Annotated in this window: 50 protein-coding genes (2 of these 50 cut by a window edge); 24 read left to right on the top strand and 26 right to left on the bottom strand. The window is 58.9% G+C overall.

Features of this window, described 5'->3' with window-relative positions:
- A protein-coding gene (locus tag ROI90_RS13425; RefSeq protein WP_315998862.1) for a TonB family protein crosses the window boundary here: on the bottom strand, window positions 1–228 show its 5' end (the start). The gene continues 591 nt to the left of window position 1, outside the view; only the first 228 of its 819 coding nucleotides appear in the window; the start codon lies at window positions 226–228; its stop codon lies beyond the left edge, outside the window.
- A gap of 72 nt (window positions 229–300) precedes the next feature.
- Between ROI90_RS13425 and ROI90_RS13420 the strand changes: the two genes are divergently transcribed.
- On the top strand, window positions 301–1,110 hold the full coding sequence (locus ROI90_RS13420) for a carboxypeptidase-like regulatory domain-containing protein (RefSeq protein WP_315998861.1): 810 nt from the start codon (window positions 301–303) through the stop codon (window positions 1,108–1,110).
- Between the two features lie 75 nt (window positions 1,111–1,185).
- Window positions 1,186–1,734 carry a hypothetical protein gene (locus ROI90_RS13415; protein WP_315998860.1) on the top strand — a complete coding sequence of 183 codons (549 nt, stop codon included), beginning with the start codon at window positions 1,186–1,188 and terminating at the stop codon, window positions 1,732–1,734.
- Between the two features lie 160 nt (window positions 1,735–1,894).
- Here ROI90_RS13415 and ROI90_RS13410 read toward each other — a convergent pair whose 3' ends face one another.
- The gene (locus ROI90_RS13410; protein WP_315998859.1) at window positions 1,895–2,350 is read right to left on the bottom strand and encodes an energy transducer TonB; all 456 of its coding nucleotides are present in this window, start codon (window positions 2,348–2,350) and stop codon (window positions 1,895–1,897) included.
- A 188-nt stretch (window positions 2,351–2,538) separates the two neighbouring features.
- Here ROI90_RS13410 and ROI90_RS13405 point away from each other — a divergent pair, with 188 nt between their 5' ends.
- The 8 genes from ROI90_RS13405 (at window position 2,539) to ROI90_RS13370 (ending at window position 10,546) form a co-directional block, all read left to right on the top strand.
- Complete coding sequence (locus ROI90_RS13405) at window positions 2,539–2,871, top strand: hypothetical protein (RefSeq protein ID WP_315998858.1); 333 nt, start codon at window positions 2,539–2,541, stop codon at window positions 2,869–2,871.
- Window positions 2,872–3,116: 245 nt separating this feature from the next.
- The gene (locus ROI90_RS13400) at window positions 3,117–4,067 is read left to right on the top strand and encodes an alpha/beta fold hydrolase (protein ID WP_315998857.1); all 951 of its coding nucleotides are present in this window, start codon (window positions 3,117–3,119) and stop codon (window positions 4,065–4,067) included.
- Between the two features lie 65 nt (window positions 4,068–4,132).
- Complete coding sequence (locus ROI90_RS13395) at window positions 4,133–4,717, top strand: DUF7010 family protein (protein ID WP_315998856.1); 585 nt, start codon at window positions 4,133–4,135, stop codon at window positions 4,715–4,717.
- Window positions 4,695–5,858: a sensor histidine kinase gene (locus ROI90_RS13390; RefSeq protein WP_315998855.1), complete on the top strand. Its 1,164-nt coding sequence runs from the start codon at window positions 4,695–4,697 to the stop codon at window positions 5,856–5,858. Before ROI90_RS13395 ends, ROI90_RS13390 begins: the two co-directional genes overlap by 23 nt.
- A 70-nt stretch (window positions 5,859–5,928) precedes the next feature.
- Window positions 5,929–6,687 carry a LytR/AlgR family response regulator transcription factor gene (locus ROI90_RS13385; protein WP_315998854.1) on the top strand — a complete coding sequence of 253 codons (759 nt, stop codon included), beginning with the start codon at window positions 5,929–5,931 and terminating at the stop codon, window positions 6,685–6,687.
- Window positions 6,688–6,814: 127 nt separating this feature from the next.
- Window positions 6,815–7,078 (top strand): hypothetical protein, encoded by a 264-nt coding sequence (locus ROI90_RS13380; RefSeq protein ID WP_315998853.1) that lies wholly within the window; start codon window positions 6,815–6,817, stop codon window positions 7,076–7,078.
- A gap of 180 nt (window positions 7,079–7,258) precedes the next feature.
- The gene (locus tag ROI90_RS13375; protein ID WP_315998852.1) at window positions 7,259–10,063 is read left to right on the top strand and encodes a S8 family peptidase; all 2,805 of its coding nucleotides are present in this window, start codon (window positions 7,259–7,261) and stop codon (window positions 10,061–10,063) included.
- A 234-nt stretch (window positions 10,064–10,297) separates the two neighbouring features.
- The gene (locus tag ROI90_RS13370; RefSeq protein WP_315998851.1) at window positions 10,298–10,546 is read left to right on the top strand and encodes a hypothetical protein; all 249 of its coding nucleotides are present in this window, start codon (window positions 10,298–10,300) and stop codon (window positions 10,544–10,546) included.
- A 98-nt stretch (window positions 10,547–10,644) separates the two neighbouring features.
- On the opposite strand, the gene ROI90_RS13365 is transcribed toward ROI90_RS13370, so the two are convergent.
- Complete coding sequence (locus ROI90_RS13365) at window positions 10,645–11,352, bottom strand: carbonic anhydrase (RefSeq protein ID WP_315998850.1); 708 nt, start codon at window positions 11,350–11,352, stop codon at window positions 10,645–10,647.
- 64 nt (window positions 11,353–11,416) lie between these two features.
- Window positions 11,417–12,109: a TIGR02117 family protein gene (locus tag ROI90_RS13360; RefSeq protein WP_315998849.1), complete on the bottom strand. Its 693-nt coding sequence runs from the start codon at window positions 12,107–12,109 to the stop codon at window positions 11,417–11,419.
- A 129-nt stretch (window positions 12,110–12,238) separates the two neighbouring features.
- On the opposite strand from ROI90_RS13360, the gene ROI90_RS13355 reads away from it, so the two are divergent.
- Entirely contained in the window at window positions 12,239–12,646 is a 408-nt protein-coding gene (locus tag ROI90_RS13355) for a hypothetical protein (protein WP_315998848.1), read from the top strand.
- Window positions 12,647–12,660: 14 nt separating this feature from the next.
- Here ROI90_RS13355 and ROI90_RS13350 read toward each other — a convergent pair whose 3' ends face one another.
- The 4 genes from ROI90_RS13350 to ROI90_RS13335 form a co-directional block, all read right to left on the bottom strand.
- Window positions 12,661–14,532: a hypothetical protein gene (locus ROI90_RS13350; protein WP_315998847.1), complete on the bottom strand. Its 1,872-nt coding sequence runs from the start codon at window positions 14,530–14,532 to the stop codon at window positions 12,661–12,663.
- Between the two features lie 147 nt (window positions 14,533–14,679).
- Window positions 14,680–15,672, bottom strand: coding sequence for an AAA family ATPase (locus ROI90_RS13345; RefSeq protein ID WP_315998846.1), 993 nt, complete (start codon window positions 15,670–15,672; stop codon window positions 14,680–14,682).
- Window positions 15,673–15,717: 45 nt separating this feature from the next.
- Window positions 15,718–17,712, bottom strand: a complete 1,995-nt coding sequence (locus ROI90_RS13340; protein WP_315998845.1) for a TonB-dependent receptor — start codon at window positions 17,710–17,712, stop codon at window positions 15,718–15,720.
- A 170-nt stretch (window positions 17,713–17,882) separates the two neighbouring features.
- Window positions 17,883–20,177, bottom strand: a complete 2,295-nt coding sequence (locus tag ROI90_RS13335; RefSeq protein ID WP_315998844.1) for an aconitate hydratase — start codon at window positions 20,175–20,177, stop codon at window positions 17,883–17,885.
- Between the two features lie 427 nt (window positions 20,178–20,604).
- Here ROI90_RS13335 and ROI90_RS13330 point away from each other — a divergent pair, with 427 nt between their 5' ends.
- Entirely contained in the window at window positions 20,605–21,948 is a 1,344-nt protein-coding gene (locus tag ROI90_RS13330; RefSeq protein WP_315998843.1) for a TlpA disulfide reductase family protein, read from the top strand.
- Window positions 21,949–22,073: 125 nt separating this feature from the next.
- Here the strand turns inward: ROI90_RS13330 and ROI90_RS13325 are convergent, their stop codons facing one another.
- Together ROI90_RS13325 and ROI90_RS13320 are read right to left on the bottom strand one after the other, a co-directional pair.
- Entirely contained in the window at window positions 22,074–22,631 is a 558-nt protein-coding gene (locus ROI90_RS13325; RefSeq protein ID WP_315998842.1) for a GNAT family N-acetyltransferase, read from the bottom strand.
- Window positions 22,632–22,759: 128 nt separating this feature from the next.
- Complete coding sequence (locus ROI90_RS13320; protein WP_315998841.1) at window positions 22,760–24,160, bottom strand: cytochrome P450; 1,401 nt, start codon at window positions 24,158–24,160, stop codon at window positions 22,760–22,762.
- Between the two features lie 164 nt (window positions 24,161–24,324).
- On the opposite strand from ROI90_RS13320, the gene ROI90_RS13315 reads away from it, so the two are divergent.
- Window positions 24,325–24,624 (top strand): hypothetical protein, encoded by a 300-nt coding sequence (locus ROI90_RS13315; protein WP_315998840.1) that lies wholly within the window; start codon window positions 24,325–24,327, stop codon window positions 24,622–24,624.
- Between the two features lie 126 nt (window positions 24,625–24,750).
- Here ROI90_RS13315 and ROI90_RS13310 read toward each other — a convergent pair whose 3' ends face one another.
- Window positions 24,751–25,731 carry a polyprenyl synthetase family protein gene (locus tag ROI90_RS13310; RefSeq protein ID WP_315998839.1) on the bottom strand — a complete coding sequence of 327 codons (981 nt, stop codon included), beginning with the start codon at window positions 25,729–25,731 and terminating at the stop codon, window positions 24,751–24,753.
- A 166-nt stretch (window positions 25,732–25,897) separates the two neighbouring features.
- Between ROI90_RS13310 and ROI90_RS13305 the strand changes: the two genes are divergently transcribed.
- Complete coding sequence (locus ROI90_RS13305) at window positions 25,898–26,764, top strand: alpha/beta hydrolase family protein (protein ID WP_315998838.1); 867 nt, start codon at window positions 25,898–25,900, stop codon at window positions 26,762–26,764.
- A gap of 5 nt (window positions 26,765–26,769) precedes the next feature.
- Window positions 26,770–27,264 (top strand): 2-amino-4-hydroxy-6-hydroxymethyldihydropteridine diphosphokinase, encoded by a 495-nt coding sequence (folK, locus tag ROI90_RS13300; RefSeq protein ID WP_315998837.1) that lies wholly within the window; start codon window positions 26,770–26,772, stop codon window positions 27,262–27,264.
- 55 nt (window positions 27,265–27,319) lie between these two features.
- Here the strand turns inward: folK and fabD are convergent, their stop codons facing one another.
- The 3 genes from fabD to ROI90_RS13285 all read right to left on the bottom strand — a co-directional run bounded on the left by fabD (window position 27,320) and on the right by ROI90_RS13285 (window position 31,600).
- Window positions 27,320–28,207 (bottom strand): ACP S-malonyltransferase, encoded by an 888-nt coding sequence (gene fabD / locus ROI90_RS13295; protein ID WP_315998836.1) that lies wholly within the window; start codon window positions 28,205–28,207, stop codon window positions 27,320–27,322.
- A gap of 114 nt (window positions 28,208–28,321) precedes the next feature.
- A complete protein-coding gene (locus ROI90_RS13290) occupies window positions 28,322–28,666 on the bottom strand; it encodes a hypothetical protein (protein WP_315998835.1) in 345 nt (114 codons plus the stop codon).
- Between the two features lie 75 nt (window positions 28,667–28,741).
- Window positions 28,742–31,600 carry a gliding motility-associated C-terminal domain-containing protein gene (locus tag ROI90_RS13285; protein WP_315998834.1) on the bottom strand — a complete coding sequence of 953 codons (2,859 nt, stop codon included), beginning with the start codon at window positions 31,598–31,600 and terminating at the stop codon, window positions 28,742–28,744.
- 235 nt (window positions 31,601–31,835) lie between these two features.
- Between ROI90_RS13285 and ROI90_RS13280 the strand changes: the two genes are divergently transcribed.
- The 8 genes from ROI90_RS13280 (at window position 31,836) to ROI90_RS13245 (ending at window position 39,431) form a co-directional block, all read left to right on the top strand.
- A complete protein-coding gene (locus tag ROI90_RS13280) occupies window positions 31,836–32,510 on the top strand; it encodes a succinate dehydrogenase cytochrome b subunit (protein ID WP_315998833.1) in 675 nt (224 codons plus the stop codon).
- Window positions 32,511–32,529: 19 nt separating this feature from the next.
- Window positions 32,530–34,464 (top strand): fumarate reductase/succinate dehydrogenase flavoprotein subunit, encoded by a 1,935-nt coding sequence (locus ROI90_RS13275; RefSeq protein WP_315998832.1) that lies wholly within the window; start codon window positions 32,530–32,532, stop codon window positions 34,462–34,464.
- A gap of 125 nt (window positions 34,465–34,589) precedes the next feature.
- Window positions 34,590–35,345, top strand: a complete 756-nt coding sequence (locus ROI90_RS13270) for a succinate dehydrogenase/fumarate reductase iron-sulfur subunit (RefSeq protein WP_315998917.1) — start codon at window positions 34,590–34,592, stop codon at window positions 35,343–35,345.
- A 143-nt stretch (window positions 35,346–35,488) separates the two neighbouring features.
- The gene (locus tag ROI90_RS13265) at window positions 35,489–36,016 is read left to right on the top strand and encodes an NADPH-dependent FMN reductase (RefSeq protein WP_315998831.1); all 528 of its coding nucleotides are present in this window, start codon (window positions 35,489–35,491) and stop codon (window positions 36,014–36,016) included.
- 50 nt (window positions 36,017–36,066) lie between these two features.
- The gene (locus ROI90_RS13260) at window positions 36,067–36,468 is read left to right on the top strand and encodes a hypothetical protein (RefSeq protein ID WP_315998830.1); all 402 of its coding nucleotides are present in this window, start codon (window positions 36,067–36,069) and stop codon (window positions 36,466–36,468) included.
- Window positions 36,469–36,575: 107 nt separating this feature from the next.
- Entirely contained in the window at window positions 36,576–37,343 is a 768-nt protein-coding gene (locus ROI90_RS13255) for an MbnP family protein (RefSeq protein WP_315998829.1), read from the top strand.
- 5 nt (window positions 37,344–37,348) lie between these two features.
- On the top strand, window positions 37,349–38,401 hold the full coding sequence (locus tag ROI90_RS13250; RefSeq protein WP_315998828.1) for a cytochrome-c peroxidase: 1,053 nt from the start codon (window positions 37,349–37,351) through the stop codon (window positions 38,399–38,401).
- A 25-nt stretch (window positions 38,402–38,426) separates the two neighbouring features.
- The gene (locus ROI90_RS13245) at window positions 38,427–39,431 is read left to right on the top strand and encodes a hypothetical protein (RefSeq protein WP_315998827.1); all 1,005 of its coding nucleotides are present in this window, start codon (window positions 38,427–38,429) and stop codon (window positions 39,429–39,431) included.
- A gap of 64 nt (window positions 39,432–39,495) precedes the next feature.
- Here ROI90_RS13245 and ROI90_RS13240 read toward each other — a convergent pair whose 3' ends face one another.
- Entirely contained in the window at window positions 39,496–40,770 is a 1,275-nt protein-coding gene (locus tag ROI90_RS13240; RefSeq protein WP_315998826.1) for a chloride channel protein, read from the bottom strand.
- A 266-nt stretch (window positions 40,771–41,036) separates the two neighbouring features.
- On the opposite strand from ROI90_RS13240, the gene ROI90_RS13235 reads away from it, so the two are divergent.
- On the top strand, window positions 41,037–42,032 hold the full coding sequence (locus ROI90_RS13235) for a cytochrome-c peroxidase (RefSeq protein WP_315998825.1): 996 nt from the start codon (window positions 41,037–41,039) through the stop codon (window positions 42,030–42,032).
- A gap of 471 nt (window positions 42,033–42,503) precedes the next feature.
- On the opposite strand, the gene ftsZ is transcribed toward ROI90_RS13235, so the two are convergent.
- From ftsZ to ROI90_RS13180, 11 genes are all read right to left on the bottom strand, one after another.
- Window positions 42,504–44,000 carry a cell division protein FtsZ gene (ftsZ, locus tag ROI90_RS13230; protein WP_315998824.1) on the bottom strand — a complete coding sequence of 499 codons (1,497 nt, stop codon included), beginning with the start codon at window positions 43,998–44,000 and terminating at the stop codon, window positions 42,504–42,506.
- A 117-nt stretch (window positions 44,001–44,117) separates the two neighbouring features.
- The gene (ftsA, locus tag ROI90_RS13225) at window positions 44,118–45,512 is read right to left on the bottom strand and encodes a cell division protein FtsA (RefSeq protein WP_315998823.1); all 1,395 of its coding nucleotides are present in this window, start codon (window positions 45,510–45,512) and stop codon (window positions 44,118–44,120) included.
- 73 nt (window positions 45,513–45,585) lie between these two features.
- The gene (locus ROI90_RS13220) at window positions 45,586–46,350 is read right to left on the bottom strand and encodes a cell division protein FtsQ/DivIB (RefSeq protein ID WP_315998822.1); all 765 of its coding nucleotides are present in this window, start codon (window positions 46,348–46,350) and stop codon (window positions 45,586–45,588) included.
- A complete protein-coding gene (locus ROI90_RS13215; RefSeq protein ID WP_407660769.1) occupies window positions 46,334–47,809 on the bottom strand; it encodes a UDP-N-acetylmuramate--L-alanine ligase in 1,476 nt (491 codons plus the stop codon). Before ROI90_RS13215 ends, ROI90_RS13220 begins: the two co-directional genes overlap by 17 nt.
- Window positions 47,810–47,869: 60 nt before the next feature.
- Window positions 47,870–48,970: an undecaprenyldiphospho-muramoylpentapeptide beta-N-acetylglucosaminyltransferase gene (gene murG / locus ROI90_RS13210; protein WP_315998820.1), complete on the bottom strand. Its 1,101-nt coding sequence runs from the start codon at window positions 48,968–48,970 to the stop codon at window positions 47,870–47,872.
- A 98-nt stretch (window positions 48,971–49,068) separates the two neighbouring features.
- Complete coding sequence (locus tag ROI90_RS13205) at window positions 49,069–50,247, bottom strand: FtsW/RodA/SpoVE family cell cycle protein (RefSeq protein WP_315998819.1); 1,179 nt, start codon at window positions 50,245–50,247, stop codon at window positions 49,069–49,071.
- Between the two features lie 144 nt (window positions 50,248–50,391).
- Complete coding sequence (gene murD / locus ROI90_RS13200) at window positions 50,392–51,777, bottom strand: UDP-N-acetylmuramoyl-L-alanine--D-glutamate ligase (RefSeq protein ID WP_315998818.1); 1,386 nt, start codon at window positions 51,775–51,777, stop codon at window positions 50,392–50,394.
- Window positions 51,778–51,901: 124 nt separating this feature from the next.
- The gene (gene mraY / locus ROI90_RS13195; RefSeq protein WP_315998817.1) at window positions 51,902–53,122 is read right to left on the bottom strand and encodes a phospho-N-acetylmuramoyl-pentapeptide-transferase; all 1,221 of its coding nucleotides are present in this window, start codon (window positions 53,120–53,122) and stop codon (window positions 51,902–51,904) included.
- Between the two features lie 245 nt (window positions 53,123–53,367).
- Window positions 53,368–54,837, bottom strand: coding sequence for a UDP-N-acetylmuramoyl-L-alanyl-D-glutamate--2,6-diaminopimelate ligase (locus tag ROI90_RS13190; protein ID WP_315998916.1), 1,470 nt, complete (start codon window positions 54,835–54,837; stop codon window positions 53,368–53,370).
- A gap of 73 nt (window positions 54,838–54,910) precedes the next feature.
- Window positions 54,911–57,220, bottom strand: a complete 2,310-nt coding sequence (locus ROI90_RS13185) for a penicillin-binding protein (RefSeq protein ID WP_315998816.1) — start codon at window positions 57,218–57,220, stop codon at window positions 54,911–54,913.
- Window positions 57,204–57,671, bottom strand: partial view of an FtsL-like putative cell division protein gene (locus ROI90_RS13180; protein ID WP_315998815.1) — the 3' portion only. 261 nt of this gene lie beyond the right edge of the window; 468 of the gene's 729 nt are visible here — the last part of the coding sequence; its start codon lies beyond the right edge, outside the window; the stop codon is at window positions 57,204–57,206. The genes ROI90_RS13185 and ROI90_RS13180 overlap by 17 nt, the downstream gene beginning before the upstream one ends.

The following is a 57,671-nucleotide window of genomic DNA, read 5'->3' as shown; positions in this document are numbered from 1 at the left end:
GCTGTACTGCTCCTGGTGCAGGCGCTGGCCGCCCGGTTTGTAGGTGGTTATGCTCCCGCCCGCCCCTTGCCTTTGCACCACCGTGTAGTACGCGGCAGAATCCGGGTTGGCAGTAGTGCGGCCGGTGGCGGTGTAGTAGGTGCGGGTCAAGAGCTGGGCCCCGGCTGGCTGACCGAGCAGCAAGATGAGGACGATTACCCAAAGGGCTGAAAAAAGTGGGCGCATCATGTGGAATTGGAATAGAAGAAGCATCAAGTGAGAAATAGATGCTTAATCAGTCCATATTGCACACCGCGCCCTATGCGTACTTCACCTGTTTACCTCGCCATTCCGCAGCCCTGCCACGAAAACTGGGACCTGATGACGCCCACTGAGCGGGGCCGCTTCTGCCAGGCCTGCCGCAAGGAGGTAAGGGACTTCAGCGAAATGCCGGCCGCCGATATTTTACGAGTACTTCAGCTGGCCCCGGAAGGCAGCGTGTGCGGCCGCATACCCGTGGATGCGTTGCAGGAAAGCCGCCGCCTGGCCGAGGCCGCTGCCCGGAGGCCGCACTGGCCGTGGGTTAGCCACCTCCGCCAAGTAGTGGCCGCCGTTGGGCTGCCGTTGCTGGCGTACTCGCCGGGACCGGCCCGGGCTACTGCCGCCGCAGAGGTAGCCCAAGCACACCCACCCCGAGTGCGCACCCGGCCGCTTACCGTCCAGCTGCGCATTTATGACCCTGCCACCGGCCAAGGTTTGGGGTTTGCCGCCGTGCAGCTGTGGCAAGCTGACTCCTTACTGCGCACCACTCAGGCCGAGGCCGATGGCACGCTGCAGCTTACCTTACCGGCTGCTGATACGCTTCGGGTGCGGGTACAGGTGCCCGGCTACCGCACGACGGAGGAAACGCTCCGGCCGGCCGGGGTTTCGGGGCCGGTGGCAATACCCATGCAGGCTGGACCGGAACAGTTGGCGGTGGTGGATAAGGCCGTGGAAGCACCGCAAACACAACGCCAGGTCTTGGGTGGCGCTATCAGCTCCATTGAGGTGTACCACCCCACTCCGGTGCAACGGATAGTGCAGGCTCCTAAACGGCTGTTCTGGTGGCTGCGGCAGCGGAGCCGGCGGTAAAAGCAAAGGACGGGGAGCCAAAAGCGCGTTGTTTGCGTTTACACTACGCCCTTAGCGCCTGCCTGTCTTCTGCCTATGCCCGCCCTCTCCCCCGACCTTCGCAAAGCCCTATTCAACCTGCCCGCTAAGGAAAAAGACCAGCTGCTGGCCCGCCTCGTCGCCCAGGATGCCACGCTGGTAGAGCAGCTTACCTACCGGCTGCTGGAAGGCGAAGACGCGCTGGAGGACCGCCGCCACCGCCTGCGCCAGCAGGTAGACGACCCCGTGCGCGGCTTCCATCAAACCCCCAACGACCTGCTGCACATCACCCGCCAGCTCCAGCAGCGCCTTACGTACCACGCTAAAATTACCGGCGACACGCTGGGCGAAATTGAGCTGACGCTGCGCCTGCTTACCAACGTGCTACGCCACCAGCCTGAGGCTACCGGCCGCCTGCACGGCCCCACTCAGCCGCTGCTGCAGCATCTGGCCAAGCGCACGCATGATGTACTCAACACTATTGGCAAGCTCCACGAAGACTACCGCGTGGAGTTCAGCCCGGCCGCCAACGCCTTGCTGCCGTTGCTCTACGCCTCGGCGGCGGCTCCATTAGCCCGGGAGCTGGGAGTACCGATGAGTTGGTAGAAACAGGCAACAGGTAGGTACGTCATTCCGAGCGAAGCCGAGGAATCTCGCCCGCTGACGTTGCCAAAGTGACCTTGACAGCACCACGCGAGATGCTTCGGCTGCGCCTCTGCATGACGTTTTTTACCCGTTACCTGCCGACACTCACCTCAGCCCCAACTCAGTCCAGGGCGCGGAAAATGATGGGCATAGTGTACGACATCCAGACGGGTTGCCCGCTCACCCGGCCGGGCATCCACCAGGGCATGATACGCACTAGGCGCAGGGCTTCTTCATCGAGGCCGCTGCCCAGGCCTTTTACCACTTCCGCGTCGCGGATGCGGCCTTCCGCCGTAATGATAAACCGCACGAATACCCGGCCCGAAATTCCGCTACGCAAGGCGGCATCGGGGTAGTGCAGTTCTTTGCGCAGAAACTTTTGAAACGCCTCCGCTCCGCCAGGAAAGCTGGGCATTTCATCGGCCGTGTGGTATACCTGTGGGGCGGCGGGAATTGGGTTGCTGGTACCGGCCAGGCTGGCGGGCGTACTATCCTCCAAGGAAACAGTGTGTACCTGTGCCCGGGTAAAGGCCAGGGGCAGAAGTGCGACAAGTAGCGCGAGTAACAGTTGGCGCATAGCGGAGGGGGCTGGTTATCTGGCAGATGCGCCAAAGCTAGCGGATAGCTAAGCCCGATAGGTAAGCGTAATGTTATGCTTACATTGTTGAATTGTTGGTAACATAGGCTGCATCCTTTTTCCGCTCCGGGCGGTACACAGAGCCAGGGCATTTGTCTTCCACGGGTTGTTTTTACTCTTCTGTTTGTATGGCTACCACTCCCACCCCCGACCACATGCGGGTTCCGGCTAACCTCAGCGCCGAAAATCTGCACCAGGCTCTCACGGAACTGGATACCAAAATTAAAACGCTGCACAACCGCGCCAACGCCACCACCGCTGGCTCCCAGGCCACTTACCACCAGCACGCTGAGGCGCTGGAAGTCAAGCGGGCCCGCCTGGCGGAGGCACTGTACCACACCTCCTCAGCCAACCCGCCCACCGCTACCCCCCCGGCTACTACCCAAGAGGCGGGAGGTACACTGGATGAAATATGGCGCGGCATTGAAACCCTCCGCCAGGATTTGCGCAACCTCATTTAGCACTGGCGCAGGTAGGTTATTGAATGTATTTATGAACGTAAAGCGAAGAGAGCTGCCTGGTAGGCAGCTCTCTTCGCTTACTGACTGCCTTGAGCTAGTGTGCCACTCGGCCGGCGCACTTGCCATTCGGGGCCGCAGGTGAGCCATTCAGCCGGTGGTTTTACCGTTCCCGGAAATGTAGTTTCACAAGCCTGTGGAGGCAAGTAAGTTTGATTCATCAATCAACCCCTACTCACCTCCCTGCTATGGCTTACGCTACTTCCCTCCGCTCTATCTGCGCCGCTTTCTTCTTGTCGGCTGCGGTGCTGCTGCCCGGCCCAACGGCCGCCACTACTACCACGCAGGCTCTGGCCCCCACCCCAGCCGAGCGCCCCGCTGCCCACCCCAACTTCACGGTGCAGGTAGTGGGCAAGGGCCGGCCAGTCCTCCTGATTCCGGGCTTAACCTGCCCCGGCACCGTGTGGAATGAAACCGTGGCCCACTATCAAAAGCAGTACCAATGCCACGTCATTAGCCTGGCCGGCTTCGGGGGCACGGCCGCCCCAGTCAGCACCGATAAGCTGCTGCAAAGCGTGCGGGACCAACTCCTGGCCTACATCAAAACCCAGAAACTTAATAAGCCCATCGTTATCGGTCACAGCCTGGGGGGCTTTATGGCCCTGTGGATGAGCAGCACCCAGCCCGAAGCCGTGGGGCCCTTGGTCATCGTCGATTCACTGCCCTTTATAGGGGCCATTCAGAACCCGGCCGCCACGGTGGAGCAGGTGCGGCCCATGGCCGAAGGCATGCGCCAGCAGATGAGCAAAGGCAGCGCCAACGCCACCCAGCAACGCCAGATGACGGCATCAATGGTCACGGATACCGCCCGCATTACCCAGGTAACGCGCTGGGCTCTTCAGTCGGACCCCGCTACCGTAGCCCAGGCCATGTATGATATGTACACCACCGACCTACGCCAGGACATAGCCCGGATTCAGCAGCCGGTGCTGGTGCTGGGGGCCTGGGCTGCCTACAAGGCCTATGGCTCAACCAAGGAAAGCACCCGGGCCATCTTCACGCAGCAATATGCCAAGCTACCTCAGCACCGCGTGGAAATGTCGGAGGCCGGCAAGCACTTCCTGATGTATGATGACACGCAGTGGTTTTTCCAGCTTTCGGATGCTTTTCTGAAACAGAATACGGTAGCTGCTAAATAGCCTTTATTTTGCTTCGGCTCCCGGCAGTGGCCGGGAGCCTATTGTGCCTACCTACACAACCCTACATGAGCACCAGTATTACCCAACAGTTTGATCTGCTTCGTCTGGAGCTGGCCACCAAAGCAAAGAGCGGCCTTGACTTTATTCTGGCGGCCAGTGTGGTGTGGGCAGCCATTACCCTGATCTGGTTTACCGCCCTGCCAGCGCCCACCAAGGGCTTCATTACCTTTTTCCTGGGGGCCCTTACGCTGCCGCTGGCCTGGGTGCTGTCCAAGCTGCTGCGCACCACCTGGGCACTGCCGCACAACCCGCTGCAGCCGCTGGGCCTGGTACTTAATTTCGCCCAGCTGTTTTACTTTCCGTTTCTCATATTCATGTATATGCGCTATCCTCAGCATTTTATCATGACGTATGGCATTATTACGGGGGCACATTTTTTCCCGTATGCCTGGCTGTACCGGGCTACGCCTTATGCCCTGGCGGCAGGCTTTATCAGCGTGGGTAGCCTGGTGCTGGGTATGCGCCTGGCCCCTGAGCACCTTTACCTTATCCCGGCATTCCTTACTGCCGCCTTGCTGCTGCTGGCGGGCCTGCTGCTGGTAGCGCACCGTCGTCATCACCTTGCCTATGCCACTGCTACCGCCCGCTAACCAGGAACTGCTTCGCCCTCAGGCGCAGGCAGAAATTGTGGAGGGGGTGCCGGCCCCCAGCCGCTTGTACTGGTATTGCCAACTAGCCGGCTGGCTGCTGTACGGAGTTTTCAACCTGGTAGTGTTTGCGGCCTTCGGGACGGTTTCCGCTGATTCGTTTAAGATAACGGCTGCCATTGTAGTTACCCTTTTCCTGATTTCTCATGGGCTACGGTATTTTTTGCGGGCCCGAAGCTGGCAGCACCTCTCTCCCATAGCCTTGCTGCTGCGGCTGCTGCCTACTAATCTGGCATTGGCCGTGTTCAGCCAAATCATTATCTGGCTGGTAATTCACTGGCTGATCCGGCCGGCTGCCACGGGGCAGCCGTACGGCTGGCAGCAGTTTCTGGGCTACAGCTTCAACGTCAATTTTGTGCTCTGGCTGTGGGCGGGCTTCTACTTTGGCTGGCACTACCTGCGCCGCTCTCAGCAGGCGGAGGTAAATACCTGGAAGCTGGCCGCTGCCGTGCGCGAAGCCGAAATGCGCACCCTCAAAGCCCAGATCAACCCGCACTTCATGTTCAATGGGCTCAACAACATCCGGGCCCTGGTGATGGAGGACCCCGCCCGCACCCGCGACATGATTACCCACCTCTCCGACCTGCTGCGCTACTCCATTCAGCTGAACTCGGCCGAGCAGGTGCCCTTGCGCCGGGAGCTGGAAATTGTGGAGCACTACTTGCAGCTTGAGGCCTTGCAGCTGGAAGAGCGCCTCCGTTATACCCTGGATGTAGACCCGGCCGCCCTGGAAGTTTCTATTCCGCCCATGACGCTGCAGCTCTTGGTAGAAAACGCCATTAAGCACGGCCTTGCACCCCGGCCGGCGGGAGGCTTCATTCACCTCACGGCCCAGCTCAATGACTCCAGCACCCTGCACATTACGGTGCGCAACACCGGCCGCTATGCGCCTGGCCCCAACCACCAGGGTGTGGGCGTACGCAACGCCCGGGAGCGGCTGCAGCTGCTGTTCGGGGCAGCGGCTCATCTGCACCTCGCCAACGACGCCCACGCCCCCGATACTGTGGTAGCGCACTTGCAGCTACCCGCCCGCCAACTCCTCCCGGTTACCACAGCTGCCTTAGCCGGTCACGCCACTTCCTGATGCTGCGCAACTCCCCTACCACCCGCGTGCGGCACCTACTTTCCATTTCATTAGCTTATAGCTGCGCTGTATGAATGCTCTGCTCGTTGACGATTCCCGCCTGGCCCGCACGGAGCTGCGCCACCTGCTGCGCGCTTTCCCGGAGGTAACGGTGGTGGGTGAGGCCCGCCATGCCGGGGAAGCACGCACCCAGCTCCAGGACCTGCAACCCGATATTTTGTTCTTGGATATTCATATGCCCGGCGAAACGGGTTTTGAGTTGCTGGCCTCTCTGGATGTAGCCCCGCACGTCATCTTCACCACCGCCTACGACGAGTATGCGCTGCAGGCTTTCGAGGTGAATGCGCTGGATTACCTGCTTAAGCCCATTCAGGAAAACCGGCTGGCGGCAGCCCTGGCCAAAGCCCGCACCAAGCTTATGACCCCGGCTCCGGTTTCTGCACTGGCCCCCGCCGCCGGTCCGGAGCCGGAAGAGCCGGCCCCTGCCCTGCTTACCGAGCAGGACCAGGTGTTTGTGAAAGACGGGGAGCAGTGCTGGTTTGTGCGCCTGGCCGATATCCGGCTGTTTGAAATCAATGGCAGCTACACCCAAATTTACTTCGAGCAGCACCGCCCCCTTATTCCGCGCACGTTGCAGCACCTGGAGCAGCGCCTGGATGCCCGCGTTTTTTTCCGGGCCAACCGCCAGCAAATTATTAACCTGAAATGGGTGGAAAGCATTGAGCCCTGGTTTAGCAATACGCTTAAAATCAAGCTGCGCGGTGGTGGCCCCGAGGTGGAAGTGTCGCGGCAGCAGTCGGCGCGGTTTCGGGAAATGCTGAGTTTGTAGCAGTGGTTCCCGGCGGGGCATGGCTCCAAGAAAGGATGTATCCTTTTAGGTTTCATTGGAGTACAAAGCTTTGTGTAGCCGCCGCTTGTCCTGGCAGCTCCTTCCTCCACTAGCCACCGTCTCTGGTATGAAAATTCTCCTACTCTGCTCCGCCTGCGCTCTGCTGCTGGCGGGCACTTCCTGCTCCAGCGAAGATAAAATGCTGGAGCGCCCCAGCCGCTACGGCTCCGTTTCCATGGACCGTACCAAGCGCGACAACAACAAAGCCCGTTTCAAAAAGGAGCGCAACACCGTTGGCCTGGGCCTGAACATCGACCCCAACGCGAAGAACCCCTACAAATACCGCACTGTAAACGCGCCAAAAAAGTACAAATACGCCAAGCCGCGCTAGTTGCTTTTTAACCTCCTTTTCAGTAGCCACCGGCTCATTCGGATTGTCCGGATAGGCCGGTGGCTTTTTAGTAGAAAACGCCCCCCAAAGCGCTGGTCTGTTGAGTATCTTTAGCGGAGGAAGCTGCCGAATATTTTTAACTGCTTCCCCTGGATTCCTGACCTAATTTAGCCCGATTGTATGCGTCTATCCGGTACTCTGTTTTGGCGGCAAGCTGGTTTTGCGCTGTGTTTGCTGGTGTTGGGCCTTCCACTGGCCAGTTGGGGGCAGGCTCCGCAGAAAACGGTGCAGGCGGGCCGGGTGGTAATCAAGCTTGCGCCCGCGTACGTGGCTACTGCCCCCAGTGCATTGCCCGCATTGCAGGCCGCTTTGCGCCACCTCGCGGCAGAGCCGCTGCAGCGCAAATTTCCGCACAGCACCCCGCCACCCACCGATTTACCCGGAGCAGTTGACCTAGCGTTGGTATACGAAGTCAGGATTCCGGTGAATATCCCGGTAGAGGAAGCCTGCCGCCAGCTGCAGAAAACCGGGGTGGTGGAATACGCTGAGCCCCTCTACTACTATCCCCCACTGCTTCAGACCTCCGACCCCTTGGCCGACTCCACCCGTGCCGGGGGCCAGTATCATCTCAAAAATATTCGGGCCTACCGGGCCTGGGACGTTACCCAGGGCGATACGGCCATTACCATTGCCATTGTGGACGGTGGCACCCGCCTCACCCACGAAGACTTGGCCTCCCAGGTGCAACGCAACCGCCGCGACCTGCCCGATGGCCTCGACAACGACCAGGATGGCTACGTGGACAATTACACCGGCTGGGATTTTGCCGATAACGACAACGACCCCGTACGGGAAGCCAACAGCGTACACGGTATACTGGTAGCGGGTTGCGCAGCGGCCGCCACCAACAATGCCAAAGGTATTGCGGGTGTGGGCTACCGCTGCCGGTTTCTCCCCCTGAAAATCTATTCCAGCACCCGTACCGGCTCCTTTGGCGGCTACGAGGCCATTGTATATGCCGCCGACCACGGCTGCCAAATTATCAACCTCTCCTGGGGAGCCCCTGGCGGCTTTTCCCGCTTCGAGCAGGATGTTATCAAGTACGCGGCCATCAACCACGACGCGGTGATTATAGCCGCCGCCGGCAACACCGGTGCCGACCTGGATTTTTACCCGGCCAGTTACGAGCATGTGGTATCTGTGGCTACCCTTACCCCCTCGGATGAGCGAAGTACCAATGCCACCTTCAGCCGCCGCGTCGATTTATCGGCCCCCGGCACTCAAATTTTGACCACCTTCGGCAACACCGATACCGACTACATAGCCGTGGGCGGTTCCTCGTTTGCAGCCCCACTGGTAGCGGGAGCAGCGGGGCTGGTGCGTACCCGGTTTCCCCGGTACAACGCGGCCCAGGTAGCGGCCCAACTGCGCCGTACCACTGATAATATAGATGCGCTACCGGGCAACGCCGCGTATGCTGGCCGCATTGGCTCAGGCCGCCTTAATGCTTTGCGCGCCGTAACAGAGGCCAATCAGCATTCCGCCCGCATTATAGGCCGCACCTACAGCCCCGCTCGTCGCAGTTACGCCCCCGGCGACACGCTCCGCCTCACGGTACAGGTGCAAAACCTGTTACAGCCCCTGAGCAACCTCGCGGTTACCGTCACTTCCTTGTCGCCTTACGTGCTGGTACGGCAGGGCAGCTTTGCAGTAGGGCCATTGGTCACCTTGGAGCAGCGCGCTAATTCTACTGCTCCTTTTCGCCTGACCGTAGCCGCTGGCACACCACTCAACACGAAAGCTGTGCTGCGCTACCGCCTGCAGGATGCGGCCACTGGCTACCAGGAAGACCAGTACGAAACCGTGCTACTGAACCCCGATTATGTGGTTTTGAATGCTGGAAACCTAGCCCTTACGCTTACCAGCCGGGGCAATATTGGTTACGATGGGTTGGGTTCTGATGCCGGGGAGGGCGTCAGCTACCGGCAGGGGCCGCCGCTTCTGGCTGAGGGCGGCTTGCTGATTGCCACATCCGCTACCCGCGTGTCCGATAATGTGCGTAATGAGCGGCGCGGCGCCGATACCGATTTCTGGACGCTGACCCGCGCCCAGCTTCGCGCCCAACCGTTGCGGGCCGACCAAGAAGCTAACAGCCTGTTCCAAGATTCGCTGCCCAGCCTCACTCGTGGCCGTACGGTGGGCGTGCGGGTACGCCAGCACGCCTATGCCTGGGCCGCCGCGCCGCATCACAACTACGTAATTCTGGAATACCGGCTCACCAACCTCACAGCCGATACGCTCAAGCCACTGCACGTGGGCTTGTTCATGGACTGGGACTTACCTGGCGAAGCCAGCCGCAACGTAGTGGCCTGGGACGGTGCTCGTCGGCTGCAGTACCTCTTCGATCCGGCGGCCCCCCGGCTGTACACCGGAGTTCAGCATCTGGCCGGCGGTCAGCCCAGTGCTTATGCCATCAATAATCAAGCACCGGCAAGCAGCCCCGTGTACCTGGCCAATGGCTTTAGCTCAGCCGAGAAGTTCATGACCCTAAGCAGCGGCACTCAACAGGCCCAGCTTACAACCGAAACGGATGCCTCGCAGGTAACTGGGGCAGTTTTGCCCCCCCTGGCCCCCGCCGACTCGGCACTAGTAGCTTTTGCTGTATTGGCAGCGCCCACGCTTACGCAACTGGAAACTGCCGCTGCCGCCGCTGCTACCCGCTACCAACAAGTGCTACCCGTACGGCCGGTGCGTTCAGCAGGCCTTATGGTATACCCAAACCCGACAAACCGCTTCGCTCAGCTTATTTTGCCTCAGGTGCCGGCTACTGTAGAAGTATTTTCAGTTGTGGGGCAGCTACTAAGCTCCCAGTTGGTGACAGCCCCACAAGCCCAACTTGATTTACGTGCTTGCCCGGCGGGTCTGTATATAGTACGGGTGCAAACTCAGAATCAGCACTACAGCGTCCGGGTCGAAAAACAATAATCAGCTAAGAATATATTCAGCACACAGGCCAAGGTATTTTTCGTCCAAAATTATTGGCATACAGTTCAATCGAAACTAGCTGAACTCACTAAAAACGCAGCCAATACAATAACTATCTGGGGTTGGCGCAACCTCTTTTAGAACGCCCCAAAACAGGATTTTCAGCATCCTAACCTTCCTATATTTTACACTAATTTTTTTAGTACAAATGCGACAATATGTGTATCTTTGGATATGTCAAAAACGAAGCTTCCCGTTCCTCTTCCGCTCCAGCAGTTTGCCCGGTGCATAGATGCCACCCGACGCCCTATTGACCACATTGGTGATTGGCCTACCAGCGGCCAGGTCTACCCTATTCAGATGCGGCGTCATGCGCGCACCGGCGAGTTACAGGTACATGTGTTGGGCTTTTATGCCGAGCAGCCGTACGGCGCGTTTGCCAAAACCCGCTTTGAGCCTGTGGCTCAGGTGTGGCTTAACTAAGACCATTATTTCATCATCCACGCATAAAAAGGGCCGGCGGTTTTTCGGGATACTACCCCAAAAAACCGCCGGCCTTTTTTATGCGCTGCTCTCAGGCGTTAGCGCTGCACCTCCTCCTTAGCGCTGTTGGCAATTTCCTCGGCCCGAGCGTTTTTGGATTTGAAAATCGGCTCGTCGCCCAGGTTGTAGATTTCCTGAATGTTGTGCAGGATTTCCTCGAAGTCCAGCTTCAGATCTTTTAGCAAACCAGTTTTCAGGTCGAACACCCAGCCGTGTACCGTGGGGTAGCCATTCTCCAGATATTTCTGCTGCACCACGGCCATCTTGATGACGTTGATGCACTGCTCCTGCACGTTCAGTTCCACCAGCCGGTCGTAGCGCTGGTCCGCGTCCTCAATGGCATCCAGCTCTGCTTGGTGCGTGCGGTATACGTCCCGAATGTTGCGTAGCCAGGGGTTCATCACACCCAGGTCTTTAGACTGCATGGCGGCTTTCACGCCCCCGCAGCCATAGTGCCCGCATACCACAATATGCTTCACGCCCAGGTGCGCCACGGCATACTCAATCACCGAGGAGGCATTGAGGTCGATGCTGATAACCAGGTTAGCCACGTTGCGGTGCACGAATACCTCGCCCGGGGCCACGCCCATCAGGTCCTCGGCGGTTACGCGGGAGTCGCTACAACCGATGTAGAGGTAGTCGGGCTTCTGGTCGGAGGCCAGCTGCCGCAGGAAATCAGCGTTGGTACCTGTTTTAGTGGCCACCCACTGGCGGTTGTTCTCGAAGATTTCGTCGTAAGTCGTCATAGGGTCGAATGTACGGTTGAACTGTTTTTTTCGGTGTTAAAACCAGCTTAAAAATGGCGAGAGGCTAGCGGTATTGCCAAAAGATGCCAAAGTCGAAGGGAGTCCACAGGGCTGCTTTCTGGCCGGCAGCCTTCAGACCGTTATTTGCCCAGGTGTTGCAGGTATAAAACAGGTTATACGTGCGCCGGGCCTCGTAAAAGGCATCGTGCTGGCCGTAGCTGTGCCCCTTGATATGCTGGGGCCGGCCTTGGGCGCCAAAGTCGAAGCTGCCTTTAATGAAGGCAACCAGCCGGGCATATTCCGCCGGACTTAGTTGCAGCCGCACACAGTCGGGCCCCTCCACCGGGCGGTGATGAAAAGTAGTATGCATAGCCGTGGTGCCCAGCCAGAACATGGCTTTTACGGCAGTGCTGGGCTTGAGTTCGGCCCAGGTAGGGGTGTCGAGGTAGAAACCTTTGTCGCCCCAGCCAAACCCCACGAATTGCATGGTACTATCGGCGGCGGGCGTATCGGTATAAGGCACCAGCTGCGTCCAGTCGGCGTGGGCAGAGCGTACTGGCACTACCAAATCGGTGTGTACCCCATTGGACAGGATGTAGGCTTCAATTGGTTGCTCGGAGACAGGCGCGTTGCTTGTGGCAGCTACTGGCACGGCCGAAAGGGCAGCAGAAGCAGCTAAGTACACCACAACTGCACCTACTAGCCCGGCGCCGGTCCAGGCTACTCCTTTAACAACTTGTTTGATCGGGATTTTCATGCGGGTCAACCTACGAAAGAGCGGATGGGACCTCATACGCAAGCCTCCTGAAAAAGCTGGCCTAGGCTACCGCTTCCGGTTGTTGCAGCGACTTTCTAAGCATATACCTTTGGCTTTTCGCCCGCGCCCATGCACCAGCCCAATGACCAGCTCTACACCATTCCGGCCCCGTATCGGCGCCTGGAGAACCTGCACATTCTGTTCTGGCTCCTGAAGGATATTGGCTGGTGTATGATCTGGAAGCCCCTGGGCATCAGCATGATTTTTCCCACGCTGACTATTGCCCTGCTCATCACCTGGCGCACCCGCGAGATTAAAGCGGAGCTGGCCCATAACCTAGCTATTGTGTTCTGGATTTCGGCTAACTCCTACTGGATGATCAGCGAGTTTCTGGGGTTTGATACCGTGGTAGTGTGGGGCAACATCACCGGCAAGCACCTAGCATTGCTTCCGTTTCTCACAGGCCTGGTCATCCTGCTGTATTACTACTTAGTACAGAAGCCACGGGAAAACCGGCCGGAGCAAGTGAATGCCTGACAACCGGCTGGTAGCTACCGGAATAGGCGGCGCGTGAATCGCCGGATTTTCCATTTCAACTTCCTGGTAGGCGAACGGCTATGAAAACTATTCTTCTGCACGAAAGAAATGGGGTCGGTATCCTTGCCCAATAGCCCCTGGCGGCGCAGGTACCAGCGCCACGCCCGGGCCCGGTGTACCACGGAAGGAGAGCCGGACAGTCGCCAGTCACCGAATGCGGGGCCGAAACCCAGATCAGTGTGAAATTCTGCTTCCAGTAGTCTTATTAGCGGTTCCAAGGTGGTGGTGCGGGGCGTATGGCCGCCCACAAACCCCAAGGGCGCATCATATTTCAGGGCAGTATCTATGCGCGCCACGCTCAGCTTTCCTGCCGGGTACACCTGCAGACCTCGGCCCAGCAGCACTTGTCGCAGGCTGTCCGCGTTGAATAATCTGGCGGGAGATGAAGCCGGCCGGACCCGGCTGAACGTGCGCCGGGAACGAGAGGACCAGTGGGGCCGCAACAGCATACGGGCCGTTTTTTGCACCTCCGCGTCCGGGGCCGTAACTGCCAGGTGGCGTACGGCCCGGCGCGGCTGCCCACGTAGCGTATTCAGCTTGTGGGCAAAGCTGTTGCTGCCTCCCACAATGCCCAGGCCTTTGTACGCGCTTATCTTTTTCAGGTATAATCCCAGCTGTTTCTCGCTGCCGGTAACCTGGGGCCAGTTTCGGGAATACCACACGTCCAGAATGCGCCCCACCGACTCCTGCGCCGCATCGTTTCGGGAATAGTCCAACATCAGCAACTCAAAGGCAGTTATCTGTTCCGGATTCAGTACGCTAATCAGGTGGTTTTCTAGCTGGTAACGCTGCCCGAAAGGCAGGGGCTGTAGTAGCTGCAAGCTTTGCTGTTGCAGCGCCGGCGGCAGCGTGAGGGGTAAGCCTTTCTGACGCAGGTAAGCGCGCATGGCTTGTTTGCTTCGTATGAATTTCTCCCAGAAAATAGGCAGGGCCCGATTCGGAAAAAAGCTTGTTAGTTCATCCATATTCCTCGAAGGAACCTGAATATTCTGCTCAATAAAGGCCGTGTAAGCCTGAAACGCCGCGCTGGAATCTGAACCGGCAATCTGGTCGAGCAGCTGCTGCACTGCGGAGCGTGGCCGGACTGGCAAGGCAGGCGCTTCGAAACGACCTTTTTGCTGGTTCCAGCTGAAATAATGATAGTGGCGGGCCCAAAAAACGGTATAGTTACGCAGCGCCACCCCGCGGAAATCGTAGGCCAGGGAATACACGGTATCGGCGGTGTAGTTATGTACCCCCACCTGCAGCCCAGTGGTATGCTCCATGAACGTCACCATATCCCGTTCCAGAAACCCTTGGTCGCGGTGCCAGTACACGTAGCGGGGCAGCTCCCGAAGCAGCAACGGGCTGCGGGCCTGCCACAAGGAATCCAGCCGCCGGCCTTCCGCTGCTCTGTAGGCCAGCGCCGAGGGTGGCTTCACCTTATCGGTTACCCTACCTGGAGGCAGTTGCCGCAGATGATGCACACTGCTGGAATCATCTTCCAGCCGGCTCAGCCCCCACTGTTTGTACACCGGAAAGTAGCGCAAATCCGACATTCGGCTTCGCACCAGTGCCAGATGGGTGCGCGAAAAATCCAGCGGCTGCCCCCCCTGCTCACTGACAGAGAATACCACTAAGTCCTGCAGGCTGGACGCGGCCAGCTTGCCCAGCCGGCTTTTCCGTTGGTGGCGGCCCATCTGGTATCGTACGTGTTGACGGCTTTTGGTAAGCCGCACTACTTTTTCCAGGGCCGGGCGGTTGCCGGCCAAAGTCCGCGCGTACAGGGTATCCAGCTGAGTGATTTGCGCGCCTGCCGGCACAGTGGCTAGCAGCCATATGAACACAACAAATCCACGGTACCATACTCTCCTATACATACTATCAAAGTAAATGAAGTAGCGGGTTGTCTCTTCCTGACTGGCCTGGTCATCCTGCTGTGTTATTACCTGGTACCGAAGCCACAGGAAAACCGGCCGGAGCAAGTAGCCACGCTATAGCCGCACCTCCAGCCGAAACTGCGTCTCAATTAGCGTAACAGCCTGAGCCCAGCGCTCCGCCCAGCCGCCGCTTATTTCGTAGTACGCAATATTGAAATCGGCCAGGGTTTGGCGGTGCAGCGCTTCCAGCCGGGTACGCTCCGGCCCGGGCAGGCGGGTACCATCCTGCACCAGTGGCACATCAGGCGCGAGGTAGAGGTACAGGTCGGCGCGGTTCTGCTGGTATATCCCCGGAGGCAGTGTGAGGTACTCCTGCCCCAGCAGCCGCGCGTATGATTGGGTGATGTGCACATCGGTATCGAGTAGCAGTAACGGACCAGCAATAGCGCGGACTTCCGCAATGCGCCGCGCGTGCTCAGCTGCCACTGCTAGCAGTTGCTCCTGTCTGAAATCAGTAGAGTCCGGAATCAGGTCACGGCCGGCTTCGGGTACCCATACGGCCTTGAAGTGCTTGGCCAATTGCTCGGCCAGCGTGGTTTTACCGGTCGATTCGGTACCCAGAATAGCCACGGTGCGCTGGTAATGGCGCTGCACGCTGGCCGGCAGCCAAGCCCAACCGGCCCGCACATCACCCCGAATAGCTGTACCCGAAACCGGCACCTGCGCCCGGAACACATCAAAATCCAGGTATTCGATGCCCATACGCGCGGCTACCAGGGCACCGTAGGGCTCGGAGGTCACAACCAACGTTACTTCCGGCAGCACTTCCCGAAACCGGTCGGCCCAGGCCTGAGCCACGGCCAGGGAGGTTTCGGAGGTGTTGGCTAACTCCTGCTCTCGGTATTCCAGCACTTGTACCTCTACCTCGGGCTGGGCAGCATACGTTTCCCGTATCCAGGCGGCCCGTACCTCGCCCGGCACAGTTTCCTGGTCGCTGGCGCACACTAGCACCGTCAGGCGGGTGCTGTGGCGGCGGGCAAACTCAATGAGGGCGGCGTGCCCGATATGAAACGGCAGAAACTTCCCAAATACCAACGCGTGCTTCATACAAGTGAGGAAAACGGCTACAACAAACTGCGCACTTCAGTAAGATTAAAAATGCAGCCGCACATCCAAGTATACATTGGTGGGAGCCTGCACAAAATATTTGCGGGTGCCATCGGGCTCCACATAACCGTTGTTAAAATAGCGGCTGTTGGTAAGATTATTACCGAACAGCGTAGCCTCCCAGCGCGTCCGGGCGTAGCGTACACGCGCATTTAGCAGCCCGTAGCCGGCAATAGTGGCGGAGTTGGCAAAGTCCAGGTAAGAGCGGCTTTGGTAGCGCGCCGATACGCCCAACAGCCAGGGCCCGGTTGAGTAGTTTACTTCCTGGTTGAGCAGCACGGCGGGCGTCAGGATGGGACGAAAATCCTGGGTTTGCTCCCGGATGCGGCTGTAGTTGAAGGCCGCGTTGTATACCAACTGCAGTTTCGGCGTGGCTTGCCAGTGCGCAGTGCCCTCCAGCCCGGTGCGGTAGCTTTGCTCCACGTTGCTCGTGAGGGCCAACCCGTTGGGGCCTAGCTTTCCGTTCAGCACAATTTCATCCCGGAAATTCAGGTAATAGGCGTTCAGGCTTAGCTCCAGGCGCGGGACCACGTAGCGCACTCCGGCTTCGTGGTCGGTTACGTACTCGGGGCGGGAGTTGAACATCAGGGCCCGGCCTGTGCTGTCAGCGGCCAGATCATCGTTGCCCCCGAACAGGTCGTTGCGGGTTGGCTCACGGCCGGTGCGGCCCAAGCTGTAGTAGAGCGTGGTGTGCTCGGTGAGCTGGTAGCTGAGGCCAGCTTTGGGGTTGATGAACTGCCAGCGCTGCGGCTCCAGCGGCACACTGCCCCGGTAGCGGAAGGTGGCGGTGCGGCCCTGCACATCGGCAAACAGCGTGAGCGGGCCCAGCCGGTACTCCAGCTTGCTGAACACGCTGCCCTCCCGCTTGTAGCCGGTGTTGCGGTACAGCTCCCCGGCCTGCTGCTCACTGCCCAGGTGCCGCCGCCGGTAAGTGCTCAGGTGCAAGCCGCTGGTCCAGGTGAAGCGCTGCCCCCGCAGGGTGTAGGCGCTGAACGCGCCCAGCCAGCCCGAGCGAAAATCGTAGCGGTACAGCTCCGAGGTGGAGGGCAGCCCCAGAAAAGCGTTCAGGTCGAAGTCGTAGCCTCCCTGCAAACCCGAGCCATAGATGCTGCTGCTGATTTCGGAGCGGCCCGACAGCCGCCATTGGTTTTGCAGCTGCACTAGGGCCTGCCGGAACCGGTCGTTTTCTGGGCCGTTGGCATTGGCCCGGCGGTTCACCCGAATCACCGAATCGGGCACACCCAGCCAAGCCAGCTGGTTGCGCTGCTGCCCGGCCAGCACACTTAGTTTCCAGGTAGTTTTATCATAGAACAGCCCGCCGCTCAGGTACACCGAGCTGGAGGTATTGGCCGAGCGAATCTTGTACCCATCGGAATGCAGATGCGAAACTCGGGCGTAGAAAGCTCCGTGCCCGCGCCGCCCGCTGGCGTGCTCCCCATACAGCCGGTAACTGTTGTAAGAGCCGTAGCCGCCGCCCAGCGTCGTGTGGGCCGAGTCCAGCAGGCTCACCGAAGTCAGCTGCAAACTGCCCCCGAAGCTGGCCACCCCGTTCTGGCTGGTGCCCACGCCCCGCTGCAGCTGCACGCTGCTCAGGGAGTTAAACAAGTCGGGGTAGTTGGAGAAGTAGGCACCCTGGTCCTCGGGCTCATTCAGCGGCACGCCGTCCAGGGTACTGTTAATGCGGGTTTGGTCGATGCCGCGCAACCGAAAGTAGGCGTAGCCCTGGGTGCTACCGGCATCAGAATAAGCCGTTACGGCGGGCGTCTGGGTCAGCAGAAACGAGGGTTCCTGGCCCACACTGCGGGCTTTCAGCTCCTGCCCGCTGAGGTTGAGAAACGTGACTGGGGTGCGGCTGCCGGCGCGGTAGGTTACCGTTACCTCCGGCAGTGCCTGCGTCGTATCAGGGACAGCCGGAGCAGTTTGCGCGGCGGCTGGAAGAGCAGATACCAGAACTAGAACGGGGAGTACAGGTTGCTTCATGTACGATGACCTCAAGCGGAAAAGGCGGCCAAAGGTACATTCCTTCCGGTAGGAAACATTGCCCTGGCAATACCTGCTGCTTGCTTTCACCGCGCAGCATTCGGCCACCAAACAGCAACGGCCGCCTCCCCTATCCGGGAAGGCGGCCGTTGTACTTCAGCTGCTCAGAACTACTTCTGCGACAGTTGGGCTTCACCCGACTCTTTCAAGCGAATCAGGTTCAGGGCCGAACCGGCTTTGAACCACTCAATCTGGCCTTCGTTGTAGGTGTGGTTCACCGTGATGAGGTCCGTGTCGCCATCGGCGTGGTGCAGACGAACTTCCAGCGGCTTGCCGGGGGCAAACGTGGTCAGACCGAGGATGTCGATGGTGTCGTCCTCTTCAATCAGGTCGTAGTCGGCCTTGTTGGCGAAGGTCAGGGCCAGCATACCCTGCTTCTTCAGGTTGGTTTCGTGGATACGAGCGAAGGATTTCACCAGCACGGCGCGCACGCCCAGGTGGCGGGGCTCCATGGCGGCGTGCTCCCGCGAGGAGCCTTCACCGTAGTTTTCGTCACCTACTACCACCGAGCCAATGCCCTGGGCTTTGTAGTTACGGGCAACCTGCGGTACGGGGCCATAGGGAGTACCCGAAGTCAGCTCATCCTTCACCGAGTTAGCCTCGCCGTTGAAGGCGTTGGTAGCCCCAATGAGCATGTTGTTGCTGATGTTGTCCAGGTGGCCGCGGTATTTCAACCACGGGCCGGCCATCGAAATGTGGTCAGTGGTGCACTTGCCCTGGGCTTTGATGAGCAGGCGCAACCCTTTCAGGTCGCTGCCTTCCCAAGCCTTGAAGGGCTCCAGCAGCTGCAGACGGTCCGAAGCCTGATCCACGAGTACCTGTACGCCCGAGCCATCTTCGGCAGGCGCCTGGAAACCGGCATCTTCCACAGCAAAGCCGCGCGGAGGTAGCTCAATACCCTGGGGCTCATCAAATTTCACCTGCTCACCGTTTTTGGTGGTCAGCGTGTCGGTGAGGGGGTTGAAGGTCAGGTCGCCGGCAATGGCGAAGGCCGTCACGATTTCAGGCGAAGCCACGAAAGCGTGGGTGTTCGGGTTGCCGTCGTTGCGCTTGGCGAAGTTGCGGTTGAACGAGGTGATGATGGAGTTGGGACGCTTCATGTCGTCCATGTGGCGGGCCCACTGCCCGATGCACGGACCGCAGGCATTGGCCAGTACCACGCCGCCCATCTGAGCGAAGGTGTCCAGCAACCCATCACGCTCCACGGTGTAGCGCACCAGCTCCGAGCCGGGCGTTACGGTGTACTCGGCTTGTACGGTCAGGCCTTTGTCGGCAGCTTGCTTAGCAATGCTGGCAGCGCGGGTGATGTCCTCGTACGAGGAGTTGGTGCAGGAGCCGATCAGGCCAACCTCCAGCTTAGCGGGCCAGTTGTGCTCTTTCACGGCAGCGGCAAACTCCGAAATCGGCCAGGCTGCGTCCGGGGTGAACGGGCCGTTCACATAGGGCTCCAGCTCGGAGAGGTTGATTTCGATGAGCTGGTCGTAGAAATTGGCCGGGTTGGCGTACACTTCGTCGTCGGCACGCAGGTTGTAGGCTACGGCTGCGGCAGCGTCGGCAATTTCGGCGCGGCCAGTGCCACGCAGATAGTCGCCCATTTTCTCATCGTAGCTGAACACTGAGGTAGTAGCCCCGATTTCAGCGCCCATGTTGCAGATGGTGCCTTTGCCGGTAGCCGACAGGTTTTCCGCGCCTTCACCGAAGTACTCCACAATAGCACCGGTACCGCCTTTTACGGTCAGGATACCCGCTACTTTCAGGATTACGTCTTTGGCCGAAGCCCAGCCCGACAGCTTGCCGGTCAGTTTCACGCCAATTACTTTGGGGAACTTCAGCTCCCAAGCCATGCCCGACATTACGTCTACGGCATCGGCGCCGCCTACACCAATGGCAATCATGCCGAGGCCGCCGGCGTTGGGCGTGTGCGAGTCGGTACCGATCATCATACCGCCAGGGAAGGCGTAGTTCTCGAGTACTACTTGGTGAATGATACCAGCACCGGGCTTCCAGAAGCCGATGCCGTATTTATTGGAAACCGAGGCCAGAAAGTCGTATACCTCTTTGTTCTCGGAGTTAGCTACGGCCAAATCCTGGTCGGCACCACGCTCGGCCTGAATCAGGTGGTCACAGTGTACGGTGCTGGGCACGGCCACTTTGGCTTTGCCGGCCTGCATGAACTGCAACAGCGCCATCTGGGCCGTGGCGTCCTGCATGGCTACGCGGTCCGGAGCGAAATCGACGTAGGAAACGCCCCGCTCATACGCCTGCGAAACAGAGCCGCCGTACAGGTGAGCGTACAGGATTTTTTCAGTCAGGGTAAGCGGGCGGCCAACGGCGGTACGGGCGGCTTCAATGCGGGAGCCCATGCCATCGTACACGGCCTTGATCATTTCTAAGTCAAACGCCATAATGCGAAATGGAAAAAGTGGAGAGAACGAACCTGCATAACACAGGTACGCAAATATAGGTACCGGCCGTTGCGCGACCCAACATTTAGGCCCTTTGCCCCCGCCCTCCGGCCTCATTTAGAATGATTCTAACGGATAGTGGCGGAATTGTTGCAGCTTGGGCGCACAGAACGTCATTCCGAGCGAAGGCGGAGCCGTAGTCGAGGAATCTCGCGTGCTGATGTTGCAATGGCAATTTCAACAAAGCGGTAGAGATGCTTCGACTTCGCTCAGCATGACCAATAGTTTGGCAACATCAGCACGTGAGATTCCTCGGCAGGCTCGGAATGACGTTCTGTGTAATAATCTGCGGGCAGCAACGGCCATAGGTTGTAAACAACCGGAGGCCGGCCGTAGTTTAGCCCCGTACTCACTTAACATTTTCACCATGCCCGTAGCCATTGCATTCCGCAAGGCCGTAACCGGGGCCGGACTCGCGCTGGCCGCGGTGGCCTGTCAGTCCAATTCCACCACTTCCGAAAACCAGGCGGCTACTGATGCCGCGGGTAGCAACGCGGCCACGGCCCTCTCAGCCGGTACCTGGCGGGGCATACTCTCGGCCCAGGGCCAGGAAATTCCGTTTCTGTTTGATGTAGCCCAGGACGGCGGCAAGCCCACCGTAACGCTGCGCAACGGCGAGGAGCGCCTGAAGCTCGACGAAATCAGCACCGCCGGCGACTCCACCACCATCCGCCTGGGCGTGTTCGATGCCGCCCTAGTAGTACGCCCTGATGGTGCCGACAAACTAAAGGGCACCTGGGTGAAGTACGACGGCAAAGAACCCTACCGCGTGCCGTTTGCGGCTACGAAAGCCACTTCTGAAACTGTTTTGTTTACGGGTAACAGCCAGAAAGCACCCGTTTTCGGCGACCTGAAAAAGGGCGCTACGTTTCGGACAGTATTCAAGGGCGCAGAGGGTGATACTACTCCTGCAGTGGGCATCATCACCCAGGATTCCGTGAATCCTTCTCGCCTTACGGGTACCTTTCTGACCACCACCGGCGACTACCGGTACCTAGCTGGTAACCTAGTAACCAAGGCCGATGGACAACACATCATGCTTTCTACCTTCGACGGCAGCCACGGCTTTCTGTTTGACGGAAAGCTGGATAAGCCCGAAAACATCAACAACATCAGCGGCCACTTCTACAGCGGCAAAAAAGGCCACGAAACATGGACCGCCGTGCTCGACCCTAATGCCAAACTGCCCGATGCCAATGCCCTCACCGGCATGAAGCCCGGCCAGAAAAAGCTCGACTTCAAATTCCCGAGCATCTACGAAGGCGGCAGCATCTCCCCTTCCGACCCCAAATACAAGGGCAAAGTGGTAGTGGTGCAGATTCTGGGTTCCTGGTGCCCCAACTGCATGGATGAAACCAACTTCCTGGCCCCCTGGTATGAGAAGAACAAGCAGCGCGGTGTGGAAATTATCGGGTTGGGCTATGAGCGCACCACCGACCAAAAAGTGGCCGCGCAGAAACTGCTGAAAATGAAGGAGCGCATGAACATCGGCTACGATATTGCCATTGCGGGCGAAGCCTCTTCGGACGCGGCCAGCAAGTCATTGCCGCAGGTGCAGAAAGTGCTGGCCTTCCCCACTACCATCTTCCTAGACAAGAAAGGCGAAGTGCGCAAGATTCACACCGGCTATTCGGGCCCCGGCACCGGCAAATATTACGAGCAGGAAGTGGCCGAATTCAACAAAACCATTGACCAACTGCTGGCCGAATAATCGGCTTTAGGTAAGCTAAAACTGTCATTCCGAGCAAAGCGAGGAAGCTGGATTATCGTTTCGAGCGATTCACCCAGCTTCCTCGCTTTGCTCGGAATGACAGTTTTTATGCCTTAGCGTTTCTGCTATCGGGGCCGTTCCAGCAGCACAATCGGCTCGTTGTGGTAGGTGGCGCGGGCGAATTCGTGGAAGCCGAATTTGCGGGCCACGTTCAGGGAGGCTACGTTGTCGGGGTCAATGATGCAGGTGAGGCGGGCCTGGGGGAAGCGGGGCTCAATCCAGGCCAGGGCGGCCTGGATGGCTTGGCTGGCGTAACCACGGCCGTGTAGGCGGGGGGCAATGGTCCAGCCTGCTTCCAACGTGCCCTTTAGGGAAGGCGTCAGGTCGCGCTGATTGTCAAAGAAGCCCACGGAACCACAGTACCGGCCGCTGGCTTTTTCCTCAATGGCCCAGGCCCCGTAGCCCAGCAAAGCCCAGTGCCCCAGCTGGCCCAGCATCCGCCGCCACACGTCCTCCTCGCTTTGTGGCTTGTTGCCCAGAAAGCGGTAGAACGCCGGGTCGTTGGCCAAGGCCGTAAACTCCGGCAAGTCGGACACACGGGGGCCACGCAGTAGCAAATCGGGGGTTTCTAGCTCGGGTACTTTTACGGCCGGGGTATCCAGCAGGGTCAGAGGAGGCATCATACAGGCAAGTATAGCAAAATAGAATACGTGTCATTCCGAGCGGGACGAGGAATCTGGGCCAATCTTTCAGAAGATAAAGCCAGATTTCCCACCCCATTCAGCATGAGAGTTGGGCGGACAACCAGCCATCAAGCCGTGGTTATATCCAGCCACAGGGGGCCTTTGGGGCGCAACGTAATAAGTGGGTCGGTACCCGGCAAGGCGGCAGAGGTTGGCGTCAGGTTGAACCAGCGCAAACCTTCCAGCAGTACCAGCTGAATTTCGGTGAGGGCGAAGTGGCTGCCCACGCATAAGCGAGGCCCTCCCCCAAATGGCAGGTAGGCATAGGCCGGAATGGGCGGCCGGGCGGCCGGGGCAAACCGCTCGGGCCGGAAGGCATCGGGCTCTGGCCACAGCCCCGGGTGGCGGTGCAAACCGTAGAGGTAGATAGAAAACAACGTGCCCTTCGGAATACGCAGGCCCCGAAACTCGTCGTCTTCCAGCGCCACCCGGTCCAGAATCCAAGCGGGCGGATACAGGCGCATGGTTTCCTGCACTACCTGCTGGCTGTACGGCAGCTGCGGCAGCTCGCTAAACTCCGGGGCCCGGCCCGCCAGCCCGGCCGCCGCCCGCTCCTGCCGCACCCGGGCCGCCGCTTCGGGGTGGCGGGCCAGCAGGTAAAACAGCCAGCTGAGGGCGTTGGCACTGGTTTCGTGCCCCGCCAGCAGCAGAATATTCACCTCATCGAGCAATTGGTTTTCACTCATGGGCTCCTGGCTGTCCTCGTAACGGGCATCCAGCAGCATTTGCAGCAGGTCATCGGGCGGGGCGGCAGTGGGCGAAACTGCCTGGCGCTGCCGGATATAGCCCCGAATCAACTCCCGCAGCTCCCGGCTAAACGCATCGTGCCGGCCAAAGGTACCGGTGGCGGCAAACCAGGGCCGCAGGTAGGGTTGGCGCACCGTACGCACGTAAAAAGCCTGAATGCGCGTGAGAATATCCGACAACCGGTTGCGCTCCGGCTCCCGCATACTGGTGCCAAACACCGCCCGAGCAATAATATCGAAGGCTACGCGGGTCATTTCTTCGTGAATATCCACGCGCAGGCGGCCACCGGGCGCGGCCTGCACCCGGCGGCCCAGCTCCGTGCTCCACTGCTCCACTACGTCCTGCATCAGGCGGGTGAGGGCCGTGAGACGCTGGCGGTGAAAGCCGGGCTGAATCAGGCGGCGCTGCCGAAGCCAGTCGGCGCCCTCGTTGGTGAGCAGGCCCCGGCCCAGGTACCGGATCAGGCCGTGCGTGAGGTCGGATTTGAGGTAGCGGCGGTGGTTTTTCTGCAGAATGTGCTGGGCCAGAGCCGGGTTGCGGGTAATAACGGCGGGGCGCAAACCACCCAGGTACAGCCGCACCGTGTCGCCGTGTTGGGTGAGTACCCGGTCGAGGTTTTGGACGGGTTGCCGGGCCATAGCCAAGGAGCCCAGCAAGGTGCGCCAGCGTGGCACCTGCGGCAACGTGACCATCTGCGCATCAACTACATCAGAGACGGACATAGGTACAATATTTCTGGACTAGCGAAAGATGCTGGAATGTACAACATCGGTCAATATCCCCTTATCGGAAATAACCTATTGGCCGCCTTTCCGCGTACAGCCTTCCAGAGGCCTGCGTGGCCTGCCGTACTCTTCTCCTTCTACAACCAAACTTCCGCTTTCCTATGTGGATTCAACAGAAAAGCACCCCCGCCCCCGTTGATGAACTGCAAGGCCGCACTGTAGGCCTCAAATTCGAATGCAACAAGTGTAACACCGAAGTATTCACCGACTTGATTGGGGTACCCGCTGCCGACCACCTGGCCAACTCCACCGAAGACGACGGCCAGTACGAAACCGAGGAAATAAAGTGCCCCGGCTGCGACATGACTCACGAAATAACCGTCAAGAGCAACTTCGACGGCGTACATTTTGAGGTATCCGAAGTGAAGCCGGAAAGCATTGCCTACCAAGTGAAGGCTTAACTGGCTTAAAAAACACCAATAGCCACCTGCTCGCAATGCTGGCTTCATCTTCTTACAGCACCAAAAAGCCCCTGACGCACGTGTGCGTCAGGGGCTTTTTGGTCCTACTGAGGCTCTTCCGCTAGGTTATTTCTCCCGCTCAATAGTGTAGTTGATGAGCTGCTCCAGGGAAGTGCGGGAGGAAGATGCAGGGAAGGTGTACAGAATTTCCAGGGCTTCGTCGCGGTAGCGCTGCATCACCTGAATGGCATATTCCAGCCCGCCCGACTGCTTCACAAAGTCAATAACGGCCTGCACCCGGTCTTTGCGGCCGTCGTTGTTTTTCACGTTGAAGATGACGCGGCGCTTGGTCAGCCAATCGGCACGGCTGAGCGCGTGAATGAGGGGCAGCGTCATTTTCTTTTCCTTAATATCAATGCCCACGGGCTTGCCAATTTCGTCGGTGCCGAAGTCGAACAGGTCGTCTTTGATCTGAAAGGCCATGCCCACTTTCTCCCCGAACAGGCGGGCCCGCTCAATGGTAGCCGCATCGGCCCCGGTGGAAGCGGCCCCCACGGCGCAGCAGGATGCAATAAGGGAAGCCGTTTTCTGCCGGATAATGTCAAAGTACACGTCCTCGGTGATGTCGAGGCGGCGGGCCTTCTCAATCTGCAGCAGTTCGCCCTCACTCAGCTCCTTCACGGCGTTGCTCACGATTTTGAGCAGCTCGTAGTCGTTGTTTTCCAGGCTCAGTAGCAGGCCTTTGCTAAGCAGATAGTCGCCCACCAGCACGGCAATCTTGTTTTTCCAGAGGGCATTCACGCTGAAGAAGCCCCGCCGGTAGTTGCTCTCGTCCACCACATCATCGTGTACTAGGGTGGCCGTGTGCAGCAGCTCAATGAGGGCCGCGCCGCGGTAGGTGGCTTCCGGCAGCGGGTCGCCGCCGCTGATTTTGGCCGTAAAGAACACGAACATGGGCCGAATCTGCTTGCCCTTGCGCTTCACGATGTAGCCCATGATCTTATCCAGCAGCAGCTGACGGGTTTGCATGGACTGGCGGAATTTCTGTTCGAATTCCTCCATTTCGGCGGCAATGGGAGCCTGTATCTGGTCCAGCGTAACGGTCATGCGGGTAATTTGGGGCGTGCAATGATACGGGTAAACGCTGAAATAGTGCGGAGCTGAAATTGGGGGGGTAGGGGTAGTTTTCCGGCCAACATGAAAAATACCGCTGTTGGTACACGCAACTGAGTGTTTTCCTGGTTTAATTCGTCCAGCCCCTACCTTCGCTGCTATGCCTACCCAGCCTACTTCCGTCGACTTCGTACTCTCCAGCACCCGGCACAGCCGGCCGTTTGCGGCCGATGCCCGATTTGTGGCTGATGGCCGCCCGAAGCCGGTGGTGGTATTTGTGCACGGCTTCAAGGGTTTTAAAGATTGGGGGCACTTCAACGTACTGGCCGACTGGTTTGCCCACCAAGGTTTTGTGTTTGTGAAGCTCAACCTCTCGCACAACGGCCTGGTGGTAGGTGGCACCGGCGACCTGGAAGACCTGGAAGCTTTCGGCCAGAACAACTTCAGCCTGGAGCTGGACGACATTGGCGCTTTGCTGGATTACTTGCCCATCGCCAAAGATATTCCGCCCGCAGAAGTTGATTTTTCGCGGCTGGCCCTCGTTGGGCACAGCCGGGGCGGCGGACTGGTGCTGCTGAAAACGGCCGAAGACCCGCGCGTGCAGGCCGTAGTAACCTGGGCCGCCATCAGCGACGTGAACCCCGGCTGGTCGGAGCCCCTGATGCAGCAGTGGCAGCAACAGGGCGTATTCCACGTAGAAAACAGCCGTACCCACCAGCAGCTGCCGCTGTACTTTCAGATTGTGGAGGACTACCACCGCAACCGTCTGCGCCTCGATATCCGCCATAACCTGCGGCGCAAGCTGCGCGGCCGGCCCCTGCTCATCATCCACGGCGACCAGGACGAAACCGTGCCGGTGCAGCGGGCCCAGCAGCTCAAGCAATGGCAGCCCACCGCCGAATTGCTCGTTCTGCCCAGCATAACGCACAATTTCGGCGGGGCGCATCCTTGGTCGAGCACCGAGCTACCCGCCGAAGCCCGGCAAGCCGCTGAGGCAACGGTGGAGTTCCTACGGCGCGTGTTGTAACTGCTATGCCCACCGCCTACCTCCTGCTCGGCTCCAACCTCGGTGACCGGGTGGCAACGCTTCAGGCCGCCATCCGACACCTGACTGCTACGGCCGGCACCGTAACGGCTGCCTCAGGCCTGTATGCCACGGCCGCCTGGGGCCTGGAAGATCAGCCGGCCTTTCTGAACCAGGCGGTGCAGCTGGAAACTTCTCTGACGCCGTTGCAGCTGCTGGCCGCCTGCCAGGCCACGGAGCAGCAGGCCGGCCGGGAGCGGCTGGTGCGCTGGGGAGCTCGCACCCTGGACGTGGACATTTTGCTGTACGACCATTTAGCGCTAGACCTGCCGCACCTCCAGATACCCCACCCGCACCTGCCGGAGCGCCGGTTTGCGCTAGTGCCGCTGGCCGAAATTGCGGCGGCGACATTACACCCACCATCAGGCCAAACGGTAGCCAGACTACTGGAAAATTGCCCGGATCCGTTACCCGTTGATCCGTACAACCCGGCGGGTCACTAAATAAAAAAGGCCCACCAAGTAGCTGGCGGGCCTTTTTCACTTACTTAACGGCTGCTTACACCGTAGCTGAGCTAACGGCCGCTTCCGGGGCAATTTTCTTTACCAAGCCTTGCAGCACCTTGCCGGGGCCGCACTCCACAAACTCGGTGGCCCCGTCCTGCACCATGCGCTGCACGCTCTGCGTCCAGCGAACCGGGGCCGTGAGCTGGCGCACCAGGTTTTCCCGGATTTCGTCGGGGTTGGTGTGGGGGGCGGCGTCCACATTCTGGTACACGGGGCAGATACCGGCCGAGAAGATAGTGGTGGCAATGGCCTCGGCCAGTGCCGTTTCGGCCGACTTCATCAGGGGCGAGTGGAAGGCGCCGCCCACCGGCAGCGGCAGGGCACGCTTGGCGCCGGCGGCCTTCAGTTGCTCGCAGGCCAGCTCAATGCCGCGCTGGGAGCCAGACACCACCAATTGGCCAGGACAGTTATAATTCGCGGCTACTACCACATGGCCGCCATCCGTAATTTCTTGACAGATGCGGGCCGTAGTGTCGTCATCGAGGGCCAGAATGGCGGCCATGGTGCCGGGCTGCTCCAGGCAAGCGGCCTGCATAGCCTGCGCCCGTTGGGCTACCAGCCGCAAAGCGTCCTCGAAACGCAGCACTTTAGCTGCTACCAACGCCGAAAACTCGCCCAGGGAGTGACCTGCCACCATGTCGGGGCGAAAATCGGGGAGCACGGCGGCCAGTGCGACGGAATGCAGGAAGATGGCCGGCTGGGTTACATCGGTACGGCGCAGGTCTTCCTCCGAGCCCGAAAACATGATATCGGTCAGGGAAAAGCCCAGAATATCGTTGGCCTGATCCATTAGCCGCTTGGCCACTGTGTGCTGCTCGTACAAGTCGCGGCCCATGCCGCTGAACTGGCTGCCTTGGCCGGGGAAAATAATTGCTTTCATCATGGGGAAATTACGCGGCTGAAGCCCCAAAATCGGGTTAATTCCTCAACCGCCGGGGTGGTGCAAGTAAGGGTGCAAGCTGCACAAAACCGCGCGAATGCACAATGCAACCGGCTACTTCACCGCCACTGTGCTAATGACACCGGTCTGCTTGTCAATTTCGATGGCGCTACCATCGGGCTTGATATTTACCCGGTCGGAGCGCTTCACCAGCACCTGCCAGCGCGGGCCGGCATCCATCACCCGCAAAGTGGGCACCAGGTACACCGCCGAGTCAGGTTGGGAGCGGAAATAGCGCGTAGCAACCGCCGCAGCCTGTTGCTCAGTAGAAACTTCCGTGCCCGAAGTAGAAGCAGCGGGTGTTTGCTCGGCCGGGGCTTGCTCCGTGGTACTTACCGACTGGGCGGAGTTGCAAGCGGCTAACACCAGCATGCTGGCAAAGAAAGGAAGCTGTTTCATAGGAAGGTTTGAAAGTACACAGGGCCCGTTCAGTGGTGAACGGGCCCTGGCTATACGTATAAGATTCGGCGGCTGTTAGCGGTTAATCTGCACCCAACCTTTGAATGTACGCTTGGTACGGTTAGCATCTTTGAACTCCACCTCAGCCTGGTAGAAGTACATGCCATCCGATACCCGGCCGGCGGAGTTGCCCTCGGAGCCGGTGCCGCCACCCGTCCAGTTGATTAGCGGGTCTTTGTCGCTCTCATATATTTTTACGCCCCAGCGGTTGAATATTTTCACCGCTGTACGCTCAATCGGGCTGAATACCTTGGGCCGGAACGTGTCGTTTTTGCCGTCACCGTTCGGTGTGAAGATGTTGGGCAGCAGGAACAAGAGGCAGTTATCCTTACATTCCTTGTTGCTGAGGGCACTCACGGCTCCATTCGCATCCACGGCCTGCACGGCGTAGCAGCCCTGCGCCGAGGTAAGGCCCTGGTGCAGATAGGTAGTTTGCGTACCTGGCACCCGAGTAAGCTCCTGCAGCGGATCGGCATCAGTGGCGGCGTAGAGAATGATGTACGAAACAATATCCCGGCTGCAGTCGGCAGTTGGCAGGTTGCTAAGCGTCCAGCTCAGGCTGTTGGTGTACACCTGCCCACCCAATGGCGTTACCGGCAAGTCGAAGAGGCGGCTGGCCAGACTGTCGCAGTTAGTGGGTTTCAGGGTGAGTACCGGCGTGCACGGAATGGTGAGCAGGCTCACGCACTGCTCCTGACTGAGGTTAATCAGGGAATCTGGGCGCGTGGCGTCGTACGTACCGTTGGTTTTCACATAGTAGCAGTACGTGCGGCCTTTCACAAGCGGGCCACCTACCGTACCCTGGTCTACATAGGTGCCACCCGTGGCCGTTCCGGTTACTTTGGCAATGGGCCTGAACGCTCCGGTAGTATTTTCCCGGCGGTAAATGGTGGTTGGCCTCTTTGTATTGTCCCAGGGCACCTGGTACGTCCAGGCCAGCGCAATGCTGTTGGCTGTGGGGTTCGGGGTACCGGTAACCCGCACGCTGGAGGCCGGGCCAGCTACTTCAACTGCCTCGGCCGCCCCAGTTACCGCCACATTGTAGAAATCGAGGCGGTACGTATAGGTGTTGGTAGTAGTATTCAGCCCAGTGTTTACAAAGGTGGTATCGTCCAGATTAGTGGAGGTGTATACCTGCGTGAAGGCTGTAGCCGCCGGGTTCAGGCCCGTAGCCCGGAACAACCGGTATCCTCGCGAAGGACCAAAGCCAGCCGTAGAAGTTGGCTTCGTCCACCGCACCGTAATTTGCCCGTTAGCGGCGTCGGTGCGGTCAACGGTCACGTTGGTAAGGCGAGCCGAGCGGCCGCTCAGGGTTACGCAGGCCTCGTTGGAGGCAATGCTGGCCCCCAGGCCCGGCGAGGCAAACTGCACGTAAATCCGGTAGCAGTACGTTTTGCCCCGGTCAAGGCCTTTGCCGTTGTTGTCATCCAGGAAGGTGCGCGAGCCAACCCCCACAGTACCTACCTGCACGTAACCGGCTTCCGCCGGCAGGCCCGTTTGGCAAGGCCCCGGAGTATAAGAATAGGAATTCTCGCGGCGGAAAATCAGCATCTGCGCCCCGGGGTTTGGGCAGCTGTAACTGTCCCAGTCCAGCCGGGTAGTGCTACCCTGTAGGGCTGCTCGCAGGTTCTGCGGAGCTGGCCCCACTACAGTAATGTTCCACACGCGCTGGTCGATGAGGGGCACCTGTCCGGCCACGGGTACGTCGGTAGCCTTGAATAACACCTGGTGGGGTTCCTGGCGGATATCGGCGCAGGTGGGCGTCCATTGAAATACGCCCCGGGCGGTGGGCGGCCCCTGGCTGGTTTGGGTAAACGAGGCGGGCCGGGGCAGCATACCGCCAAATGCCTCTAGTAAGATGGGGTTGTTGTCGGGGTCGGTGGCGGTAACTACCCCGTTTGGGACGGGCGTGTTAGCCACCACGCAGATGTCCGCCGGCACCACAATCGTAGGTCGTTGATTGGTAGTAGCCTGCACGAAAATCTGCATATCACGCACCACCTCGCCTATCAGGCGCGCTTTGGCACCCGGAATGCGGCGGTATTCCTTCACTACAAAGGCAATATTGTACACGCCCTGCAAAGCCGGAGAATTCCAGGTGATTTGCCCCGTACGAGGATTCTGCACGAAAATAGCCGGATCGTCCGGCACTCCTACGGGAGGGCCCACGTACGCTACCTGACGTGGGTTTCCGCCCAGGGCCGGGTCGTTAGGGTAGCGAAAACCGGCTACATCTGTTGCCACCACCGTGCAGGCCGGGGGCGTGGGAGCTTGCTGACTAGGCCGCAGCTCATATACCAAAGAGTCGCCGTCGGCATCGAAAGCCGCCGGATTGTGCAAAAACACCTGCCGCACCGCTGCTCTGTCAATAGGAGCCGCCTGTAGCACCGGGGAGGTATTCTGCAGAAACGGATCAATGGTAATTCTGGTTGATATTTTAAAAGGCGTACCAATAGAGTTAAACATATTAATCACGCCACTTACCCGGAAGTTGTTCAGGTATATTACCTCATAAGTACCGGGGGAATTATAGGTATGCTCAAAATAATACACGTTTCGATAAGTATCCGGCGAAATGCGCTGCCGGTTTCCAAAGCGCGGAACAGCGTTGGCACCCGTAGCGCAGGTATTATCCCCGAAGTAGATATTAACGCTCGGCTCATCGGCCGTATTGGGCTCGGCGGAGGTGTAGAGCACCATCTTGAAAAAGATGCGGCGGGGGTTACGGGCGGCAGTAGTGTCGGTTTTGGCCTGAATATCACCAGCCCGCAGGTGAGTGGCATAGGCCGCCGGGCCCAGAAGCAGCCAACTCGCAAGCATAAATAGCCCAGCCAGCCACAGCCGCAAGGAACGATTACGTAACAGAATACTCATATACTCAGCGGCTTGACAGGCGGGAGAACAGAAGAAAAGGAAGGTCAGCAAAAAGCCAGCAGGAACCTAACAAAAAAAAGGAGCCCCGGTTATACTCTAGCGCAAAGTACTAACGGAGTTGGTGCCGGATAGATTCACCTAACGCGCAGCCCTTATCTAGATTGTTTCCTACTGGGTTCGGGGCTACCTTTGACCGTCATACCGACCTACCCAAAAACCCCTTTAGTAGCTCTCTATGAGTTGGATTTCAAAAACCCTTTCCAGCAGCATCGGCCGCAAAATCATCATGGCCATTACCGGCCTCTTTCTCTGCTCCTTCCTGGTAGTGCACCTGGTAGGTAATCTGCAGTTATTCAAGGATGATAACGGTGTTGCCTTTAATGCCTATTCCGAGTTCATGGGCCACAACCCAATCATCCGCACGTTGGAGATTGGACTGGTACTGGGCTTCGGCTTTCACATCTATGAGGGCCTGGCTTTGGCAATTAAAAACCGGGCCGCCCGCGGCGGTCAGGGCTACGTGTCCGACCATATTGAGCAGAACAGCTCCTGGCACTCTCGTAGCATGGCTATGCTGGGCTCCATCGTGCTGTTTTTCCTGATTGTGCACCTGTACAATTTCTTCGGCTCCCTGCGCTTCACCGATGTACCGCGTGACGCCAACGGCAACGAAGACGCTTACGCCCTTGTACTGGCCGCTTTCAAAAACCCGTTTTATGTGGCCCTGTACGTGGTAGCGCAAATTGCACTGCTGTACCACCTGCTCCACGGCTTCGGCAGTGCTTTCCAGACGCTGGGCCTTACACACCGGAAATACACGCCCGCTATCAAGTTTGTGGGCTATGCATTCTCCATTATCGTGTGCGCTGCTTTTGCTGCCATGCCGCTCTACTTCTTCTTCGCGAAATAAATTCTCACCTCGACAGCCTATGTTTCCGGATTCCAAAATTCCCGAAGGCCCGCTGGCCGAAAAATGGGACAGTCATAAATTCAACGTTAAGCTCGTAAACCCCGCCAACAAGCGGAAATACGACATTATTGTAGTTGGTACCGGTCTGGCTGGTGCTTCGGCGGCGGCTTCCCTGGCCGAGCTGGGCTACAACGTGAAGGCTTTCACCTACCACGACTCTCCCCGCCGGGCGCACTCCATTGCTGCGCAGGGTGGTATTAACGCTGCCAAAAACTACCAGAACGACGGTGACTCGGTGCACCGTTTGTTCTATGACACCATTAAAGGTGGTGACTACCGTGCCCGTGAAGCCAACGTGTATCGTCTGGCGCAGGTATCGGTGAGCATCATTGACCAGTGCGTGGCCCAGGGGGTACCCTTCGCCCGCGAGTATGGCGGGCTGCTGGCTAACCGCTCCTTCGGGGGTGCGCAGGTAAGCCGCACGTTCTACGCCCGGGGCCAGACCGGCCAGCAGCTGTTGCTGGGCGCTTACTCGGCCCTTTCGCGCCAGGTAGCTTACGGTAAAGTGAAGCTCTACACCCGCTCCGAAATGCTGGACGTGGTAGTAGTGGATGGTCAGGCCCGGGGTATCATCACCCGCAACCTGATCAACGGTGAAATTGAGCAGCATTCGGCCCACGCCGTGGTGCTGGCTACCGGCGGTTACGGCAACGTATTCTATCTGAGCACCAACGCCAAGTATTGCAACGTAACCGCTCCGTGGCGGGCCCACAAAAAGGGCGCGTACTTCGCCAACCCTTGCTTTACCCAGATTCACCCCACCTGTATCCCGGTTTCCGGTGATTACCAGTCGAAGCTGACGCTGATGTCGGAGTCGTTGCGCAATGACGGGCGCGTGTGGGTACCGGCCTCCAAAGAAACGGCGGAACGTCTGCGCGCTGGCCAGATCCGGGTGCAGGACATTCCTGAAGAAGAGCGTGACTACTTTCTGGAGCGTAAATACCCCGCTTTCGGTAACCTGGTGCCCCGCGACGTAGCCTCGCGTAACGCCAAGCAAATGTGCGACGAAGGTCGCGGCGTGGGTTCCTCGGGCCTGGCTGTGTACCTGGACTTTGCCGAAATTATCAAGCGTACCGGCGCCGAAGCCGTAGCCCAGAAGTACGGTAACCTGTTCGATATGTACGCCAAAATCACTGGCGAAAACCCCTACGAGCAGCCCATGCGCATTTACCCGGCCGTACACTATACCATGGGCGGCCTGTGGGTAGATTATAACCTGCAAACCACCATTCCTGGCCTGTACGCTACCGGTGAGTGTAACTTCTCCGACCACGGCGCCAACCGCCTCGGTGCTTCGGCCCTGATGCAGGGCCTGGCCGACGGCTACTTCGTAATTCCTTACACCATTGGGGATTACCTGGCCCAGACGCCGCCTAAGCCCGTTACCACTGAGCACCCCGCCTTCAAGGAAGCCGAAGCCGAGGTACGGGCCCGCATCCAGAAGCTGATGAGCATCAATGGTACGCGTACCCCCGATGATTTCCATAAGGCGCTGGGCCACATCATGTGGGAATATTGCGGTATGGCGCGCACGGCCAAAGGCCTGGAGTTTGCCAAAGCTGAGATTCAGAAGCTGCGCAAGGAGTTCTGGAGCGACCTGAAGCTGGTAGGCACTGAGGCCGAAATGAACCAAGCTCTGGAGAAAGCCGGCCGCGTAGCCGACTTCCTGGAGTTGGGTGAGCTAATGGTGGACGATGCCTACAACCGCAACGAAAGCTGCGGCGGCCACTTCCGCGAGGAATACGCCACTGAAGAGGGCGAAGCCAAGCGCGACGATGAGAACTATGCCTATGTAGCTGCCTGGCAGTACGTGGGCGAAAACCAGCCGGAAATCCTGAATAAGGAAGAGCTGAAGTTCGAAAACGTGAAGCTCACGCAGCGCAGCTATAAGTAGTAGTGAGTAGTGGGTATTGGGTAGCGAGACACCTCCTGCCCAATACCTCACCCTCTCGCTACTCAACACTCACTACTCAATACTCTTGAAATACAATGGCTGGAAGTAACCCCAATGCCAAACCGATGAACCTGACGCTGAAAGTATGGCGGCAGAAAAACCGTACTACTCAAGGCGGCATCGTTGATTACCAGGTGCGCGACATTTCCCCGGATATGTCCTTCCTGGAAATGCTGGATGTACTCAACGAAGATCTGCTGCGCAAAGGTGATGAGCCGGTTGCTTTCGACCACGACTGCCGCGAAGGCATTTGTGGCTCTTGTAACCTATTCATCAACGGCCGCGCCCACGGCCCCGAGGCTGGCACTACTACCTGCCAGCTGCACATGCGCAAGTTCTCCGACGGTGATACCATCACCATCGAGCCCTGGCGCGCAGCGGCTTTCCCAGTAAATAAGGATTTGAGCGTGGACCGCTCGGCCTTTGACCGTATCATTCAGGCCGGTGGCTACATTTCGGTGAACACCGGCGGCACGCCCGATGCCAACGAAATTCCGGTTCCCAAAGAAATTGCAGACCGGGCGTTTGAAGCGGCTACCTGCATTGGCTGCGGAGCCTGCGTGGCCTCCTGCAAAAACGCCTCGGCCATGCTGTTCGTGTCGGCGAAGGTGAGCCAGTTGGCTCTGCTACCCCAGGGCCACGTGGAGCGCAAAACCCGCGTAGAAAACATGGTAGCCCAGATGGATAAGGAAGGTTTCGGCGCCTGCACCAACATTGGCAGCTGCGCAGCCGAGTGCCCGGTAGGTATTTCCCTGGAAAACATTGCCATCCTGAACCACGAATTTTTGGCGGCTAAAGCCACTTCCAATAACCTGGCGTAGGTTTCTGGGTTATAGCTGTAGAATTCCTAAGAAGGCGAAACGGATTTCCGTTTCGCCTTCTTGCTTTTCGGTAATCTTGCTTTCGGTTTAGCTCTCGACTTCGTGCATACAGAGAACTGCCGGCCACCTTTACGCTTCATTGAATGATAACCATCATTGCGGGTACCAACCGGCTCAACTCCCGGGCCCGACGTCTATCTGATTACTACCTGAACTTGCTGGCAGAACGCGGCGTGGAAGCTCAGATTCTGGATTTAGGAGCCTTGCCAGCAGATTTCACCTCAACGGCTCTTTATCACAACACGGGCCAGAATGAAGAATTTAACCAGCTGGTACAGATGGCGGCCCAAGCTGACAAGCTGGTATTTGTGGTGCCAGAGTATAATTGTTCGTTTCCCGGGGTACTCAAATCCTTCATTGATGGCCTCCCCTACCCGGGCGGTATTCGGGGCAAGAAAGCCGCTTTGGTGGGGCTGAGTACCGGTACGCAAGGCGGGGTACTAGCCCTCAACCACCTCACCGACGTGCTGATGTATCTGGGTACGGCCGTGCTGCCCCAACGCGTGCGTTTGCCCCTTATCGATAAGTACCTGGCCGAGGATGGTACTCTGACGGAGCCACTGTATCAGCAGCTGCTGCAGGAGCAGGCCGACCAGCTGCTCCGCTTCTGATGGCCGTATTTCTGTGGTAAAAGGGCTCCGTTTAGCCTGTGGTGCCTATCTTGCGTACTCCTGTTGGTTTTGGTGGCATGACGCGCTTTTTCGCCTTTTTCCTGTGTATCCTGCTCTTGTTCCAGACGTTTAGTCGGGAACTGCTGGTACTGGATTACCAGGCCCGTAAGGCGGAAATCACGCAGCTTTTTTGCGTGAATAAGGGTAAGCCCCGCCTGCAGTGCAACGGCAAGTGCCACCTGCGCAAGCAGCTCCGCAAAGCCTCGGATGCCGAGAGCAAAGCGCCTGGTGGCCTGGCCAAGGTGAAATACGAGGTGCTGCCCCCCGCTGCGCAACTTGCTCTTCAACCGCAGGCCGGGGGCTCTGCGGCTCCCGGGCGGTTTGCCCCGGCCGTGACCGTGCGCTACGCATTTTCGCCGGAGCACAGCATTTTTCATCCCCCCGCAGCTTAACGAACATCTGGGTTACCCGGCCGCCTGCGCTGGGCTGCTGCTACCACCGGCCCCATTGAGGACTGGTTGGCAGCTGTTTCCATTTTTTCGTTTTGCTGACTTTCCTGATGACATTTCGCTCCTTTACTTTTCTGCTTTTTGCTTCACTGGCCACTACTCTTTCTGCCTGTAAGGATGATGCCGACCTAACGGTGCCGGCCGCTGGCACTCTGGATATTGAAGTAGACAACGTGGTGGGCACGGCCCCCCTGGCCCTGAATACCGGCACGTATTTCACGCCTCTGGGCCAGCAGTTCACGGTTTCCACGTTCAACTATTATATCACCAACGTTAAGCTGAAGAAGGCTGATGGCACCGAGTACGCCGAGCCCGAGAGCTACCACTTGGTAAGAGAAACGGACGCCGCTAGCAAAGCCTTCACCCTGAATAATGTACCCGCTGGCGACTACACTGCCCTGAGTTTTGTGCTGGGCGTCGATAGTGTCCGCAATGTTTCGGGTGCGCAGGTGGGGGCTCTGGACCCGGCCAATGGCATGTTCTGGACCTGGAACTCGGGCTACATCTACACCAAGATGGAAGGCAGCTCGCCCCAGGCGGGCGGCAACCGGCAACTTGTCTTCCACATTGGCGGGTTTAAGAAGCCGAACAACACTATCTGCACGGTATCACCTTCCCTCAACGGCGCGGTCATTCAGGTGCGCAAAGACCGGCACCCAACCGTACACCTGGCGTCCGATGTGCTGAAGATGTTTACGGGCCCCAACACCATCAACTTCACCACCCTCTCCAACACCATGGGCGGCAGCAGCTCCGTGCTGGTGGCCGATAACCAGGCGGCGGGCATGTTTCGCGTGGAGCATATTCACGCCAACTAGCTGGCATGTTGCGCGCTAAGTTTGCCTGGCTGGCCCTGTGGGGGCTGGCCGGGCTTGGGGCCTGTGCCACCGATGCCGATATGGCCCCTGCCTGGGAAGTGCCTGGTACGGAAGTGCCCACCAACTTCCCGGCCCCAGTATATCCGGCTGCCCTGAACCCGCCCACCCATGAAGCCTTTGCGCTGGGCCGCACCCTGTTTTATGACCCGCTGTTGTCACGCACCGGCGACGTTTCCTGCGGCAGCTGCCACCAGCAGCAGGTAGCCTTTGCTCACCAAGACCACCACTTCAGCCACGGAGTGGATAACCTGCTGGGTACCCGCAACGCGCCGGCCTTGCAAAACCTGCGGTGGCGAGCAGAATTTATGTGGGATGGTGGGGCCAAGCACATAGAAACTATGCCCTTGGCTCCTATTACCAACCCCGTGGAGATGGATGAAACGCTGGAAAACGTACTGCGCAAGCTCAATGCCGATGCTGGCTATCAGCAACGCTTCGAGCAGGTGTACGGCAGCCGGCCCATTACCTCCCAGCAACTACTAAAGGCGCTGGCGCAGTTTACGGCCTCCCTCACCAGCAGCAACTCCCGCTACGACCACTACGCACGCCAGGAAAAAGGCGGGGAGCTGACTGGGCCCGAAGTACGAGGGCTAGCCATCATGCGCCAGAAGTGCAGCACCTGCCACGCTGGGGAGTTATTTACGGATGAAACCTACCGCAACAATGGACTGGACCGGAGCTTCTGGGCCGACTCGGGGCGGGCACACATAACCGGCCGCCCCCAGGATGTGGGCCGCTTTAAGGTGCCCAGCCTGCGCAACGTGGCCCTCACTCCACCCTATATGCACGATGGCCGATTCCGGACCCTGCGGGAGGTGCTGGACCACTATGACTCGGGAATGGTAGAATCAGGGACGCTGGACGTGCAGTTACGCCGCAGTGGCGCTGGGCCGGGCATTTCGCTTACTGAGAATGAAAAAACGGATTTGCTGGCCTTCCTGCAAACCCTCACCGACACCGAATTTCTGCACGACAAGCGCCTGGCCGAAAGCCGCTGACTTGCCTGCATTTCCTTTTTTCTGTATGAGAAAGAAAGTACTACTTCTGGTGCTGCCCCTTTTGTTTGGGGCAGCACTGGGCCACGCCTGCGACATTTGCGGGTGTTTCATGGGAATTACGCCTTATGACAACCAAAGTGGATTTGCCCTGATGCACCGCTACCGGGTATTCAACGGGTACCAGAGCTACGGGCAGAAGCCGCAGTTTTTCCCGCCCGCCGCCCGTCCTTTCGTTCCTCGTCACCTTAACCACACTACGGCTGACTTTCGGCACGCCCACAACGGTGACCCAGACGACTACGAAATCTACCGGGTAGTGGAGTTGCGCGGGAAGTACTTCCTTAGCAAGCGCCTGGAGTTGAATGCGTTTCTGCCCTATGTCATGAACTCGGCTCGCGCCAACGGTGCAACGCTCAACCTGGCAGGCATTGGGGATGCCACAGTATTTGCGGGCTACCACCTCATTCGCACTATTGAAACCGCCGGGGTGCAGAGCCGCCTGATAGTAGGCGGCGGGGCCAAGCTACCCACCGGTGAGTACCGGCGGCGTACGGCCCTGGGCCGCCGGTACCCCACGCTTAACCAGCCCGGCACGGGCACCACCGATGGGTTCGTGTACGCCAACTACATCGGCAGCTTCCGGAACGTGGGCCTGAGTGTAAACAGCAGTTACCGCCGTGCCACCCGCAATGCCCTCGATGAAGGATTGGCCCCCAGCACTACCACTTTTGCCAATCTGTTCTACCGTGTAGCATTGGGCGAGGGCAACAAGTGGCAATTCTATCCTTCAGCGCAATTTTTCTACGAGAAAACGGCGGGCGAAACGTTTGAGGGTCGCCTCACCGGGGAACACGCCATGAACAATGCCATGTTAGGCCCAGGCCTGGATATATACTACCGAAATTTCTCCCTGAATACCAGCTTCCAATTGCCCGTGTACACGGCCACCACCGACCACCCCGCCAGCGCGGGCCGTATGGTCGTGTCAGTGGGCTACAGTTTCAAGCAGAGTAAATACCTGATTCAGTAATGAAAGCAGGTGAGTGGAAGCACATCACCCTGAGCCTATTGCAGGATGATGTGCTTCCACTCACTTATATATCCCGGAGGGGTTTACCCTGCTGCCGCAGCCAGCGGCGGTGCTTGGGCTCCCCTACCACTTGAGCCCCGTAGATGCCCCGGTGCCCTGAGAATAAGTAGCTGCTCACGCAAGCCAAGCCAGCGTACAGCCCGCATGAACTCCCAAACAGCTCCATAGCCATGAGGGTGCAGGCCAAAGGCGTATTGGCAGCCCCGGCGAATACTGCCACAAACCCCATACCGGTCAGCAAAGGGAGCGGAAGCGGCAGCACTAGGCCGAGGGCGTTACCTAACGTGGCCCCAATAAAAAACAGAGGTGTCACCTCGCCTCCTTTAAAGCCAGCGCCCAAGGTTAGAGCCGTCAGGAGCAGTTTGAGGGCAAATGCGTAGGGCGGCACAGGCTCCTGAAAAGCCGCCACGATAGTGGGTAGCCCCAGCCCACTGTACGCAGTAGTGCCCAGCGCCCATACCAGCAACGCTACCACCGCGCCACCTAGCACCGGGCGCAGAGGTGGCCACGAAACACGGTTTTTAAAGGCGGCCCCAATACCGTGCGTAACGCTGCCAAACAGCCTGCCTACCAGTCCAAACGCCACGCCGGCCCCCACGGCCAGCAGCAAATTCAGCACGGATAACTCCGGCACAGCCACTACGGGGTAAGCTGTATGACCCACTCCCCAGGCCCGGGCTACCCAGTCGGCCCCGGCAGCCGCCAGCAACGCCGGTACCAAAGCATTGTAGCGCAGGCGGCCCAGCAGCAGCACTTCCAGCCCAAAAACGGCCCCAGCCAGCGGGGTGCCGAATACCGACGCGAAACCGGCACTGATACCAGCAACCAGCAATACAGGCCGTTCCTGGGGCCGAATTCGCAGCCAGCGGGTTAGCTGATCAGCCAGGGAACCACCCATTTGCACGGCCGTGCCCTCCCGGCCCGCGGAACCCCCAAACAAATGCGTAAGTAGCGTACCAAGCAGCACCAGGGGAACCATGCGGAGCGGCAGCGGGGTCCGGGGCTGGTGTATCTCATCCAGAATCAGGTTGTTGCCCGCCTCTACGCTTTGGCCCAGGTAGTAATACAAGCTTCCTACCAGGAGCCCACCCAGCGGCAGCAGAGTCACCATCCAGTCGTGCGCTTCTCGCCAGTCCGTTACCCACTCCAACGCCACCAGAAAGGCTGCCGAAACCGTGCCAGCCAGTGCCGCCACCAAGGCCGATAAACCCAGCCAGCGGCCCACGTAGAGCAGCAACAACCGGTATTCCGCCAGCAGCAGGCGCACTCGAAGGTTCATAAGCGGAATAATGAAGTCGGACTGGGCAAAAGTACGGGCTGCAGTCCGGCTAAACTACCCCAGCCGGAACCCGCAACCCGCTGGGGGGCGTTCAGCTGAAACCCTTATCTTCAGGCAGCCCCTTTTCATTACGCGCTATGCCGCTTCCCTTACTTCGGTTCTGTACGGTTGTCGTTTTACCCGTTCTCGTGGCGGGTTTGCTGAGCAGTTGTGAAAAGAAGGGCATAGTTGATGAAACCCCATACGCGGCAAGTCCCTACCCTCTAGTGCTGCCAGCCGGCCTGCCCCAGAACGTAACCTTACCCACTGATAATCCACTGACGGTGGAAGGAGTGGAATTGGGGCGCAAGCTTTTCTACGAAGTCCGGTTATCTGGCAATGGCACCCAGTCGTGCGCCAGCTGCCACCAGCAAAGCAAGGCATTTACCGATGCGCAGGTACGTGCCATTGGAGCGCAGGGGCAAGCTCACCAGCGCAATACCATGTCGTTGGTTAATTTGCTTTGGGAGAAGAGCCTGAACTGGGATGGGGCCGCAACAAGCCTGGAAACCCAGGCCCGGCTGCCAATCGAAAACCCCTTGGAAATGCACCAGCCCCTGGCGGCGGGGGTACGCAAGCTGCAACAGACTGATCTGTATCCTCCTCTGTTTCAGCAGGCCTTCGGCAGCAGCATCATTACGGAAGCCAACGTACTCAAAGCGCTGGCTCAGTTTGAGCGCACCCTGATTTCGGCCAACTCCCGCTATGATAAGTATTTACGCCGGGAAGGTACCTTAACAGCCACCGAACGGGCCGGAGCGGCGCTGTTCAACAACCACCCCGGAGAGGTAAGCGGTTTGTTTATTCGGGGCGGTACCTGCCACCACTGCCACATCAGTGAAAATGGCCTGTTCACTTCCCCCGATTTTTTCAACAACGGCCTGGACGTCAGCTTCTCTGACCCCGGCCGGAGTGGTGTAACCAATGCCCCCGCCGACCGAGGCCGTTTTAAGGCTCCCAGTTTGCGTAATATTGCCCAAACAGCCCCTTACATGCACGATGGTCGGTTTCAAACCCTGGAGCAGGTCCTCGACCACTATAACGAGCACGTGCAGGTAACCAGCCCCGGCATCGACCCCAACGTATTGCTCTCCAACACGCCCAACGGCACCAAGCTTGACCTCACCGCCCAGGAGAAAACGCAGCTTATTGCCTTCCTCAAAACCCTCACCGATTCCACCTTCCTCACGGATAAACGCTTCTCTGACCCATTCCGCCAGTAACCTTGCCGAGTGGCAGGTTCGGTGATTCTCTTATTTTGTCAGCTGAACGTTTACCTCCGTTTCTTTCACCGGCTGCTCCCTACACTAGGTACCAGTATGTACCCAACCAGGGCTGCAGTCATGTATCCGATGATGCATTGTTACTCTTGTAAACGTTTTAAGCATCAAACCCAACATCAGATGCTTAGCGCTTTTCTCTCCGCCTCTCCCCTCTTGTCTTATGAAAATTCTGCTGATAGCTGCCCTCGTGAGCAGTGCGCTATTGAGTTGCACACTTGGCCCCCGCAGTAGTGGACACCGCCCCCTCAGCCCCGATAACGAGGCAGGCATGCCTGACCGAATACCTGTCGATACTGTTCTCACCGACTCGATACAATCCCCAACAACACCCTAGCAAGGGCAAAATGCAACGAAAAGCCCCCACAGGTTTCTGCGGGGGCTTTTTGATATTATAGATCAAATCGGCTGGCGCTAATCCACGTTATCGTGCAAAAAACGGTTGTCACCCAGCAATTCGTTGTCGTCTGACAGGTTGAACCGGCTGATATTCTGCTCCGAGGAAGGCACCACATTTTCCAGCTTTACCTGGCGCCGCAAATAAGCCGGGGTATCCAGCTGGTCCTTGATAGCATCGTTGGATAACCCGTTGCTCAGGGCCTGCAGACGCTGCCTACGCTCCTCCGCCCGCGCATCCAGCGAAGGCCGGGGCAAGGTGTGGTGCGTAGTTGTGGGTTGGCTGGGCTGCTGCGACAGCATAGGCTCCGGAGCGGGCATCGAAGGTGCAGCCACTACCGGCGACTCGTAACTTACTGGAGCTGGGGCCGATGTTTCCAGATCATAGCGCGTTACGGGCTGGGACTCCGCCACAGGCGCGGGGGCACTGAACGTTGGAACCGCTGGGGCAGCTTCCTGCCGGTCCTTATCAAAAATATTGATCTGGGGGTCGGGTTGCATGCTCACCGTGTCCTGCTCACGGGCTACCACGTTGGTAATATTGTGCGCGTCGCGGGCGAATCCGGTAGCAATTACCGTTACCCGAATGCTCTGGCCCAAGGTAGGATCTACTCCGTGACCAAAAATCACCTCCGCGTTCTGGCCGGCTTTGTCTTGGATGTACTCCGTAATTTCGGTGAGTTCATCCATTTCCAGCTCGGCCTGGTCGCCCGACATGATGCTCAGCAGAATACGCTGCGCGCCTTGGATGTCGGTATTGTTCAGCAGCGGCGAGGCCAGTGCTTCCTCAGCAGCACGCTGGGCCCGGTTCTCGCCTTCGGTGATGCTGCTGCCCATTACGGCCGCGCCGGAGTCTTTCATGACGGTTTTCACGTCTTCAAAGTCCACGTTCACATCGGCCGTTACTGTAATAATCTCGGCAATGGATTTAGCGGCGGTACTCAGCACGTTATCTGCCTTGGCAAAAGCCGAGCGGATAGGCAGATTGCCGAAAATCTCGCGAAGCCGGTCGTTGAGAATCACCAGTACCGTGTCGCAATTGTCGCTCAATTCCTTAATGCCCTGCTCCGCTTGCTGGCGCTTCTTCTTGCCCTCAAACATGAACGGAGCCGTCACGATACCTACCGTGAGAATACCGAGCTCCTTGGCCACCTTGGCAATAACGGGAGCCGCACCAGTACCGGTACCACCGCCCATACCCGCCGTAATGAACACCATTTTGGTGCCGTTGCTCAGCAACTCCCGGATTTGCTCCCGGCTCTCAATGGCTGCTTGCTTGCCCCGCTCAGGGTTAGCGCCCGCGCCAAGGCCCTCCGTCAGGTCGGCCCCGATTTGCAGGCGGTTTGGCACCGTGGAGGAAGCCAGGGCTTGCTTATCGGTATTACAGATGACAAACTCTACGTCCTTGATGCCTTGGCTGAACATGTGGTTCACGGCATTGGACCCCCCACCGCCCACTCCAATCACCTTGATGATGGATTTAGACTGCGCCGGTATATCGAAAGTAAAATTCATGGGTTGAGTCAATTAAAAATCAAAAACTATGAATCAAAAATTGAGCGCAATTCGCTTTCCGCACGACCAAAATCAGTGCTCATTTTTAATTTTTAATTCACAATTCTCAATTGACAGTTAGTATTGCTTGTCGTCGAAATCATCGATCAGCAAGCCTTTTGTGCGGCTGATGATTTTCTGGAAAAAGTCGCCGGCACCCGACGTTTTCTTGGGTGCTTCCTGCTCGGTTTTAGTTGCCGCCTGTTGAGGCTGCGTGGCAACGGGCTGAGGTGCAGCAGGTACCACTGGGCGGGGTTCTGGAGCTGCCCGGTAGTGGTTTGGTTCGGGCTCCTCATAGCCGCGCTGGGCAGTGCGGTCCTCAACAGAGCGGTAGCCTGCCAGTACCAGCCCCACCGTAGTGGCGTACATCGGTGACTTCACGGCCTCTATCTTGCTCTTACCCAGGTGCTCATTCGGGTAGCCGATGCGGGTATCCATGCCGGTTACGTACTCAGCTAACTGTACCAAGTTCTGCAATTGGGAGCCACCGCCCGTCAGTACAATACCGGCGGCCAGCTTGTCCTGGAAGCCCAGGCGCTGAATTTCGGCATATACTAACTCAATGATTTCCTCCATGCGGGCCTCAATGATGTAGGCCAAGTTCTTCAGGCTGATTTCCTTGGGAGCCCGGTCACGCAGGCCCGGAATGCTTACAATTTCGTATTCGGAAGCTTCCTCCGCAATGGCTTTGCCAAACTTCACCTTCAACTGCTCGGCCTGGTTCTGCATTACCAGGCAACCTTGCTTGATGTCGGAAGTGATGATATTGCCGCCAAAGGGCAGCACTGCCGCGTGGCGGATGATGCCGTCCTTGAACACGGCTAGGTCAGTGGTTCCGCCGCCAATATCAATCAGGGCCACCCCAGCTTCCTTCTCCTCATCCGACAGCACGGACATGCTGGAAGACAGCGGCTCCAGGATCAGGTTGTCAATTTCCAGCCCAGCCTTAGTTACGCATTTATAGATGTTGTTGATAGCCGTGCTTTGGGCCGTGATGATGTGGAAATTACCCTCCAAACGGACGCCCGACATGCCAACGGGGTCCAGGATGCCTTCCTCATAATCCACCTTGTAGTCCTGCGGCATTACGTGAATAATCTGGGAGCCAGGAGGCGTAACCAAGCGGTACATGTCGCTGGTCAGGCGCTCCACATCAGCCTGCGTAATCTCATTGTCGACGGACGCGCGGGTGATGCTGCCATTGTGCTGCAGGCTTTTGATATGCTGGCCCGCAATACCCACGTTCACTACGCCAATATTGATACCCGATTGTTCCTCCGCCTGCCGGATAGCCTTTTTAATGGCATCTACTGTCTTGTCGATGTTCGACACGATACCACGCACCACCCCTTCCGACACGGCTTTACCCATGCCCAAAATTTCGAGCTTCCCAAACTCATTTTTACGCCCAACCAAGGCGCAAATTTTGGTGGTGCCAATATCAAGGCCGACTACAATCTTATCGTGTTGCATGGGAGGAAGGGCGAGAGGGTTGCAGGAGAAAACCGCCTAATTCGCTATAAGGTAGCGTTTTAGTCGGATAATTTTATTCGCAGATGATCTGATCTTTAAACTCGACATTTACCCGGTGATAGGTATCCCAGCCGAGTACAGGGGGAATTTGACGGTAAAATACCATCAGTTTCGCAAATTTTTCTGAAATATTCTCAGGAAAGCCAAATTCTACTCGTTGGTCGCCGACTTGCTGGGTAAATGAAATCTTGCCGTTGGGGCCCACAAATACTTCCGCCACCTGAGCCCGCCAGAAAGGTTTCTCATCAACGTAGCGCAGAAACTCCAGGTAACGGGTACCAGCGCTATCCTGAAAGAAGCCCGCTGACAAGGGCTGCCCCCCAAGCCGGGAAACTGGCACCACCCGCGCCGTGAACAAGGGAGAAAGCGGCAAACGGTGGCCATCGGCATCCAAGTAACTATCCTGCCGCGAATCCGTGTGGACTAATCGGGCAATAGGGCGGTTCTGGCGCACGTCGGCGTGGAGGTTGCCGGCCAAGTCGCGGTACACCTGTGCATCTTTCACAAAGCTGTGGGCCTTGAGGCGCGTCTCCAAAACCTTTAGGTCTACATCGGCTGGCGAGGCTCCTTCCAGCCGGTCCTCGCCCTGGCGGGTGAGCAAGCTGGTAACCTCCCGCTCACTGATGAAGAAATTGTTGAACTCGTTGCTGATGGACACAATCACGCCAGCCACCGGCCGGTTGGCTTGCCGGAAGGCCGCAAATGCCCCCAGGCCTACCAGAGTCAGCAGGCAGCCCAGGGCAAACAGCAGGTTATTGGCTTTACGCTTCAGCTCCATTCCAGCGAATTTCCAAAATATTCTTTAAACGAGGAACAAGTTGATCAATGTCGCCGGCCCCAACGGTGGCTAATACGTCAAAATTCAGATTGGTTTCGGCATTTTGCAAAATTTCTTCTTTCGTCTGCAAAGATTTTACCGGGGCAGTTATTTGGGACAAAATCAATTCGGAGGTAACGCCGGGCATGGGTAGCTCCCGAGCCGGGTAAATATCCAGCAACACCACTTCATCGGCAATACTCAGGCTTTCAGCGAATCCCGGGGCAAAGTCGCGGGTGCGGCTGAACAAGTGGGGCTGGAAGATGACGCGGAGCCGACGGCCCGGATACAGGGCCCGCACGGAACGCAGGAAGGCCTCAATTTCGCGTGGATGGTGGGCGTAATCATCCACGTAAACTTTAGGTGCGGCCGCAGTGCCGGCCGTCAGGATGAATTCGAAGCGGCGTTTGACACCCTGATAGGCGGCTACGGCAGTGCGCAACTGCTCGGGGCTGAGGCCGTAGAACTGGGCCACGCAGGCGGCGGCCAGCATATTCTCCACGTTGTGGTAGCCCGGCACGGACAGCACGAGGCCATCGGTAGTACCCTGGGGGCCGTGCAGCGCGAAATGGAACTGGTGGCCCTGGGCGGTGATATTGGTAGCGTACAACTCCGGACCTTCCTCGGGCGAGAGGCCGTAGCGAATGACGCGCACGCCTGCCGGGGCGGCGGCGGCCACGCTGGGGTCGGCGGTGTGGTTGATGATGAGCGTGCCGCCGGGCTGAATCTGGCCTACAAACTGCCGGAACGACTCTACCAGCGCCTCCTTGTGGCCGTAGATGTCGAGGTGGTCGGCATCGGTGCTGGTGACGATGGCCACCGTGGGAAACAGCGTTAGAAAGCTCCGGTCGTACTCATCGGCCTCCACTACTACCGGAATGTTAGTGGCGAGTTGTTCGTTGTTTGTTGTTGGTTGTTCGGAGTCGGCAGCCAAGCCTTCGGTGGCTGTGAGGGAATTATTAATTTTTAATTCTTCATTCTTAATTGCTTCCGAAGGCAGCAGCAGGTTGGAGCCCAAATTCACGCTGATACCGCCTAGGAAGGCGGCGCAGGGCACGCCGGCGTGGTGCAGCAGGTGGGCCACCATGCTGCTGGTAGTGGTTTTGCCGTGGGTGCCGGCTACGGCAATGGTGGGCCGGCCCTGGGTTAATAAGCCCAGCACTTGGCTGCGCTTCTGAATATCGTAGCCCTGCTCCCGCAGCCAGGCCCATTCCTGGTGGTCTTTGGGAATGGCGGGCGTGAGGACTACCAGCGTCTGCGCCCGGTTCTGGCGCACGACCAGCGGAATATTCTCCACGGCGTCTTCGTAGTGAATGGCAATACCTTCGGCCGTCAGCTTTTCGGTGAGGGGCGTGGCCGTTTTGTCGTAGCCGCTCACCTCGTAACCGTTGGCCCGAAACCACCGCGCCAGCGCCGACATGCCAATGCCACCAATACCGAGGAAGAAGACGTATTTTTTCAAGGAGCGAGGAGTTAGAAGCTAGGAGTTCGGAGCGGCGGGCAGCAGTTGCAGCAGCTCGTCCACGATGGTAGCGGTGGCCTGGGGATAGGCCAACTGGCGGATATTGGCGGCGAGCTGCTGCTGCCGGGCCGGGTTTTGCAGTAAGGCCAGCGCCTCGTCGTAGAGCACGGCGCCGGCTTCGGCGTCGCGCACGAGCAGGGCGGCGTCTTTCTGGGTGAGGGCTAACGCGTTTTTGGTCTGGTGGTCTTCAGCCACGTTGGGCGAGGGCACCAGGATGCTGGGCTTGCCGGTGAGGCATAGCTCCGACACCGACAACGCCCCAGCCCGGGAAATAACCACATCGGCAGCGGCGTAGGCCAGGTCCATGCGGCGCACGAACTCCAGAGCCTTCAGGTTATCGGCGGTGAAGGGGGCGGCCTGCTTTTCGGCTTCGGGATAGTACACTTTGCCGGTTTGCCAGAGCAGTTGCACGCCCGCTTCGCGCAGGCGGAGCAGGGCGGTGGCCGTGGCCTGGTTGAGCGTGCGGGCCCCCAGGCTGCCTCCAATGATTAGCAGCACCGGCCGGGCGGCATCCAGCCCAAAGAAATCCAGCGCCTCAGCCCGCTGGCCGTCGGCAATTTCGGTGCGCACGGGGTTGCCGGTGAGTACCAGACGGTCGGCTGGGAAGAACTTCTCCATGCCTTCGTAGGCCACGCAGATGCGCTGCACGCGCCGGGCCATGAGCTTGTTCACGAGGCCGGCGTAGGAATTCTGCTCCTGAATCAGGGCCGGAATGCCCCGGGAGGTGGCGGCCATGAGCACCGGAGCCGAGGCGTAGCCCCCCACTCCCACTACCGCATCGGGCCGGAACTTCTCGATGATTTTGCCGGCTTTGCGCACGGCGCGCATCACCTTAATGGGGAACAGCAGGTTTTTGGGCGTGAGGCTGCGCTGCAAACCGGCAATATCCAGGCCCACAATGTCGTAGCCAGCCTCGGGCACGCGGGTCATTTCCATGCGACCGTTAGCCCCCACAAACAGGATTTCGACCTCGGGATGACGGCGGCGTACCTCGTTGGCAATAGCCACGGCCGGGAAAATATGCCCCCCGGTGCCTCCGCCGCTGATGATTAGTTTCATGGTTTAGTGCTTGGTGCGTAGTTGTTAGTGCATAGTGTTTGGAGTATGATGCTCGGCCTAACGAACTAAGCACTACCAACCAAGCACCAGGCACTACCTCAGGCGTACTGCGTCACGCGCGGGATGCGGGCGGTGTCGGCGGGCTCGCCTACCATCGGGCGGATTTCCCGCTCGCCCCGGCTCACGGCCAGGATGATGCCGATGCTGATGCCGGTGAAGATGAGGGAAGTGCCGCCCATGCTCAGCAGAGGCAGCGGCAGGCCGGTAATCGGGCCCAGGCCCACGGCCACGCCCATGTTTACCATGGCCTGCAGCACTAAGCTAAAGCTCAAACCAGCCGAAAGCAGCCCCCCAAACGCGCCGTAGCTGTTCATCACCGTTTTCAGCCCCCGGTACAGGAAGGCCAGGTAGAGAAACAGTACCACTACGCCGCCCACGAGGCCGTATTCCTCGATGATGATGGCGTAGATGAAGTCGGAGTACGGGTGGGGCATGATGTTGCGCTCCGTGCTTTTGCCTGGGCCCTTGCCGAAAATACCGCCGGTGGCCTCCGCAATGTAGGCGTGCTCCAGCTGGAAGGGTACGGGCTTGCTCTTATCGGTGAAGCTTTCGATACGGGACTTTACCGTTTGTAAGCGTTGCCCAGAAGCCAACCCTACGCCACCTACAACTACCCCAATGGCCACCATTACCGCCATCTGCTTGAACGGTACCCGGCCAATGAACATCAGCAGCAGGCAGGTGGCAAACAGCAGCAGCGCCGTGGAGGCATTCGACAGGATAATCAAACCGCAAATCACGCCTACCCACAGCATCACGGGCAGCAGGGTGGTTTTGAAGTCGTCAACGTGCTGCTGACGGCGGCTGAGCATACTGGCTAGATGCGAAATCAAGGCCAGCTTGGCCAAGTCGGAGGGCTGCACGGTTTGGTTGATGACTGGGATGGTAAGCCAACGGGAAGCGCCGTTCACATCTATGCCCATCACAAAAGTGAAGATGAGCAGTGGCACCGAAATCAGCAGGGCGTAGAGCGACAGGCGCGAGTAGTAGCGGTAGTCGATGCGGTGGGCCAGCCACATGAAGAACAAGCCCACGAAGATGAGGCCGGTGTGCTTGATGAGGAAATACTCGGTGTTGCCGCCCATCTTCTTGTAGGCCAGCGTACCCGTAGCCGAATACACCACCGCAATGGAGATGAACGAGAACAGCAGCACGATGCCCCACAGAATAGGGTCACCCTTCAAATTCTGGCGCAGCCAGTCGGTAATGCGCTCCATGGGCGGGCGGTGAAGTGGTGAAATAGTGAATGAGTGAGTATAGAACGTCATGCTGAGCTTGCCGAAGCATCTCTAACTCTGACTAATCAAGAGCCTTACAACAAAGCGGTAGAGATGCTTCGGCGAGTTCAGCATGACGTTCTGCTATTCGTTGGCTTCTTCGTTGGTCTGATTGTCGGTGAGCAGCTGCACGGCCTGGGCGAACTGCCGGCCCCGGTCTTCGTAGTTCTTAAACAAATCGAAAGAGGCGCAGGCGGGCGAGAGGAGCACCACGTCGCCGGGGGCGGCCAAAGCGGCAGCGCGCTGCACGGCGTCGGCCATGCTGCGGGTTTCCTCCAGGTGCGGCACTACCCCGCCGAAGCTGGCTTTCAGTTTCTCATTATCGAGGCCCAGACAAATCAGCGCCTTCACGCGGTTTTCGGCCAGCGGAATGAGCGAGGAGTAGTCGTTGCCCTTATCGGTGCCGCCGGCAATCCAGACGATGGGCTGGCGGATACCGTCGAGGGCAAACCAGGCGGCTTCCACGTTGGTGGCCTTGCTGTCATTGATGAAGCGGGTGCCGTTCAGCTCGCCCACGGGTTGCAGGCGGTGGTCGGCGTTGTGGAAGGAGGCCAGACTGGCTTCAATCTGCGGCTTCTCGATGCCGGCCAGACGGGCGCAGAGTACGGCGGCCAGCATATTCTGGCGGTTGTGCTGCCCGATAAGCGGCGAGGCGGCCGTATTGATTTCCTCCGTCTTGCTGTAAAAGCCCGGCTGCAGATCCACGCATACCCGCTCCTCATCAATATAATAGGCACCCAAATGGTAATCGGGGCGGTGGTGGAGGCTGAAGGGCAGCTGCTGCACCGGCCGCAGGGCCGCCTTAAAGTAGCGCTGGATGTTCTCGTCGTCGGCGTTGTAGATGAAGTGGCCGGTGCTGTCCTGGTTGCGCATGATGCGCAGCTTGGACTGGGCGTAGTCGGCCAAGGAGTAGTTGTATCGGTCGAGGTGGTCGGGGGTGATGTTGAGCAGCACCGAAATCCAGGGCCGGAACTCGTAGGTGTCATCCAGCTGGAAGGAACTCAGCTCCACCACGTAGTAGTCGTGCGCATCAGCCATAACCTGCTCGGCCAGGGAGTAGCCCACGTTGCCGGCCAGGCCCACGCTGAGGCCGGCGGCCTTCAGCAGGTGGTAGGTGAGCAGCGTGGTGGTGGTTTTGCCGTTGGTGCCCGTGATGCAAATGCACTTAGCCTGGGTATAGCGGCCGGCCAGCTCAATTTCCGAAATGATGGGCGTGCCTTTCTCGCGCAGCGCCTGAATGATGGGCGCTTTCTCGGGGATGCCGGGGCTTTTCACCACCTCATCGGCCCGCAGAATTTCAGCGTCGGTGTGCTGGTTTTCCTCGAAGGGAATACCGGCGGCTTCCAGCTTCTGCCGGTAGGCGGGCTGGATGGGGCTTTTGTCGGAAACGAAAACGGTGTGCCCCTTGGCCTGGGCCAGCAGCGCCGCCCCTACCCCACTTTCCCCGGCTCCTAGAATGACGTAGTGCATGATTATTCAGGTTGTATTTCTCGCAGTGTTTCGCGGTGGAAAACGCAGTGTTGCGCAGTGTTCTGACGCCTGAACACTGCGCAACACTGCGTTTTTCCACCGCGAAACACTGCGAGAAACTCCATTAGCGCAGTTTGAGAGTAACCAAAGTCAGTACCGCCAGCATAATGCCCACAATCCAGAACCGGGACACGATTTTGGATTCGTGGTAGCCCAGCTTCTGGTAGTGGTGGTGCAGGGGCGACATGCGCAGCAAACGGCGGCCCTCGCCGTATTTGCGGCGGGTGTATTTGAAGTAGCTCACCTGCAGCATCACCGAGAGGTTTTCAATCAGAAACACCCCGCACAGCACCGGAATCAGCAGCTCCTTGCGCACAATCAGGGCCAGCACCGCAATGATGCCCCCGATGGCCAACGAGCCGGTGTCGCCCATGAAAACCTGGGCCGGGTACGAGTTGTACCACAGAAAGCCCACGCAAGCCCCCACAAACGCGGCGCAGAAAATAACCAGCTCCCCCGAATTCGGAATGAACATGATATCCAGGTAATCAGCCAGCAGCGCGTTACCACTCACGAAGGCAAAAATGGCCAGCGTGATGCCGATGATGGCCGAGGTACCAGCCGCCAGCCCGTCGAGGCCGTCGGTGATGTTGGCTCCGTTGCTGACGGCCGTGATGATGACGATGACGATGGGAATATAGAAGAAGGCGTAGTATTCGTTGAAAAAGTCGCCGGCCGTGGCGAACAGGTCGCCGTAGTTCAGCTCGTTGTTCTTGAGGAAGGGCACCGTGGTAATCATCAGCTTCACATCCTGGTACACCGAGCTGGCATCCACGGCCGAGAACGAGCCGTTGGGCAGCGCGTACTGGCGCACGGTCACGTCGTTGCTGAAAAACAGCACCCAGCCCACGGTAAGCCCCAGACCAACCTGGCCCAGAATCTTGAAGCGCCCGGCCAGCCCTTCCTTGTCCTTCTTCACTACCTTAATATAGTCGTCCACGAACCCAATGAGGCCCAGCCACACGGTGCTCAGCAACATCAGCACGATGTAGATGTTGTCGAGCTTGGCAAACAGCAGCACCGGCACCAGAATGGCCAGCAGAATAATGAGCCCGCCCATCGTGGGCGTCCCCTTCTTCTCCATCTGCCCCTGCAAACCCAAATCCCGGATCGACTCCCCGATCTGCTGACGCTGGAGCAGCCGGATCAACGGAGCACCGAAATACTGCGCAATGATGAGGGAGGTAACTACCGACAGCGCCGCCCGGAACGAGCTGTACTGAAACACGCCCGTACCCGGCAGGTGGTACGTTTTGTAGAGGTAGTTGAAGAGGTAATACAGCATGGGCGCAAGGTCAGCAGTTGGCAGTCAGAGGGAGTCCAAGCTGCAAAGATTCGGTTTTTTGGGTTTGGTTGTTGGTTTTTGGGTGTTTGGCGGCGGCTGATTGATTGTGGTTTGTCATCCTGAGCAAAGCGAAGGACCTTACCATAAAAGAACAATTGGCGTAACAACGTCTCAGGCAGGCGTAATAAGGTCCTTCGCTTTGCTCAGGATGACAAACCACAATCGACCAGCCGCCAGCACTAAACTCACTTCCCCAGCAGGTCGAACATGGTAGCCAGCACCTGCTTGTCGTCGAAGTCGGTTTTGACGCCTTTGATTTCCTGGTAGGTTTCGTGGCCTTTACCGGCAACCAGTACAATATCGTTGGGGCCAGCCAGGGCCACGGCGGTTTTGATGGCCTCGCGCCGGTCGGCAATGGTAAGCACCTTGCCCTGGGCCGCGGCGGGCACGCCGGCCTGCATCTGGGCTAGAATGTCGTTGGGGTCCTCGAAGCGTGGGTTATCGGAGGTTAGCACGGCGCGGTCTGACAGCTGGGCCGCCAGGCGGGCCATGATAGGCCGTTTGGCCCCGTCCCGGTTGCCGCCGCAGCCCACCACGGTAATCACCTGCTGGCTGGGCTGGCGGATGTCGGCAATGGTTTGCAGCACGTTTTCCAGCGCGTCGGGCGTGTGGGCGTAATCCACGATGCCCGTAACGCGGCTTTTCGGCGACACAATCGGCTCAAACCGGCCCGGGGCCGAGGTCAGGCCCGACAGCACCGTGAGCACCTCCGTGGGTTCCTCGCCCAGCAGCACCGCTGCCCCGTAAATGGCCAGCAGATTGTAGGCATTGAACACCCCGATGAGGCGAAATTGCACCTCCCGGCCGTCTACTTCCAGGTGTAGCCCGTGCACGGCATTTTCGATGAGCTTGCCCCGGAAGTTGCCGTTGCCGCGCATAGAATACGTTTCGCGGCGGCCCGTCACGTTTTGCAGCATCACCGGCCCACGCTTGTCGTCGGCGTTGGTGAGGGCAAAGGCCGACTTCGGCAGCTGATCGAAAAAGCCCTTTTTGGCCTTCAGGTAGGCATCGAAGGTGCCGTGGTAGTCGAGGTGGTCGTGGGTGAGGTTGGTGAAGATGCCGCCCGCGAAGTGCAGGCCCGTGATGCGGTGCTGCACCACGGCGTGGCTGCTGACTTCCATGAACACGTGGGTGCAGCCGGCCCGCAGCATACGCGCCAGCAGCTCGTTCAGGCGGATGGCGTCGGGGGTCGTGTGGGTGCTGGGAATCACCTCCTCGTCAATCTGGTTCTGCACCGTGCTCAGCAGCCCGCAGTGGTAGCCCAGTTCCCGGAACAGCTTGTGCAGAATGGTGGCGCAAGTGGTTTTGCCGTTGGTGCCCGTAATGCCCACCAGCTGCAATTTGCGCGAGGGGTGGCCGTAGAACTCCGCCGCCATCCGGGCCATAGCCTCCGCTGAATCGGGCACCTGCACGTAGGCAACTTCAGGGTTCAGCGCGGCCGGCAACTCCTCACACACCACGGCAGCCACGCCCTGCTCCACGGCTTTGGCAATAAACTGGTGCCCGTCGGTGGCGGTGCCGCGCAAGGCGAAGAACACCGTGCCGAGGCCCGCCTGCCGCGAATCGAGGGTGAGGCTGGTAATGGGTACCTCGGCCGGGCCGGGCTGGGCCAGCACCGTTACGGGTTTCAGCAGCGAGGAAAGGGAGGTATGCAGCGTATTCAAAGCAGGTTGTGGCAGAGTAAAGCGCAGCGGCGCAGTGTTGCAAAAGAGAAGCGGGTGGCGCGGCTCAGGCTCTGGGCCTGCTTTGCGCTTTGGTAGCGGCCGTGGCCTTTTTCGGGGCTGCCGGCCGGGCAGCCGGCACTGGTCTCGGCCGGGCGGTTGACGTAACCGGCTGGGACGCGGCATTCGACCGGGGCGTGCGGTTTTCCAGGGGGTCCGGCACCGCTACGGGCAGCAGCACCGGCGCACTCAGACGGCCCCCAATGGGCTCCAGCTGCAACACCACCGTGGTACCGGGCCGGGCCACCGAGCCCGCCGCTACCGACTGTGCCTTCACGCGCCCACTGCCCACGGAGCGCACCCGCAGCCGGCGGTTTTCCAGCAGAAACAGGGCGTCGCGCAGGGTCAGGCCCTGCACGTTGGGCACCCGGCCGGGGCGCACGGGCATGGCTTTCAGCGTCAGGCTGGCTTTATCGGTATCCGGGTGGGCGGTGCGCACCCAGTCCTCGCCGCCGCCGGTGGCGTTGTGCGTTACGCCCAGCTTGCTGAACATCATCGTCAGCTCATCCTGCATGCCGGCCGGCACGTTGGGCACCCGCGACTTACGCACCGGGGCCCGGGCCAGCAAGGGGCGCTGCGAAGCTACGTCGCGGGCCATGGCTTTATCGGCCAGCTCCCGGAACACCGGCGCGGCCACGTCGGCCCCGTAAATGCGGCCGTTCTTGGGCGAATCCACCACCACAATGCAGCTGTACTTGGGATTATCAGCCGGGAAGTAGCCGCAGAAGCTGGTGGAGTACACCTTGGTATAAGCGCCGTTCTTGAATTTCCAGGCGGTGCCGGTTTTGCCCGCAATCAGGTAATCGGTGGTGCGGATGCCGCGGGCGGTGCCGTGCTCCACCACTCCTTCCATCATGGCGCGCACCTTTTGCAGGGTTTCCTCGGAGCAGATTTTGGGGTTCAGCACCTGCCCTTCGTACTTCTCCAGCACCTTATCGGCCTGCTTGATTTCGCGCACGATGATGGGCTGCACCTTCACGCCGTCGTTGGCCACGGCGTTGTAGAAGGCCAGCGTCTGGAGCGGGGCCAGCTTCAGCTCGTAGCCGATGCTCATGGTAGTCAGGGAAGTACGGCTCCAGCTCCGGTCTTTGGGGTCCTTGATATAGGGCCGCGCTTCACCGGCCATCTGGAAGCCCAGCGGCTTATCCAGCCCGAATTTTTTGAGGTAGTCGGTGTATTTATCGGGGTTCTTGTTGAATACCCGGTCGGCCAGCATAGCCACGCCGATGTTGGAAGACTTCTCGAATACCTGCTGCAACGTAATGCGGCCGTAGGGGTGCGAGTCGGTTTTCACGGCTCCGCCAATCTTCTTGGAGCCGGTGTTGCCGGTGTTGATGGTGTCGGTGAGCTGCAAGTCGGGGTTTTCCTCGAAGGCGGCCATCATGGAGGCCAGCTTGAAGGTGGAGCCCGGCTCGGTGCGGCCCTGGTCGGCAATGGCGTAGTTGTAATCCTCGCGGTACACGCCCTCGGCCACCTTGCCCAGGTTGGCCACGGCCTTGATTTCGCCGGTTTTTACCTCCATCAGAATCACGGTGCCGTACTGAGCGTTATTCTCCACCAGGGACTTGTACAGGGCATTTTCGGCCACGTCCTGGAGGTTGATGTCGAGGGTCGTTTTCACGTCGTAGCCGGGCTGGGGCTTCACCTCGGTGCCATCGTAAATGGGCTTGTTGCCGCCGGGCAGGCGCTCGAACAGGGCTTCCCCATCCTTGCCGGCCAGGTGCTTGTTGAAGGTAAATTCCAGGCCCGCCCCGTTCTTGTCTTCGTTGATGAAGCCAATGGTGCGCTGGGCCAGCCCGCCGAAGGGCCGGAAGCGCTTATCCACCTTCTCAAATATCACCCCGCCCCGGTTTTTGCCTTCCCGGAAAATGGGCCACTTCGCCAGCTCCTTTTTCTCCTGAAAGTTGATTTGCCGGGAGTTCAGGCGCAGGTAGCGCGACTTGTTACGCTTGGCTTTGTTGAGGCGCGAAAGGTAGTCCAGCGGCGTCCGGTCCCCGAAAAAGCGGGACAGCATCAGCGCCAAAGAGTCGTCCTTTTGGTTGAACAGCTCATCACTGACCACGCTGGGGTCCCAGGCCACCCGGTAGAAGGGCAATGAGGTAGCCATGATGCTCTCGTTATCGGAGTAGATGTTGCCGCGGGTGGCGAATACCGGCTGGTACACAATGCGGCGCTCCTGCTCTAGGGCGCTCCATTTGGCCCCTTCGGTGAACTGCACGTGCGTAATGCGCCACACTACGGCGCAGGAAAACAGGCACACGCCCAGAAAAGCCAGCCGGACGCGGGTAACGATGCTCTTTTTAACGTTTCCTTTCATTGCGGCGGGTCGTAGCGGAACGATTGGAAGAAGGTGAATCAGTGGTATGCTCGCCCACGGCATCGGTGCCGATGGGCACGGGCGGGGCCCCAATTTCTACGGTGTCGCCCACAGCGGGCCCGGCTACGCGGCGCAGGGAGTCAGCTTTGGCCCGGGCCACCAGGGCCGCCACCGAGTCGGCAGTAAGCACGGGCAGCATGTCCAGCTCGGCCTCATCGAGGTGGCCGGCGGGCACGGCAATGCGGAAGGGCGGCGAGGAGCTTTCCACCAGCCCGTAGGGAGCTACTTTGCGGGCCACCTCACTTTGCTTGCTGGCCTCCATATAGTCTGATTTGAGGGTAGTGTAGTCGGCCCGCAAGTCCTCCGATTCCACCTTCAGCTTCTGGATGCTGCGGTTCATGCGGGTGGCATAGTGCGTGTTGCCGATGTACACCAAGGTCAGAAACATGAT

This window comes from Hymenobacter endophyticus (assembly GCF_032464715.1).
Lineage (GTDB): Bacteria > Bacteroidota > Bacteroidia > Cytophagales > Hymenobacteraceae > Hymenobacter > Hymenobacter endophyticus.
The sequence above is the reverse complement of the archived record's forward strand: the minus strand, read 5'-3'. Positions and strand labels throughout refer to the sequence as shown.

Coding starts and splice junctions, on each gene's coding strand:
- ROI90_RS13420 (WP_315998861.1), top strand. CDS start 301: ATGCGTACTTCACCTGTTTACCTCGCCATTCCGCAGCCCTGCCACGAA.
- ROI90_RS13415 (WP_315998860.1), top strand. CDS start 1,186: ATGCCCGCCCTCTCCCCCGACCTTCGCAAAGCCCTATTCAACCTGCCC.
- ROI90_RS13410 (WP_315998859.1), bottom strand. CDS start 2,350: ATGCGCCAACTGTTACTCGCGCTACTTGTCGCACTTCTGCCCCTGGCC.
- ROI90_RS13405 (WP_315998858.1), top strand. CDS start 2,539: ATGGCTACCACTCCCACCCCCGACCACATGCGGGTTCCGGCTAACCTC.
- ROI90_RS13400 (WP_315998857.1), top strand. CDS start 3,117: ATGGCTTACGCTACTTCCCTCCGCTCTATCTGCGCCGCTTTCTTCTTG.
- ROI90_RS13395 (WP_315998856.1), top strand. CDS start 4,133: ATGAGCACCAGTATTACCCAACAGTTTGATCTGCTTCGTCTGGAGCTG.
- ROI90_RS13390 (WP_315998855.1), top strand. CDS start 4,695: ATGCCACTGCTACCGCCCGCTAACCAGGAACTGCTTCGCCCTCAGGCG.
- ROI90_RS13385 (WP_315998854.1), top strand. CDS start 5,929: ATGAATGCTCTGCTCGTTGACGATTCCCGCCTGGCCCGCACGGAGCTG.
- ROI90_RS13380 (WP_315998853.1), top strand. CDS start 6,815: ATGAAAATTCTCCTACTCTGCTCCGCCTGCGCTCTGCTGCTGGCGGGC.
- ROI90_RS13375 (WP_315998852.1), top strand. CDS start 7,259: ATGCGTCTATCCGGTACTCTGTTTTGGCGGCAAGCTGGTTTTGCGCTG.
- ROI90_RS13370 (WP_315998851.1), top strand. CDS start 10,298: ATGTCAAAAACGAAGCTTCCCGTTCCTCTTCCGCTCCAGCAGTTTGCC.
- ROI90_RS13365 (WP_315998850.1), bottom strand. CDS start 11,352: ATGACGACTTACGACGAAATCTTCGAGAACAACCGCCAGTGGGTGGCC.
- ROI90_RS13360 (WP_315998849.1), bottom strand. CDS start 12,109: ATGAAAATCCCGATCAAACAAGTTGTTAAAGGAGTAGCCTGGACCGGC.
- ROI90_RS13355 (WP_315998848.1), top strand. CDS start 12,239: ATGCACCAGCCCAATGACCAGCTCTACACCATTCCGGCCCCGTATCGG.
- ROI90_RS13345 (WP_315998846.1), bottom strand. CDS start 15,672: ATGAAGCACGCGTTGGTATTTGGGAAGTTTCTGCCGTTTCATATCGGG.
- ROI90_RS13340 (WP_315998845.1), bottom strand. CDS start 17,712: ATGAAGCAACCTGTACTCCCCGTTCTAGTTCTGGTATCTGCTCTTCCA.
- ROI90_RS13335 (WP_315998844.1), bottom strand. CDS start 20,177: ATGGCGTTTGACTTAGAAATGATCAAGGCCGTGTACGATGGCATGGGC.
- ROI90_RS13330 (WP_315998843.1), top strand. CDS start 20,605: ATGCCCGTAGCCATTGCATTCCGCAAGGCCGTAACCGGGGCCGGACTC.
- ROI90_RS13325 (WP_315998842.1), bottom strand. CDS start 22,631: ATGATGCCTCCTCTGACCCTGCTGGATACCCCGGCCGTAAAAGTACCC.
- ROI90_RS13320 (WP_315998841.1), bottom strand. CDS start 24,160: ATGTCCGTCTCTGATGTAGTTGATGCGCAGATGGTCACGTTGCCGCAG.
- ROI90_RS13315 (WP_315998840.1), top strand. CDS start 24,325: ATGTGGATTCAACAGAAAAGCACCCCCGCCCCCGTTGATGAACTGCAA.
- ROI90_RS13310 (WP_315998839.1), bottom strand. CDS start 25,731: ATGACCGTTACGCTGGACCAGATACAGGCTCCCATTGCCGCCGAAATG.
- ROI90_RS13305 (WP_315998838.1), top strand. CDS start 25,898: ATGCCTACCCAGCCTACTTCCGTCGACTTCGTACTCTCCAGCACCCGG.
- folK (WP_315998837.1), top strand. CDS start 26,770: ATGCCCACCGCCTACCTCCTGCTCGGCTCCAACCTCGGTGACCGGGTG.
- fabD (WP_315998836.1), bottom strand. CDS start 28,207: ATGAAAGCAATTATTTTCCCCGGCCAAGGCAGCCAGTTCAGCGGCATG.
- ROI90_RS13290 (WP_315998835.1), bottom strand. CDS start 28,666: ATGAAACAGCTTCCTTTCTTTGCCAGCATGCTGGTGTTAGCCGCTTGC.
- ROI90_RS13285 (WP_315998834.1), bottom strand. CDS start 31,600: ATGAGTATTCTGTTACGTAATCGTTCCTTGCGGCTGTGGCTGGCTGGG.
- ROI90_RS13280 (WP_315998833.1), top strand. CDS start 31,836: ATGAGTTGGATTTCAAAAACCCTTTCCAGCAGCATCGGCCGCAAAATC.
- ROI90_RS13275 (WP_315998832.1), top strand. CDS start 32,530: ATGTTTCCGGATTCCAAAATTCCCGAAGGCCCGCTGGCCGAAAAATGG.
- ROI90_RS13270 (WP_315998917.1), top strand. CDS start 34,590: ATGAACCTGACGCTGAAAGTATGGCGGCAGAAAAACCGTACTACTCAA.
- ROI90_RS13265 (WP_315998831.1), top strand. CDS start 35,489: ATGATAACCATCATTGCGGGTACCAACCGGCTCAACTCCCGGGCCCGA.
- ROI90_RS13255 (WP_315998829.1), top strand. CDS start 36,576: ATGACATTTCGCTCCTTTACTTTTCTGCTTTTTGCTTCACTGGCCACT.
- ROI90_RS13250 (WP_315998828.1), top strand. CDS start 37,349: ATGTTGCGCGCTAAGTTTGCCTGGCTGGCCCTGTGGGGGCTGGCCGGG.
- ROI90_RS13245 (WP_315998827.1), top strand. CDS start 38,427: ATGAGAAAGAAAGTACTACTTCTGGTGCTGCCCCTTTTGTTTGGGGCA.
- ROI90_RS13240 (WP_315998826.1), bottom strand. CDS start 40,770: ATGAACCTTCGAGTGCGCCTGCTGCTGGCGGAATACCGGTTGTTGCTG.
- ftsZ (WP_315998824.1), bottom strand. CDS start 44,000: ATGAATTTTACTTTCGATATACCGGCGCAGTCTAAATCCATCATCAAG.
- ftsA (WP_315998823.1), bottom strand. CDS start 45,512: ATGCAACACGATAAGATTGTAGTCGGCCTTGATATTGGCACCACCAAA.
- ROI90_RS13220 (WP_315998822.1), bottom strand. CDS start 46,350: ATGGAGCTGAAGCGTAAAGCCAATAACCTGCTGTTTGCCCTGGGCTGC.
- ROI90_RS13215 (WP_407660769.1), bottom strand. CDS start 47,809: ATGTCGGCGCTGGCGCGGTGGTTTCGGGCCAACGGTTACGAGGTGAGC.
- murG (WP_315998820.1), bottom strand. CDS start 48,970: ATGAAACTAATCATCAGCGGCGGAGGCACCGGGGGGCATATTTTCCCG.
- ROI90_RS13205 (WP_315998819.1), bottom strand. CDS start 50,247: ATGGAGCGCATTACCGACTGGCTGCGCCAGAATTTGAAGGGTGACCCT.
- murD (WP_315998818.1), bottom strand. CDS start 51,777: ATGCACTACGTCATTCTAGGAGCCGGGGAAAGTGGGGTAGGGGCGGCG.
- mraY (WP_315998817.1), bottom strand. CDS start 53,122: ATGCTGTATTACCTCTTCAACTACCTCTACAAAACGTACCACCTGCCG.
- ROI90_RS13185 (WP_315998816.1), bottom strand. CDS start 57,220: ATGAAAGGAAACGTTAAAAAGAGCATCGTTACCCGCGTCCGGCTGGCT.